General features: G+C 70.3%; 46 protein-coding genes and 2 pseudogenes (1 of these 48 running past the window's edge). 12 read left to right on the forward strand and 36 right to left on the reverse strand.

What is annotated here, in order from left to right; translation table 11 throughout:
• From O3W51_RS15055 to O3W51_RS15170, 24 genes and pseudogenes are all read right to left on the reverse strand, one after another.
• Positions 1 to 586 (reverse strand): polysaccharide pyruvyl transferase family protein (locus tag O3W51_RS15055; protein ID WP_269286136.1); only part of this gene is annotated, 586 nt, incomplete at its 3' end.
• Positions 583 to 1,530: a glycosyltransferase family 2 protein gene (locus O3W51_RS15060; protein WP_138352503.1), complete on the reverse strand. Its 948-nt coding sequence runs from the start codon at positions 1,528 to 1,530 to the stop codon at positions 583 to 585. The genes O3W51_RS15060 and O3W51_RS15055, both read right to left, overlap by 4 nt.
• Positions 1,527 to 2,834, reverse strand: a complete 1,308-nt coding sequence (locus O3W51_RS15065) for a hypothetical protein (protein ID WP_138352580.1) — start codon at positions 2,832 to 2,834, stop codon at positions 1,527 to 1,529. Before O3W51_RS15065 ends, O3W51_RS15060 begins: the two co-directional genes overlap by 4 nt.
• Positions 2,835 to 2,839: 5 nt before the next feature.
• Complete coding sequence (locus tag O3W51_RS15070; protein WP_138352502.1) at positions 2,840 to 4,123, reverse strand: DUF4910 domain-containing protein; 1,284 nt, start codon at positions 4,121 to 4,123, stop codon at positions 2,840 to 2,842.
• Positions 4,111 to 5,136: an NAD-dependent epimerase/dehydratase family protein gene (locus O3W51_RS15075; RefSeq protein ID WP_138352501.1), complete on the reverse strand. Its 1,026-nt coding sequence runs from the start codon at positions 5,134 to 5,136 to the stop codon at positions 4,111 to 4,113. Before O3W51_RS15075 ends, O3W51_RS15070 begins: the two co-directional genes overlap by 13 nt.
• 3 nt (positions 5,137 to 5,139) lie before the next feature.
• A complete protein-coding gene (locus O3W51_RS15080; protein ID WP_138352500.1) occupies positions 5,140 to 5,787 on the reverse strand; it encodes a PIG-L deacetylase family protein in 648 nt (215 codons plus the stop codon).
• Positions 5,784 to 6,611, reverse strand: a complete 828-nt coding sequence (locus O3W51_RS15085; protein WP_138352499.1) for a glucose-1-phosphate cytidylyltransferase — start codon at positions 6,609 to 6,611, stop codon at positions 5,784 to 5,786. Before O3W51_RS15085 ends, O3W51_RS15080 begins: the two co-directional genes overlap by 4 nt.
• Positions 6,608 to 7,852 carry a class I SAM-dependent methyltransferase gene (locus O3W51_RS15090; RefSeq protein ID WP_138352498.1) on the reverse strand — a complete coding sequence of 415 codons (1,245 nt, stop codon included), beginning with the start codon at positions 7,850 to 7,852 and terminating at the stop codon, positions 6,608 to 6,610. Before O3W51_RS15090 ends, O3W51_RS15085 begins: the two co-directional genes overlap by 4 nt.
• Entirely contained in the window at positions 7,849 to 9,090 is a 1,242-nt protein-coding gene (locus O3W51_RS15095) for a glycosyltransferase (protein WP_138352497.1), read from the reverse strand. Before O3W51_RS15095 ends, O3W51_RS15090 begins: the two co-directional genes overlap by 4 nt.
• A gap of 2 nt (positions 9,091 to 9,092) precedes the next feature.
• The gene (locus O3W51_RS15100; protein WP_138352496.1) at positions 9,093 to 10,334 is read right to left on the reverse strand and encodes an O-antigen ligase domain-containing protein; all 1,242 of its coding nucleotides are present in this window, start codon (positions 10,332 to 10,334) and stop codon (positions 9,093 to 9,095) included.
• 1 nt (position 10,335) lies between these two features.
• Positions 10,336 to 11,868, reverse strand: coding sequence for a right-handed parallel beta-helix repeat-containing protein (locus O3W51_RS15105; protein ID WP_138352495.1), 1,533 nt, complete (start codon positions 11,866 to 11,868; stop codon positions 10,336 to 10,338).
• Positions 11,862 to 13,844, reverse strand: a complete 1,983-nt coding sequence (locus tag O3W51_RS15110) for a heparinase II/III family protein (protein WP_198357628.1) — start codon at positions 13,842 to 13,844, stop codon at positions 11,862 to 11,864. The genes O3W51_RS15105 and O3W51_RS15110 overlap by 7 nt, the downstream gene beginning before the upstream one ends.
• Entirely contained in the window at positions 13,841 to 16,021 is a 2,181-nt protein-coding gene (locus O3W51_RS15115) for a bi-domain-containing oxidoreductase (RefSeq protein ID WP_138352493.1), read from the reverse strand. Before O3W51_RS15115 ends, O3W51_RS15110 begins: the two co-directional genes overlap by 4 nt.
• Before the next feature lie 25 nt (positions 16,022 to 16,046).
• Positions 16,047 to 17,972, reverse strand: a complete 1,926-nt coding sequence (gene asnB, locus O3W51_RS15120) for an asparagine synthase (glutamine-hydrolyzing) (RefSeq protein ID WP_138352492.1) — start codon at positions 17,970 to 17,972, stop codon at positions 16,047 to 16,049.
• A gap of 3 nt (positions 17,973 to 17,975) precedes the next feature.
• Positions 17,976 to 19,493: a Wzz/FepE/Etk N-terminal domain-containing protein gene (locus tag O3W51_RS15125; protein WP_138352491.1), complete on the reverse strand. Its 1,518-nt coding sequence runs from the start codon at positions 19,491 to 19,493 to the stop codon at positions 17,976 to 17,978.
• The gene (locus O3W51_RS15130) at positions 19,490 to 20,857 is read right to left on the reverse strand and encodes a Wzz/FepE/Etk N-terminal domain-containing protein (RefSeq protein ID WP_198357630.1); all 1,368 of its coding nucleotides are present in this window, start codon (positions 20,855 to 20,857) and stop codon (positions 19,490 to 19,492) included. The genes O3W51_RS15125 and O3W51_RS15130 overlap by 4 nt, the downstream gene beginning before the upstream one ends.
• A complete protein-coding gene (locus tag O3W51_RS15135; RefSeq protein ID WP_164292949.1) occupies positions 20,854 to 22,119 on the reverse strand; it encodes a glycosyltransferase family 4 protein in 1,266 nt (421 codons plus the stop codon). Before O3W51_RS15135 ends, O3W51_RS15130 begins: the two co-directional genes overlap by 4 nt.
• Entirely contained in the window at positions 22,109 to 23,425 is a 1,317-nt protein-coding gene (locus tag O3W51_RS15140; RefSeq protein ID WP_138352488.1) for a nucleotide sugar dehydrogenase, read from the reverse strand. The genes O3W51_RS15135 and O3W51_RS15140 overlap by 11 nt, the downstream gene beginning before the upstream one ends.
• Positions 23,426 to 23,582: 157 nt before the next feature.
• Positions 23,583 to 23,901 (reverse strand): annotated as a pseudogene (locus tag O3W51_RS15145) (sugar transferase); the annotation flags it as partial.
• A 912-nt stretch (positions 23,902 to 24,813) separates the two neighbouring features.
• On the reverse strand, positions 24,814 to 25,827 hold the full coding sequence (locus tag O3W51_RS15150; protein WP_138352487.1) for a LacI family DNA-binding transcriptional regulator: 1,014 nt from the start codon (positions 25,825 to 25,827) through the stop codon (positions 24,814 to 24,816).
• A gap of 86 nt (positions 25,828 to 25,913) precedes the next feature.
• A complete protein-coding gene (locus O3W51_RS15155) occupies positions 25,914 to 27,446 on the reverse strand; it encodes a carboxylesterase/lipase family protein (protein WP_138352486.1) in 1,533 nt (510 codons plus the stop codon).
• A 199-nt stretch (positions 27,447 to 27,645) separates the two neighbouring features.
• Complete coding sequence (locus O3W51_RS15160) at positions 27,646 to 27,864, reverse strand: hypothetical protein (protein WP_138352485.1); 219 nt, start codon at positions 27,862 to 27,864, stop codon at positions 27,646 to 27,648.
• Between the two features lie 104 nt (positions 27,865 to 27,968).
• A complete protein-coding gene (locus O3W51_RS15165) occupies positions 27,969 to 29,279 on the reverse strand; it encodes an MFS transporter (RefSeq protein ID WP_138352484.1) in 1,311 nt (436 codons plus the stop codon).
• 164 nt (positions 29,280 to 29,443) lie between these two features.
• The gene (locus O3W51_RS15170) at positions 29,444 to 29,653 is read right to left on the reverse strand and encodes a hypothetical protein (protein ID WP_164292954.1); all 210 of its coding nucleotides are present in this window, start codon (positions 29,651 to 29,653) and stop codon (positions 29,444 to 29,446) included.
• Between the two features lie 10 nt (positions 29,654 to 29,663).
• On the opposite strand from O3W51_RS15170, the gene O3W51_RS15175 reads away from it, so the two are divergent.
• Genes O3W51_RS15175 through O3W51_RS15185 form a run of 3 tightly spaced genes read left to right on the forward strand, consistent with a single transcriptional unit; the run spans position 29,664 to position 30,723 of the window.
• The gene (locus tag O3W51_RS15175) at positions 29,664 to 29,921 is read left to right on the forward strand and encodes a hypothetical protein (RefSeq protein ID WP_244809589.1); all 258 of its coding nucleotides are present in this window, start codon (positions 29,664 to 29,666) and stop codon (positions 29,919 to 29,921) included.
• Positions 29,918 to 30,106: an RICIN domain-containing protein gene (locus tag O3W51_RS15180; protein WP_244809588.1), complete on the forward strand. Its 189-nt coding sequence runs from the start codon at positions 29,918 to 29,920 to the stop codon at positions 30,104 to 30,106. Before O3W51_RS15175 ends, O3W51_RS15180 begins: the two co-directional genes overlap by 4 nt.
• 41 nt (positions 30,107 to 30,147) lie before the next feature.
• Complete coding sequence (locus O3W51_RS15185; protein ID WP_138352482.1) at positions 30,148 to 30,723, forward strand: DUF421 domain-containing protein; 576 nt, start codon at positions 30,148 to 30,150, stop codon at positions 30,721 to 30,723.
• A gap of 220 nt (positions 30,724 to 30,943) precedes the next feature.
• Here the strand turns inward: O3W51_RS15185 and O3W51_RS15190 are convergent, their stop codons facing one another.
• Entirely contained in the window at positions 30,944 to 33,163 is a 2,220-nt protein-coding gene (locus tag O3W51_RS15190) for an NADP-dependent isocitrate dehydrogenase (protein WP_269286156.1), read from the reverse strand.
• Between the two features lie 292 nt (positions 33,164 to 33,455).
• On the opposite strand from O3W51_RS15190, the gene O3W51_RS15195 reads away from it, so the two are divergent.
• On the forward strand, positions 33,456 to 34,274 hold the full coding sequence (locus tag O3W51_RS15195) for a S1 family peptidase (protein ID WP_438817419.1): 819 nt from the start codon (positions 33,456 to 33,458) through the stop codon (positions 34,272 to 34,274).
• Positions 34,275 to 34,416: 142 nt separating this feature from the next.
• Positions 34,417 to 35,283, forward strand: a complete 867-nt coding sequence (locus O3W51_RS15200; protein ID WP_198357636.1) for an Fpg/Nei family DNA glycosylase — start codon at positions 34,417 to 34,419, stop codon at positions 35,281 to 35,283.
• Between the two features lie 93 nt (positions 35,284 to 35,376).
• On the opposite strand, the gene chrA is transcribed toward O3W51_RS15200, so the two are convergent.
• On the reverse strand, positions 35,377 to 36,570 hold the full coding sequence (gene chrA, locus O3W51_RS15205) for a chromate efflux transporter (protein ID WP_269286157.1): 1,194 nt from the start codon (positions 36,568 to 36,570) through the stop codon (positions 35,377 to 35,379).
• Between the two features lie 322 nt (positions 36,571 to 36,892).
• Here chrA and O3W51_RS15210 point away from each other — a divergent pair, with 322 nt between their 5' ends.
• Positions 36,893 to 38,977 carry an APC family permease gene (locus tag O3W51_RS15210; protein WP_138352478.1) on the forward strand — a complete coding sequence of 695 codons (2,085 nt, stop codon included), beginning with the start codon at positions 36,893 to 36,895 and terminating at the stop codon, positions 38,975 to 38,977.
• A 400-nt stretch (positions 38,978 to 39,377) separates the two neighbouring features.
• On the forward strand, positions 39,378 to 40,202 hold the full coding sequence (locus O3W51_RS15215) for an SDR family NAD(P)-dependent oxidoreductase (protein WP_138352477.1): 825 nt from the start codon (positions 39,378 to 39,380) through the stop codon (positions 40,200 to 40,202).
• A gap of 432 nt (positions 40,203 to 40,634) precedes the next feature.
• Here O3W51_RS15215 and O3W51_RS15220 read toward each other — a convergent pair whose 3' ends face one another.
• From O3W51_RS15220 to O3W51_RS15240, 5 genes are all read right to left on the reverse strand, one after another.
• Positions 40,635 to 41,300 carry a potassium-transporting ATPase subunit C gene (locus tag O3W51_RS15220; protein ID WP_138352476.1) on the reverse strand — a complete coding sequence of 222 codons (666 nt, stop codon included), beginning with the start codon at positions 41,298 to 41,300 and terminating at the stop codon, positions 40,635 to 40,637.
• A gap of 4 nt (positions 41,301 to 41,304) precedes the next feature.
• Positions 41,305 to 43,434 (reverse strand): potassium-transporting ATPase subunit KdpB, encoded by a 2,130-nt coding sequence (gene kdpB, locus O3W51_RS15225; RefSeq protein WP_138352475.1) that lies wholly within the window; start codon positions 43,432 to 43,434, stop codon positions 41,305 to 41,307.
• On the reverse strand, positions 43,431 to 45,095 hold the full coding sequence (gene kdpA / locus O3W51_RS15230) for a potassium-transporting ATPase subunit KdpA (RefSeq protein ID WP_138352474.1): 1,665 nt from the start codon (positions 45,093 to 45,095) through the stop codon (positions 43,431 to 43,433). The genes kdpB and kdpA overlap by 4 nt, the downstream gene beginning before the upstream one ends.
• 8 nt (positions 45,096 to 45,103) lie before the next feature.
• Positions 45,104 to 45,193, reverse strand: coding sequence for a K(+)-transporting ATPase subunit F (kdpF, locus tag O3W51_RS15235; RefSeq protein WP_078075662.1), 90 nt, complete (start codon positions 45,191 to 45,193; stop codon positions 45,104 to 45,106).
• Between the two features lie 460 nt (positions 45,194 to 45,653).
• A complete protein-coding gene (locus O3W51_RS15240) occupies positions 45,654 to 47,507 on the reverse strand; it encodes an APC family permease (RefSeq protein ID WP_138352473.1) in 1,854 nt (617 codons plus the stop codon).
• 221 nt (positions 47,508 to 47,728) lie between these two features.
• Between O3W51_RS15240 and O3W51_RS15245 the strand changes: the two genes are divergently transcribed.
• From O3W51_RS15245 to O3W51_RS15260, 4 genes are all read left to right on the forward strand, one after another.
• Positions 47,729 to 48,232 carry a hypothetical protein gene (locus O3W51_RS15245; RefSeq protein WP_269286164.1) on the forward strand — a complete coding sequence of 168 codons (504 nt, stop codon included), beginning with the start codon at positions 47,729 to 47,731 and terminating at the stop codon, positions 48,230 to 48,232.
• Positions 48,233 to 48,352: 120 nt separating this feature from the next.
• On the forward strand, positions 48,353 to 48,913 hold the full coding sequence (locus O3W51_RS15250) for a hypothetical protein (protein ID WP_244809583.1): 561 nt from the start codon (positions 48,353 to 48,355) through the stop codon (positions 48,911 to 48,913).
• Between the two features lie 395 nt (positions 48,914 to 49,308).
• Positions 49,309 to 50,265, forward strand: coding sequence for a Ppx/GppA phosphatase family protein (locus O3W51_RS15255; protein ID WP_269286166.1), 957 nt, complete (start codon positions 49,309 to 49,311; stop codon positions 50,263 to 50,265).
• Positions 50,266 to 51,437: 1,172 nt separating this feature from the next.
• A complete protein-coding gene (locus O3W51_RS15260; protein ID WP_198357641.1) occupies positions 51,438 to 53,327 on the forward strand; it encodes an ATP-binding cassette domain-containing protein in 1,890 nt (629 codons plus the stop codon).
• 18 nt (positions 53,328 to 53,345) lie between these two features.
• Here the strand turns inward: O3W51_RS15260 and O3W51_RS15265 are convergent.
• Both O3W51_RS15265 and O3W51_RS15270 read right to left on the reverse strand, forming a co-directional pair.
• Positions 53,346 to 53,720 (reverse strand): annotated as a pseudogene (locus O3W51_RS15265) (diaminopimelate decarboxylase); the annotation flags it as partial.
• A 141-nt stretch (positions 53,721 to 53,861) separates the two neighbouring features.
• A complete protein-coding gene (locus O3W51_RS15270; protein WP_138352470.1) occupies positions 53,862 to 54,761 on the reverse strand; it encodes an alpha/beta hydrolase in 900 nt (299 codons plus the stop codon).
• Between the two features lie 79 nt (positions 54,762 to 54,840).
• On the opposite strand from O3W51_RS15270, the gene O3W51_RS15275 reads away from it, so the two are divergent.
• Positions 54,841 to 55,293, forward strand: coding sequence for a MarR family winged helix-turn-helix transcriptional regulator (locus O3W51_RS15275; RefSeq protein WP_138352469.1), 453 nt, complete (start codon positions 54,841 to 54,843; stop codon positions 55,291 to 55,293).
• A gap of 312 nt (positions 55,294 to 55,605) precedes the next feature.
• Here the strand turns inward: O3W51_RS15275 and O3W51_RS15285 are convergent, their stop codons facing one another.
• The 3 genes from O3W51_RS15285 to O3W51_RS15295 all read right to left on the reverse strand — a co-directional run.
• The gene (locus O3W51_RS15285; protein ID WP_269286169.1) at positions 55,606 to 55,782 is read right to left on the reverse strand and encodes a hypothetical protein; all 177 of its coding nucleotides are present in this window, start codon (positions 55,780 to 55,782) and stop codon (positions 55,606 to 55,608) included.
• A gap of 184 nt (positions 55,783 to 55,966) precedes the next feature.
• On the reverse strand, positions 55,967 to 56,758 hold the full coding sequence (locus tag O3W51_RS15290) for an ABC transporter permease (protein ID WP_138352468.1): 792 nt from the start codon (positions 56,756 to 56,758) through the stop codon (positions 55,967 to 55,969).
• Positions 56,755 to 57,671, reverse strand: partial view of an ATP-binding cassette domain-containing protein gene (locus tag O3W51_RS15295; protein ID WP_269286172.1) — the 3' portion only. The gene runs 85 nt beyond the window's last position; only the last 917 of its 1,002 coding nucleotides appear in the window; its start codon lies off the right edge, out of view; the stop codon is at positions 56,755 to 56,757. Before O3W51_RS15295 ends, O3W51_RS15290 begins: the two co-directional genes overlap by 4 nt.

Below are 57,671 nucleotides of genomic sequence, written 5' to 3' on the forward strand. Positions count from 1 at the left end.
GGTAGACCTCGTCGCGCGCGGTGTCCACGCCCATCGCCCGCATCGCGTCGCGGGACTGCGCGTCCCGGTACGACCGGTATGCGGCCAGCCGCGCCGACCAGCGGACCAGGAGCCGGGTCGGCCGGTTGCCGATCGTCGCGGCGCCGACGCTGACCAGCGCGACCCGGGTGCCGAACAGTCGGCCGCTCGCGCAGAGCAGGAACAGCGAGTACGGGAAGCCCCACGGCCGCAGCGGCAGCGTGGCCTCCAGGACGCCCATGCCCGGCACGATCACCACGTCGTGCCGGCGCACCCAGGCAGCGGTGCGGAAGACGTCGACGAGTTTGCCCAGACCCTTCGCCGCGACCGCGCCCGCGCGCGACGCGGTCCGGTACTCCCCGCGATACCAGTGCAGCCGCGTCGCGGGGATCCCGAACCGGGTCGTCACGGCCTCGGGTCCGCCGCACAGCGCGTCCACGACCGCCTCCGGGTGTTCGGTGCGGAGGTACCCGAGCACGGCTTCGAGCGATCCGTCGTTGCCGAGGTTGCCGGATCCGAGCAGGCCGAACACGCCGACACGCACCGGAGTTTCATCCGTGGACGTCATCTCTGCCTCCCCTCACGGCCGGCGACGACGGCGTCGACGGAGACCGTGAGCAGGGCCGGATCGACCGGAGCGCGGTCCTCGACCCGCTCGCCGGCGCCCGGCCGGACCCGGCTGGTCATCCATGCGGCCAGGTGGCGGTAGCACGAGCGCCGGTCGGCCGCGGACAACGGCGCCCGCCGGATCGCTGAGGCGAAGCCCCAGACGTACTCGGCGAGCAGCCGGGGCGTCGGGTGCAGCAGGCCCGCCCGGCGCGGGTCGAGATTGACGCACCGGGAGCGCTTGGACGGGTTCGCCCGCTCGGCGCGGGTGGGGTGGTCGCGGCGGAAGTACAGGAGTTCCGGCACCTGGTGGAAGCGCCCGTGCAGGGCGATCTCGGCGACGTACGTGCGGTCCGCGTGGTGGTAGCTGTCCATCGGCTTCACCCGGCGCAGCGCGTCGGCCCGGATCACCCCGTAGAAGTCGTCACCGCCGGGCTCGAACAGCATGCTGCGGAAGCGCTCCGGCGCGTGCGGCGAGTCGGTGGCGAGCGTGTACTCGTACGGGACTGTCACCTGACCGTCGCCGTCGATGACCGCCTGGCCGGTGTGCGCGAGGATCACGTCCGGCCGCTCGTCCAGCGCCTGGACGCAGCGCCGCAGCAGGTCGCGGGCGTAAAGGTCGTCGTGCGAGGCCCACTTGAACAGCTCGCCGCGGGACTCGGCGAGCACATGGTTGTGGTTCGGCGTGGCGCCGATGTTCCGCGGCAGCCGGAGGTACCGGATGCGCGAGTCCTGCTCGGTGTACTTGCGGCAGATGTCCTGAGTCCCGTCGGTCGAGGCGTTGTCGCAGATGACCAGCTCGAAGTCCTCGTAGGTCTGGCCGAGCAGGGCGTCGAGCGACTCGGCCAGGTACTCCTCGCCATTGTAGACGGGCAGGCCGATGCTCAGCCTGGGTTGGGCGGTCATGAGGTCCTCACTTCGGGGAGGGGGTGGTTGTGCTCGCGCAGGGCGGACCGCAGTTGCAGCCACCACACGGCCGAGCCGCTGACGGTCGCGGCGGCGACGCCCCAGGCCGAGCCGACCGTGCCGGCCACAGCCGCCCCGCCGAGTCCGCCGCTGACATAGCAGGCGGAGGCGAACAGTTGGCAGCGCAGGCTGCGCCGAGCCGCGCCGAACGCGCGCAGCCCGGCCGCCGCGCCGGTGCCGAGTCCCGCGCCCGCGACGCCGAGGGTGATGGGCACGATGAGCTGCGAGGCGGAGTGCCAGACGTCGCCGAGCACCAGCTCGCCGAACCGGCCAGGCATCAGCAGCAGCGCCGAGCCCCAGATCAGCGCGCCGGCGGCCTGCCCGCCGCCAAGGAGGAGGCAGAATCTGCCCAGTTGATGCGGGGCCCGCCGCAGCACCCGTGCCGCCTCCGGGACGGTGACCAGCGAAAGTCCCATGAGCACTGCCAGGAACGGGCCGAGCAGGAGCTCGGCGCCCCGCACCGCGCCCACCGCGCCGACCCCGACGATCGCGCCGAGCCCGTAGGCCCGCAACTGGCTCGCGCCACTGAGGCTGACGTTCTCGACCAGGTACCGGTAGCCGAGATCACGCTGCTCGCGAAGCCACCCGCGTGCCTCGGTCATCCGGGGCCCGATGCCGGACTGGATGCAGCCGTACCCCGCCGCCACCGTGGCGGACGCGCCCCAGGCGAACACGAAGGCGGCCACACTGCCCACCCGGGCCGCCACCACCAGGGCCGGGACGAGCGCGACACCCCACACGACGTCGTTGACGAACGCCTTCCGCCCGGCGCCGGCGGCGAAGAACGAGAACCGCCAGGCGTCCTGGAGCAGCAGCCCGGGCAACATGACACCAAGGGCGGCGAACGCGGGCCCCAGGCGGCCGCCGAGGCCGAGCCCGGCCACCAGACACACCGCGCCGATGGCCGTACCGACGCCGAGTGCGGTACCCGTCGACCGGGCCACCGCCCCGCGCCAGGACGTGTCCGGCGCGCCGCTGAAGCGCACCACCAGAGGGTCGGTGGCAAGGCCGCGGGAGACGTTGAGCACCACACCGTAGGTCACCCAGGCCAGGCTGAACACGCCGAACGCGGTCACCCCCAGCGAGCGGGCCACGTAGATGCCCACCGCGAAGTTGCTCACGCTGGAGGCCGCCTGGTCGGCCAGTCCCCAGGACAGCCGGCCGACCATGGCCCGCTTGGCGGTCTGCCGGGCGGGTCCGGCCGGGGCCGCCGGTGCCGTCGTCTTCTCCCCCTCGGTGGTCATCGGCTTCATGCCTTGATCAGTTCGGCGCCGCGCAGGGCGTCGGCGGCGGCGGCCACGGTGTCGAACGGAAGCCCGGACCGCTCGGCGACGTCCAGCAGACTGTGCTCGCCGTCGGAGAGGTTGAGCACCCAGAGCATGGCCATCTGGGCCTGCTTGGTGTCGCTGCGGCCGCCGAGCGCGTCGTACAACCCGCGTCGGCCCAGCTGTGGTTCGCCGTAGGGGCTGAGGTTGAGGTACCGCCGGTTGCGGTCGAGGACGGCGAATGCCTCGCGGCAGACCGCGAGGGTGTCCGCCATCGCGTCCGGGGAGACGAAGTCCAGGTTGTCCGCCGAGGTGTGGTACTCGGGGTAGCCGGCGTACGGGGTGCGGGTGAGCGAGCCCACGCCCAGGTTGAAACCGGGCGAGCAGTACTGCCGCTCGTCGTAGCCGTACGGGGTGAACTCGTTGACGTGGTGCGGGCGTTCGGATGCGGCCAGCACGTGCCGCATCACGCGGTCGATCTCCGCGTCGCCGCGCCTGCTCTGCTTGTACGTCAACTGTCCCGGGTCCCCGGCGCAGGCCAGCACTAGGCCGTGCTTGACCCGTTCCACCCGCTCCGCGTTGCGGGCCAGCCAGGTGATCGCCCCGACGGTGCCGGGCGCGTAGATGAACCGGTAGGTGTAGTACGGCGTCTCCTGCGCCAGCGCGCGGGCCAGGAACGTCGCCACGGCGATACCGGCGAGGTTGTCGTTGGCCAGCGACGGGTGACAGGTGTGGCAGGAGACGATGACCTCGTCGGCGACCTGTCCGGGGACCACGTGCTCGGCGTAGGTGAGGTGGCCGTCCGCGAGTGTGGAGTCGATGCGCACCTCGTAATCGCCGTCCGGCAGCGCGTCCAGGGTCTCCTGGGCCAGGCAGAACCCCCATTCCGGCTTGTAGTAGCTGGTGCGGTACGGCACCCAGGACGGTTGGTCCGGCAGGGTGTGCAGGTGTTCGCGCAGCTCGGCCAACGGCATGGTCGCCGACACCGGCACGCTGTAGCCGAGCACGTGCAGGCTGGACGCGGCGAAGTCGACGACACGGTTGCCGGCGGCGTCGGCGACGTACGCGTCCCGGATGTTCCACTCCTGCGGCACCGTCCAGTCGAGCACCTGCGTCCCGGTCGGCACCTCATGCACCTGCAAGGGGATGTACTCCCCGACGATGTCCAGGGTGGCGCGCACACCGTCGCCGGTGATGCTCCGGCACAGCGGGTACAGCCGCTCCACCAGCGTGTACATCTCTTCGGCGGTGTCGGTCATCGGCGCCACCGCAGGGTGTCGTCGACGGTGCCCGCGTCGGACGCCGCGCGCAGCACGGCAAGCCGGGTGAAACGCTGCTCGAAGTCCTCCCGGGTCAGGTCGAACTTCCGGTAGGCCGCGGCGAGTTCGAGTGCACCCCGCTTCACCGTCCACTCGCAGTCGAAGCCGGGTATCGCGGCGCGGAACCGGGAGAAGTCCACCCGGTACGACCGCGGATCGGCACCGTTCTCCCCGGTGATCACCACCTTCGCGCCGGACACCGCCTCGGCGACCTGGTCGGCGATCTCGGCGACCGTGACGTTGTTGATCTCGCTGCCGATGTTGAAGGCCCGGTCGTGCACGGCTTCGCGCGGCGCGGTCAGCGCGGCCGTGAAGGCGCGCGCGATGTCGGCGGCGTGCACCAGCGGGCGCCACGGGGTGCCGTCGGAGAGCACCAACACCTCGCCGGACAGGAGCGCGTGGCCCACCAGGTTGTTCAGCACGATGTCGGCGCGCAGCCGGGGCGAGTAGCCGAAGGCGGTGGCGTTGCGCATGAACACCGGGGTGAAGTCGCCGTCCGCCAGCGCGTGCAGGTCGTCCTCCACCCGCACCTTCGACTCCGCGTACGGCGTCACCGGGCGCAGCGGGGCGTCCTCGGCGACCAGGTCGTCGCCGCCGGAGGCGCCGTAGACCGAGCAGGTCGACGCGTACAGGAAGCGTCGCACTCCGGCGTCGCGGGCCAGCCGCGCGAGGCGGACGGACGCGTGGTGGTTGATGTCGTAGGTGAGTTCCGGCGCCAGCGATCCCAGCGGGTCGTTGGAGAGCGCGGCCAGGTGGATCACGGCGTCCACCCCGGCCACGTGGTCGGCCGTGACGTCGCGCAGGTCCACCCGGTGCCCCGGCGGGTCCGCGGGCGGCGGGCCGAGCACGCAGTCCGCGAACAGACCGGCGTCAAGCCCGACGACCTCGTGTCCGGCGGCGCTGAGGACCGGGGCCATCACGGTGCCCAGGTAGCCCTGGTGGCCGGTCAGTAGTACGCGCAAGGTTCATCCCTCCAGATTGAGCGTGAGTTTGGTGACGGCGAACGCCTCGGCGTAGCGCGCATGGCATTCGATGCCGCGGATCCGCGCAAGACCGATGAAGGCCTCCCGGTCGAACCAGGGCCGGTGCCGTTGCGAGGGGTAGTGCTCCTGCAACAGCCGCACCTTCTGTTCGGCGGTCTCCGGCGACAGCGGCTGGTACGCCGACGGACGGCCGAGATCGCCGTCCCATTTGACGATCTCGTAGCCGAGCACGAGGTGGTCGCGGAATGCGGTGGGTATCAGCTTCGCCAGGCCGCGGTGATCCTGGTGCGCGTCATCGGTACGCGGCGCGAGCACCAGATCCGGCTCGGTCCCCGCGCGCAGCTCCTCGACCGCGGCCTTGGCCTCGTCCCAGTGCACGGGCATTCGGCCGTCCGGCAGCTTGAGCACCGTCAGCCGCAGATCGGCGCCCGGGCAGAAGGCGGCGAGCGCGGCCCGCTCCTCCTGCTCCCGCGCGCCGCCACCGCCGGAGAGCACCAGCGCGTCGACGCGGATACCCGGCCGCGCGAGGCACAGCGTCAGCAGCGTGCCGCCGGCGCCGATGGCGATGTCGTCGCAGTGCGCGCCCACCGCGGCGATCCGGTCCAGGCGCCCGGCCCCGAGCCGGATCACGCCTTCGCTCCGGCGCCGTGCCTGCTGCCGGTCGTGCTCGCCCCGGCGCCGTCCCGTTCCCACACGGCCCACGGGCGGTCGCCCCGGGTGTAGGCGTCGTCGAGCGCGGCCCGCTCCTTCACGGTGTCGGTCGGCTTCCAGAAGCCGCGGTGCTGATGCGCCACCAACCGTCCGCGCTTGGCCAGTTGTCCACATCCGTCGGCGACCAGGTCCCCGTTCTCCGGTATGTGGTCGAAGACCTCCTGGCGGAGTACGAAGTAGCCACCGTTCTCCCACAGCGGCATGTCGCTCACCGCGGTGATGCCCCCCACCAGGCCGTCCTCGCCCAGTTCCACGCAGTGGAACGAGGACTGCGGCGGCACCACCATCATCGACGCACCGGCGTCGCGCCGGGCGAACTGGTCGATCATCTCCGGCAGCGGGGCGTCGGTGAGCACGTCGGCGTAGTTGGCGAGGAACATCTCGTCGCCGTCCAGGTGGCGCCGCACCCGGCGCAGCCGCTCCCCGATCGGCGACTCGATGCCGGTCTGCGCGAACGTGATCGTCCAGTCCGAGATGTCGGTGGACAGCAGCTCGGTCCGCCCGCCCCGCAGCACGAAGTCGTTGGACGTCGTCTCCTCGTAGTTGAGGAAGAAGTCCTTGATGTGGTGCGCCCCGTACCCGAGGCACAGAATGAACTCCGTGTGCCCGAAGTGCGCGTAGTAGCGCATGACGTGCCAGATCAGCGGTCGCGGTCCGACCATCGCCATCGGCTTGGGGACGTCGTCGGAGGTTCCGTTGCGCATGCGCATCCCGTAACCGCCACAGAACAGCACGACCTTCATGACTTGGCCTCGACAATGCTCAGTTCCGGGATGGGAAAGACCAGCCGGCCGCCCCAGTCGTGCACGAAGGAGAGCTGCTCGACCAGCTCGGCCCGCAGGTTCCACGGGAGGACGAGGACGTAGTCCGGTCTGTCGGCGGCTATCTGCTCGGGCGGCAGGATCGGGATGCGGGTGCCCGGGGTGAACCTGCCGTGCTTGTAGGGGTTGCGGTCGACCGTGTACGCGAGCAGGTCGGGCCGGATGCCGCAGTGGTTGAGCAGGGTGTTGCCCTTGCCCGGGGCGCCGTAGCCGACGACCGTCTCGCCGCGCTCGGCCGCCTCGATGAGGAACCGCAGAAGGTCCCGGCGCACCTTGGCCACCCGGGCGGAGAACTCGGCGTACCCGGACAGCTCCTGAAGCCCGGCGGCCTTCTCCCGGTCCAGTACATCGGCCACCTGCTGTGTCGGCTCGCCGGCCACCTCGATGGGCCGGGCCCACAGCCGGATGGAGCCGCCGTGCGTGGGCAGCAACTCGACGTCCACGAGCGCGAGTCCGCCACTCGCAAGGGCCCGGATCGCGGACGCGACCGTGTAGTACTGGAAGTGCTCGTGGTAGATCGTGTCGTACTGGTTGTCCTCGATCAGGGTCAACAGGTGCTGCACCTCGATGGAGACCCAGCCGTCGTCGGCGACCAGGGCGCGCAGCCCCTGGGTGAACCCGACCACGTCGGGTATGTGCGCGTACACGTTGTTGGCCACGACCAGGTCCGCCGGACCGTGTTCGGCGCGGACGGCGGCGCCGGTGTCCGGGCTCAGGAACTCCGTGAGCGTGGGCACACCCGCGTCCCGCGCCGCAGCCCCGACGTTGACCGACGGCTCGATGCCGAGGCAGCGGATCCCCCGGTCCACCACATGCCGCAGCAGGTACCCGTCGTTGCTCGCGACCTCGACCACGAAGGCTTCCTCTTCCGAGGACCCGATACCCACCCGCTGCACGGCATCCGCGACGAACGTGCGCGCGTGCTCAACCCAGGAGGTCGAGTACGAGGAGAAGTACGCGTACTCCTTGAACGTCTCCTCCGGCGTGATCAGCGGAGGGATCTGCGCGAGCCAGCAGTCGGTGCAGACCCGCAAATGCAGCGGGTACGCGGGCTCCGGCAGGTCCAGTTGGTCCGCGGCGAGAAAGCTCTCGCACGGCGGGGTCGCCCCCAGATCGACGACGCTCGCCAGCGACGCCGAGCCGCACAGTCGGCAACGTGTCATTTACTGCCCCCCATTGATTCCATCCCTATCGGCGGCGCGCTGTCCCCGCCGCCGGACCGCACCGCGATCGCGGTGCGGTACCCCTCCACCAGGCGCTCCAGGCCGACGGCCGGGCTGAAGCCCTGCTCGTAACGGCGCCGGGCCGCCTGGCCCATCTCCTGGTTGCGGGCCGGCTCGGCCGCGATCCGGCGTATGCAGGACGCGAGCGAGGCGGGCTCGCCCGGCCGGTGCAGCAGCCCGGTCACCCCGTCCTCGACGAGTTCGACGAAGGCGCCGTGACCGGCGGCGACGGCCGGGACCCCGGCCGCCATCGCCTCCACGACCACCAGGCCGAACGCTTCCAACCACGTCGAGGGAGCCACCACGGCGACCGAACGCGCGATGGCCTGCCGGCACTCCTCCGCGTCATACAGGCCGACGTACCGCACGTCGTCCCGGCCCGCCGCCCAGGCGGTCACCTCTGGCTCCAGCGGCCCCGTGCCGGCGACCACGAGCGGCACGCCCACACCGCCGCCGGCGGCGATCTCGTCCCACGCAGCCATGAGCAACCGCACGCCCTTGGCCTCCGCGAGCCGCCCGAGATAGAGCAGATGCTCGCCGTCGCCCGCTCGGCGGGCGTCCGGGTCCGGCACGAAGTTGTGCTTCACCGCCAGCCGTTCGGCCGGCATGCCGGCCCGCACCAGGACATCGCGCTGCGCAGCGGAGATGCAGAAGAACCGCTCCACGCCGGACCACCACCGCCGCCGGTTGACCGAGAGGCTGACCGCGAGCGGCACCGTCGCAAGCCGGGAGTTCCGGTAGCAGCCGTGCCGTACGGCGGGCAGCGGCGCCGACCCGACGCACTCGGTGCACGGCCGGCCGTCCCGCTGCAGCGTGCCGGGCGGGCAGACCTGGGTGTAGTTGTGCAGCGTGGCGACGACGGGCACACCGGCGTCGGCGCAGGCGGCAAGCACCGCGGGCGACAGGAGCGGGAAGACGTTGTGGACGTGCACCACGTCAGGGCGTGAGGTGCGAAGCCGGGCGGCGAGCTCCGAGCGGACCGCCGGGTTCCACGGCACGAGCAGCGGCAGCGCGACCTTGGCGAGCAGGGACAGGGTGGCGATGTCGTCGCTGCGCCGCTCGAACACCTCGACCCGGTGGCCGGCCTCGCGCAGCAGAGCCACCTCCTGGTCGACGACCTTGTTCTCCCCGCTCGGCTGCGCCGAGGCGTAGCGGTTGTGCAACACGAGGACATGCATGCTCAGATCACCTCCGATCTCTGGGCCCATCGCGGTATGTGCCGTCGAGGGACTTGGGGCGTGGAGCGGGGAGTGACCGCGGCAGGTGCCGCAAGCAGCGAGGCGGCCACGGCCAGATGCAGCAGATACGGCGAGGCGTCGCCAAGCCCGGCCTCGGTGTACGACGCGATCGCGCAGTAGCTGATCAGGAAGATCGCGCAGGCCCTCGACAGCGACGGTGGCCGCAGCAACGCGACGCCGCCGAGCACGATGATGATCGCCGCTACCAGGGTGACGCCGGTCAGACCCTGCTCGTTGTAAACGGCCAGCCAGCTGTTGTCGATCGGCAGGCCGCCGAACGACTTGTCGCCCAGGCCCATGCCGAACCACTGCTCCGAGCTCGTCCGGGGGGCTGCCAGCAGGGCGTCCCAGACCTTGGCCCGACCGGTGAGGTTGGAGAAGTTCTCCTTGTCCTGTCCGCGCAGGAACCACGCCTGCAGCGCGGAGCTGAACCCCACCGCGGTCACCGTGGCGATCACCACCGTCCAGCCGAAGAACCGGCGGGCGGCGGCGCTGGTCAGGACGAGCGAGCCGATCGCCAGCACCAGCCCGATGAGCAGGCCGAGCGTGGCCGTCCGGGTATGGGTCAGCGCGAGCAGGATGAGTGACGGCACGATGACTACCGCCGCGCTGCCCCTGTCGATCCGGTGCCCCAGTACGAGCAGCACGGTGAGCCCGATGATCACTGCGGCGTACTGTCCGATCTGCGGCGGGGTGAGCGGCCACAACGCGCCGACAAGCCGCCCGCCGTAGAGCCCGGGCATGGCCGCTCCCGGTGAGGCGACCAGGCCGACGGCCACCGACCCGAGCACCGCGAAGTAGATCCGGATGTGGTGCCGTACGAACGTCAGGCCGCCGTCCCACCAGCGGCTGAGCAGCCACAGCGTGCCGATGAACAGAGCAAGCCGGGCGCAGCGGAACAGCGCACCCGACCCGGACTCCAGGCTCGCGCTGGAGATCATGCTCGGCACAAGGAGCAGGGTGAGCAGGAACACGAAGGCGCTGGGCCGGATGCGCAGCTGGAGATTACCTGCGAGCGCCAGCGCGAACGCGGCGACCAGCGCGCCCATGGTGACCATCTGGATGAGGGAGCGGGGCAGCGGGATGATGGTCTTCGCTCCGGTGGAGCCGAGCGTGTTGAGGATCAGCAGCCCCCAGACCGTCCCGACGATCTTCGACGTGTGCTCTGTGTGGTCCGGGCTCATCTCAACCACCGCCCTGTGCGCGGAGGGTGCTGCCCGTGTCCTGCTGGTACGGCGTGCCCTGCCACTGCCCGAAGTCGAGCACCCGGCTCGGGTCGTGGGCGACGAACTTCCACGGTCCGATGTAGACGTTGTCGTGCCAGCGGTTGTTCTGCTTGCCGGTGATCGCCTCGGCGACCCGTTCGCCCTGGTACGGCGACCAGTCCGGATAGGTGCCGTAGTTGGCGAGGACCGCCATGCGGTCGCACTTCACCGTGCACTGGACGACGGACGTGTCCAGCACGAAGCGGTTCTCGTGGATGTCCACCCGCTGGGTCTTCCACCGGCAGTCGGCGTAGAGCGGTGCGGTGGCGATCGCCGGCCGTGCGCAGAGGTCGGTCTTCTTCACCAGCAACGTGCAGTCACCGGACGAGGTGTTGGCCGGGCTGTTGCAGAACCGGTCAGCGTTTTCCCACAGGGTGATCCCGGACCAGTTGTTCTCCAGCACGTTCCGGTAGATCTCGATCTTGTCCGTACGGGCTCGGATCCGTGGTTCGCCGCCGGACTCGGACACGTAGACGGTCGCGAACGGGAAGGTGTCGCCGCGGTCGGCGTACTTGCGGCCCTCGACCCAGTTGTTCCGCCGGATCGTGTTCTTCCGGATGACCGCGTTGTAGCTGGTCTCGTAGATCAGCGCGGCACCGTCGTTGGCCTCCAGCACGTTGTCCTCGATGCGGAAGTCGTTGTTGTTGGTGTCCGCCCACAACCCGGGTCCGCGGTTGTCGTGCACCCAGTTGCCGCGTATGTCGGCGCCGTTGACGGCCCAGAACTTGATGCCTCCGGTGCAGCCGCAGCCTTCCTTCCGCCGCTCCCAGTCGCCGGTGTTGTTGCCGACGATCTCGTTGCCCTCGACCACCAGGCCGCTGATGGAGCCACCGGACTTGTACGCGTTCATTCCGTACTGCCCGTTGTTGCGCAGGCAGTTGGCGCGGACCTGCTGGCGGGCACCGGCCATCAGCCCGGCGCCGGAGTTGTACTGGATGGTCGAGTGCTCGATCAGCCATCCGTCGGCCGAGTCGTGGTTGACCACGCCCTCATCCGGCGGCGCGACGAAATTCTGCACGGTCAGGTATTGAACGGTGACGTTGCCGGCGGTACCGCTGAACGCGTACTGGTTGGTCTTGCGGCCGTCGAGCACCGCGCCCGGCGCACCGAGGTAGCGGTTCCCCTGCTTGGGGACGACCTGGGCGTAGCGGTCCGGGTCGAGCTTGTGCGTCCCCGGCCGAAGCCAGAACGTGGTGTTCGGGGGGCTGCTCTTGGTCTTCGCAGCCAGGTCACCGACCACTGCGGGGTCGACCGCGACCGCGCCCGCCGGCGCCTCCGCCGGCCCGGCCGGGGGCTTGGCGCACACCTGGGTCACGGGTTGGGCCACGGACGTGGATGGCGCGGCGGCCGGCTCCGGCCGCGCGCCCGGCGTGCTCTCACAGCCCGTCGCCGCCAGCAGGACCAGTACCAGCGGTGCCGTCGACAGCGCCCGGTGCCGCCTCTTGATCACCACGCGTTCTCCCTCCCGCGGAACGTGAGTACGGTGGTGAACTCCCCCAACAGCGCGGGGCCGTCGGTGAAGCCGGTGCCGACCAGCGTGGTGCTGGGTTCCTTGCGCCCGAAGCCGGTGGAGTACCAGCCCAGCGGCGGGTCGCTCTCGCCGCGATGCGCCCGCCAACTCAGCTGCCCGGACAGGTCGAGCACCGCGGAGCGGTCCTCGCCGTCCCGGTTCCAGGTGAGCACGGCCCGGTTCCCCACCAGGTCCGCGGCGATCGCCGGGCCGAGGTGGAACGCCAGGCGCACGGCCCGGCGCGGGCCGCGCACCTCGTCAACCACCCGCAACTCCATGGTTGCGGCGGTCAGTTCCACCCGGCGGCGGTGCACGGAGCGCTGGTAACCGTCGTGCTCGGCGCTCCAGCGGGCCACACCTTCGCTGGATGTGTCCGCGACCAGGACGCGGCTGCGGGCATGCCGGGTCCACAGGAACGGCCCGCCGGAGACGGACTGGTCACCGTCGTCCAGTTGCAGGGTGTTGTGGCCGAGGGTCGACCGGAAGTACTGCCGCCACTGGGGCTGTCCGTGGTAGCAGTACGTCCCCGGGTCGGCGAGCACGTCAACCCCGTCGTGCCGGACCTCCACGGACAGCGCGTCCGCGTGGCCATGCGCGGCGATGGACAGGAACCCGTGCGGACCGCCGTCGCAGCGGCACCAGATCTCCTCCGGACCGCGCAGGATGGTGAGCCCCGCGTCGGCGAAGTGGGCCGGTCGGCTTGGCGGGCGGGTCACGGCCGGTGTGGTTCCCATTTCCGCGTACGGCCGGATGAGCGCGGCAAGGAGCTGGGTGCGCACATCGGTGTCGGACACCGTCGGCCACCAGTCGAGTCGGCCGAACACGGCGTCCCCGGTGGCAAGGAGCGAGGCCCAGCGGTCGGTGCCCGCGCCGTCCACGACCAGACCGTACCCGTCGTCCGCGTCCCCCTGGCGCGGCGGCCGCAGCCGGCCGTCCACGACGGCCGCGAGCGCGTCGGTCATCCGCAGCAGCACCAGCCGGATCGACGCGGGGACGGGCACGTCGGCGGCATCCGCCTCGGCCACCGCGGCCATGCCGAGTTCAAGGACGAGTCCGTGATACTCGGTGGCCAACTCGCGGTTGAGGCCGGAGGGGAAGGTGTTGCTTCGCAGCTGCCGCTCCAGCGACCGCAGCGCGTCGGCTCGCCAGCGCGCCGATGAGGGGAACCACCCGAATGCGCAGGCCCCGGCGAACTGCCCGGCGGTCTCGGCGATGACGTGGTTGTTCGCCGAGGACCCCCGACTGGGGAAGGCGGCCAGCCAGCGCTGGTGGTGCCAGATCTGGTTCAGCGCAACCGGGTTGCGCTCGAAAAGACCGGCCGCGCCCGGCCAGCCGTCGAGCAGCCGGCGGATCCACACCCAGGACAACAGCCGGATCCCCAGCTCGATGCCGCTGATCCAGTGCACGCCACGCAGCGGTGGGTTGGCCGTCCACCAGGACCGCAGGTGCTCGGCCACTCGCTCGGCGTACCGCTCGTTCCCGGTGATCGCGTAGGCGGCGGCGAGCACGGTGAGGTACTGGTGCCGGGACAGCTCCCAGATCTGCTTGATGTCCCCGACCGCGTCCTCGTTCCGGTACGGCACGTCGAAGGCGTAACCGGACGGAGCCCGTCGCCCGGTCTTCGGGTCGTACGACCAGTCCGGGTCGGCCAGGTCGTCGCGGTCCACCCCGAAGTACTCGGCGTGCCCGTCCATCAGCCGGTCCGCCTCGGCGATGAGACGTTTCGCGGCGTCCGGTGGCACTGCGGCGATCGTCCCGGCGGGCAGTACCGCGGTGAACCGGGCGCCGGTCACGCTCGGGCAGTCCGGCAGCGCCGACCGCCACCGCCGCCTGCGCACCGCGTCGCCCGCCCGGCCGCCGACCTCTCGCGGTCCCATCCGGGACAACCGCCGCAGGTACCAGCCCGCGCTCATGGTCATCGGGCCCTCGCCAACGTCACCGGCGCGCCGCCGACCAGGCTGGCCCGCACGGCGAGGGTGGCCGCCGTGGTGGCGACCAGCGACTCCAGCGGCACCGGCATCGGCCCGCCGGTCCGCACGGCCTTGATGAACGCGGCCAGCTCGGCGGACTGGCCCTTGTCCCGGGCCTTGGGCAGCCGCGAACTGACCCACCGCTTACGGCCGTATACCGAGGCACGGACGAAGTCGTCGAGCCGCAGCACCTTGCCGTCCGCGATCAGGTCCAGCGTCTCCTTGGGGAAGCCGGGCGGGCCGGTGGTGATGTAGCTGATGGTGGCGGTGGACCCGTCCGGGTAGCGCAGCACGACCTGCAGGTCCTCGTTACCGGACGTGGCGACCGCGTACACCGAGACCGGGTCGGCCGCGAGCAGCCAGCTCGCCGTGTCGATGAAGTGCCCGCCCTCACCGGCGAACCGCGAGCCCTCGGCGCCCTGTTGGAGGTACCAGCTGCCGTGCTGCAGCCGACCTGCGTTGACCAGGTAGCGGAGGCTCGCAGGACCGGTCCTGGCGCCGAACCGATTGCTGGCCTCCTGCAGCAGCGGCGCGAACCGGCGGTTGAAGCCCACCTGCAGCCGGTCGTTGCCGGACTCCTCCACCGCCGCGAGCACGCCTGCCAGCTCGTCCTCGGTGAGGGCCAGGGGCTTCTCGACGAACACCGCCTTGCCTGCCAGCAGTGCCCTTCGCGTCAGTTCGGCGTGCGAGCTGTGCCGGGTGACCACGAAGACCGCGTCGATGGACGGGTCGCCGAGCACGGCGTCGAGATCGGTGGTCGCCTCGGCGAAGCCGAACTTCCGCTGCGCGTTGGCCGCGGACAGCGCCGTCGTGGTGACGACCGTGGACAACTCGACGCCGTCGCGCTGTGCCAGGTGCGGCAGCAGCATCGACGTCGCGTAGTTTCCCGCGCCGACGAACGCAAGGCGCACCTGCGCCTTGGGTGACCCGGCCGTGGTGGGCGCCTTGTCGCTGCGTCGCACCGCGGGCACGGTCACCGCCGGGGCCTGCGCTTCCTCCTTCTGTTCGGGGTACCGGAACAGCACGGCCACGGCCTTCAGGTCGCCGTCCTTCAGGCGCTGGTACGTCTCGACGGCGTCATCGAAGTCGGAGATGTGGGAGACCAGGGGCTCCACGTCGACGCGGCCGCGGGCGAGGAGATCGAGGAAGGACGCCAGGTTGCGGCGCTCGGTCCAGCGCACGTAGCCGATCGGGTAGTCGCGCCCCTCCAGCTCGTACTCCGGGTCGTAGCGCCCGGGGCCGTAACTGCGGGAGAACCGGACGTCGAGCTCTTTCTCGTAGTACGCGTTCCACGGAAGGTCAAGGCGGCACTTGCCGATGTCGACGACCCGGCCGCGGTCCCGGCTCAACCGGGCGGCCAACTCGACGGGTTGGTTGGTACCGCCGCCGGCGGCCAGGTACACCTGGTCCACGCCGTGCCCGTCGGTGAGCTCGACAACGGCGGCTTCCACGGCCGCGGACGAGGGATCGCCGCAGGCCGCGGCGCCCAGGCGCTCGGCGAGCTCGCAGCGCACCGGGTCGGGGTCGACGCCGACGACGCGGACTCCCGAGGCGGTGAGCAACTGCACCACCAACTGCCCGATCAGCCCGAGGCCGATGACCAGCGCCACGTCGCCGAGCTGTGGCTCGCCGCGGCGGACGCCCTGCATCGCGATAGACCCGACCGTGCCGAAGGCCGCGTGCCGTGGCGAGAGGCCGTCCGGCACCCGGGCGTAGAGGTTCTTCGGCACCCAGTTCAGCTCGGCGTGCAGCGCGTGTTCATTGCCTGCGCAGGCCACGAGGTCGCCGACCTTCACATCGTCGATCCCGGTGCCGACCTCCTCGACCACCCCGCACAGCGAGTAGCCCAACGGTGTGTAGGAGTCCAGCTTGCCCATCACCTTGCGGTAGGTGGCCGGCACCCCGTTGGTGGCCACGCTCTGCATCACCTTGGCCACCTGGTCGGGACGGGAGCGGGCCTTGCCCACCATCGACAGGCCGGCCTCGGACACCTTCATCAGCTCGGTCCCGGTGGATATCAGCGAGTACGCGCTGCGGACCAGCACACCGCCCGGCTTGCACCCCGGCACCGGTACGTCGAGCAGCGCCAACTCGCCGCTCTTGTAGTTCTGCACAACCTGCTTCACCCGAACTCCTTTTGTTTCTACGCCGTCAGGGGTGGGTCCGGCCGGAGCCGGAGGTCGCGCCGCGATACCAGTACTCGAGGGTCAGCACATGCCACAGATGCTTGGAGAAGTCCCGCTGCCCGGCGGCGTCCTCGGCGACCATCCGCGCCAGCGCGTCGCGGCGCAGGATCCCGGAATTGACGAGCACGCCGTCGTTCACCACCTCGCGCACCAGCGGTGCCAGATCCCGGCTCATCCAGGCCCGCAGCGGGGCGCTGAACAGGCCCTTGGGCCGGTATGCGATCTCCCGGGGCAGGATCGAGGTGGCCGCCTCCTTGAGGACGGCCTTGCCCTGCCGGCCGACGATCTTGCGATCGCCGGGCACGGCGAACGCCGCCTTGACCACCTCGACGTCCACGTACGGCACCCGCACCTCGGTCGACGCGGCCATGCTGGAGCGGTCCGTGTAGGCGAGGTTCAGGCCCGGCAGGAACATCCGGGCGTCGCCCAGGCACATGCGATTGACGAAGTCGTCGAGTTCGTTGTCCTGGTAGATGTCCGCGTGCTCGGTCAGCACGTCATCGACCGTCCCGGCCAGGTCCGGATTGACCAGGGCGAGCAGTTCGTCCTGGTCGTACATGGTGTAGCTGCGCCGGAACGCGGTCTCCTCCGGCAGATCGGCGAAGGAGAGGAACCGCTTCGCGAAGCGCACCGACCGGTACCCCCGGCGGGCCGTGGCGACCGGCAGCCGGTCCACGGCCCTGGACAGGCCGCGCCGCAGGGGCCGCGGGACGCGCTGGTAGCGCAGCGCGAGCAGGTTGGCCAGGTGCTTGCGGTACCCGGCGAACAGCTCGTCGGCACCCATCCCTGAGAGCATCACCTTGACCCCGGCCTCCCGGGCGGCCTCGCAGATCAGGAACGTGTTGATCGCGGCGGGGTCGCCGATCGGCTCGTCCAGGTGGTACGTCATCTGCGGCAGCAGGTCCAGCACGTTCGGAGCGATCTCGATCTCGTGCAGGTCGACGCCGAACCGCTCGGCCACCTGCCGGGCATAGCGAAGGTCGTCCGGCATCGCCTCGAACTTGGCGTCCTCGGCGCGGAACCCGATCGTGTAGGCGGAGATCCCGGGTTGGTCGCGGGCCGCCAGGGCGGTGAGGTAGCTGGAGTCGAGACCGCCGGAGAGGAAGGTCGCCACGGGTACGTCGGAGAGCAGGTGGCGTCGAGTCGACTCCTCGACGATGGCAGCGATATCCGGCCGCTCGCCGCTGCGGGCCCGCTCCTGGCCCTCGGCGGCGACGTCCCGCAGGTTCCAGTACTGGCCGCGCTCCACCCGGCCGTCGGGCCGGCACCGCAGCCAGCTCCCCGGCGGCAGCTTCTCCGCTTCGCGGAACGCGCAGCGTGAGTCCGGCACCCAGTAGTACAGCAGCGAGGCCACCAGCGCCGCATCGTCCACCTGCAGCGACCCGCCGGTGGCGGCGGCGAGCGCCTTGAGCTCGGAGGCGAACACCAGGCCCGCACCGCGCCGGAGCAGGAACAGCGGCTTGATGCCGAGTTGGTCGCGGGCGAGCACGAGGTCACCGGTTCGCTCGTCGAAGATCCCGAACGCGAACATGCCGCGCAGCCGGGGCAGGCAGTCCGTGCCCCAGCGCCGCCAGGCCTCCAGCAGCACCTCGGTGTCGGAGGTACCGCGGAAGCGCACCCCCGCGGCTGCCAGTTCGCCGCGCAGCTCGGGCGCGTTGTACAGCTCGCCGTTGTACGTCAGGACGAGGCCGTCCGAGACCATCGGCTGGGCGCCGGTCTCGGACAGGTCGATGATGGCCAGCCGGCGGTGCCCCAGGTGCACTTCGCCGTCACCGACGGGGTGGCCGTACCGGCCCGCCCCGTCAGGACCGCGGTGGGCGAGGGTATCGGTGAGCCGGTCGGTCACGACCTTCCCGTCCGGCCATCGGTACGTGCCTGCTATGCCGCACATGTATTACCGTGCCTCCTGATCGCTGTCCGGGACTCGTACGGCCCATGACGGCCGCTCCGTCAGCAGTCGGCCCGGCGCGTTCTGCCGGGCCAGCCGCTCGTTGTGACCGCGCAGCGCGGTGTGCAGCCCGTCCCACAGGGTGCCGTCGGTCCTGTCCCGCGGATCGGGGTCGATCAGCACCACACCGATCACCGGAATGAGCAGGTCCGCGAGTTGCCGCGCCACGGTGTGCAGCCATGCGGTGCTGCCGTGCCCGGCACGCACGACGAGCACGGTCTGGGTACCGAGGTCCGGGAGGCCGGTCCACGCCGTGCCGGGGGCCACCGAGCCGACACCGAGTCGGCGCTCCTGATGGGACACGGCCGCGGCACCCTCGCCGCTGACCACGGTCGGGTCTCCCGGCTTCGGGCGGCGGCCTGCGAGCTGCGAGCCGGGCAGACCATCGATGATGACCACTGGCCCCTCCGCCATCAGTGCCTCGGCGAGGTCCAGGGCGATCACGCTCGTGCTGCGCGCACAGCCCAGTTCCAGCAGCGACACCGGTTCCGCGGAGCCGCGCACGGTGCGGGCCAGGGTCGCGGTGAGCCGTTCGCGGGCCGCCCGGGTCCGTCGGCGCTGCCACCGCCTGCCCGACCGGCGGGGCAGCTCCGCGATGACCGAGGCGCCCAGGTTCGCCGCGATGTCCCGGCGCAGCACGGGGCGGTCCGCCACCACCGTGCCGACCGCGGCCACCGCGAGCCCGAGGACGAGCCCTAGGACGAGCCCGATCGCGGCGTTGGTGGCAGCGGCCCTGGGCAGGGAGTGCTGCACCGCGCGCGGGGCGTCCACGATCTGTGTGCCGGCGACGAGCTGGGGCGTGCCGATGCGCGCCTCCGCGGCGCGCTGGCCGAAATCGGTGATCCGCGAGGTGAGCTCGGCCCGGCGGGCGAAGAGCGACTCCAGGTCCGCCGACGCTGTCGGCCCACTCCCCGGCCGTCCGTTTCCGATCGACTTGTTGACCTTGGCGAGTTCGTCCCGCATGCGGTCACGCTGGTCGAGCAGAGCCTTGGACTCGGCGTTCGCGGCTTCCTGAATCCGTCTCACATGGTCCGAGACGAACGCGTCGGCCAGCGCCTTGGCGCGGGCCACCGCTTCCGCGTCGGTGTCACCTGTCACATTGATCTGCAGCAGGTTGTTGGTCAGGCCGACACCCGCGTAGTCCGGCATGAAGTCCTCTGGTTTTTCAGGGGAGCCGAGGGACTGCAGGGCCATACCGGCGATTCGCGTGGTTTGCAGCAGCGCGACGTCGGTGCGGATCAGCGTTCCGGGGTCGTTCGGCTGGTCCTGCTGATGCGCGACCAGCACCTTGGTCACCGCGGCCGGCGGCGGCGGCCGCAGGACCGCCACCGCCGCGCCGAGCAGCAGTCCCAGGAGCGCCAGGGAGCACCAGAGGCGGCGGCGCCTGCGCACCGCCACCACCAGTCCCTGCAGGTCAAGGAGCGGAGTGGCTGCCGACGACTCCGAAGTCGTGCTCGTCGTCACACCGAACCTCCCGTCGCGTGACTGTGAACCGCGAGCGCCGCAGTGGCGTTGTCCGGAGGATGGTCGGCGGATCGCGTCGGACTGGCCCGGACCGTGCCGGCGACGACGATGCCGACAACCTCATGCCTGCCGTCCGCACACGCCTCGGCGATGCCGGCGAGCTCCTCAGCGGTCCAGCTGCCCGCGCTGAGCACGACCAGGGCACCGGACTCGGTGTCGCGGTCCGGCACTGTCGGCCGGTCCACCGAGACCTCCACCACCCGCAGCTGCGGATCGTCCTGGGCCTCGGCGACGAGCTGCCCGGCGGCCCGGCGGGCGATCTCGTCGCCGTCCGGTACGACGACCAGCAGCCGCCGGGGGGCCGGCAGCTGGTCCCGGAGGCGAGCGCACACCCGCCGGTAGCGGATCCGCGAGCCGGCCTCGTCGCCGGACCTCGGCGGGGTCGGTATGTCCCACCGGGTGTCGACGCCGAGGAGTCGGCGGATCCGGGCTCGCGGGCCACGACCTGCTGGCTGGTGCGCGCGCCGTTCATCAGGCACGTCGACGGTGCCGAGGAGCGCCGAGCCCAGCGCCGCGGCGATCTGCGGTTCGGTGCGCAGTCGGCGATTCACCCGTGCGGCGACGAGATGGCCGATGACCGCGAGCAGGAAGAACAGCAGCGCCCCGCCGACGATGAGCTGCATCCTCGTCGGCGGCGCCTCACCGGTCGGCCGGGCCGCCGGCCCCATGACGACCATGCCGGCCTTGTTGGTCGCCGGGTCGGCCTGGTCCAGCTTCGTCATGGCCTCCTCCAGCGAAGTGCGCAACTTCTCGAGGTCGGTGCGGGCCTGCACGCTCTCCACGGTCTGCCCCGGATCTGCCGCATTGGCCAGGTCGGTGATGCGGCGGTTGGTCTCCACCACGTTCTGCCGCAGGGCCTCAGTCCCGGTAGCCGCGTCGGGGTCGGTGCTGCCGCCTGCGATCCGCGCGGCGAATTTGACGAATTGCTGGGCCATCCGGTCGGAGAGCTGCTGCGCGTGCTCCGGGGTGTCGGCCGTTCCCGAGATCTTGATGATGTTCCCGTCGGCGGCCTTGGCGCTCACTCGATCCCGCAGCTCGGTGCCGCTGACCTTGGTCCAGTCGAGAGCGGCGGCCGCGCGGTCGACCACCACCGAACTGGTCGCGATATCCACCTGAGTCAGGAGCTCGCGCTCTTCCCACTGCCCTGGCAGCAGTACCGATGCCGACGTCGTGTACCGCGGCGGGAACAGCACCGAGGTGCCGTAGCCGACGAGCGCGCCCACCAGGGCGAGGACGGCGAGAAGCCGCCACCGTCGACGGAGAATCCACCCGATCGTGACCAGGCGGATCGTGTCATCGCTCAACGGTGCTGCCTCTTCCCTGTGCGGACCGGGTCGCCCGCCGACACCGGGGTGTGGTCACGGCACGCAGCGGCGTAGGCGGCGAGCAGCGACGCTTGCGAGTTCCGCCAGGAAAGCTGTCCGCTGATCCGCTCCTGGCCGATCTTGCCCATCTGGGCCCGCTTCTCCGGATCGTCAAGGAGCAGCGCGATGAGCCTGGCGAATTCGGCCTCGTCATTGGCGGGCGCGTAGAGGGCGGCGTCGCCGGCGGAGACCCGCGCCTCCCGGAGGTCGAACGAGATGATCGGCCGGCCCATCGCCATGTACTCCAGGACCTTGTTCATGGTCGACACGTCGTTGAGCGGATTGCGCGGGTCGGGAGAGAGGCACACGTCCGCGGTGGACAGGTAGCGCACCAGGTCGGCGTCCGGAATGCGCCCGGTGAACTCCACCTGATCGGACAGCCCGAGCTGCCGGGACAGCTCCACCATCGCGTCGAAGGCGTCGCCGGAACCGACGAACACGGCGTGCCAGTCGGTCCGCCCGAGCTCGTCGCGCAGCTTCGCGAGGGCCCGCAAGGCGTAGTCGACGCCGTCCTGCGGGCCCATGACGCCGAGGTAGCACAGCAAATGGGGCTTGCCGTTCTTCAACTCCGGCTCGGGCGGCACCGGTTGGAACCGGTCGGTCTGGGGCGCGCTGCGCACCACGAAGACGTCCGCCGGTTGGCGGCCGCCACGGCGCAGTGCCACGTCCCGGTAGCTCTCGTTCGTGGCGAGCACGACGTCCGCGGCCCGGTAGGTCCGCCGTTCCAGCGCGCACACGGCGCGGTAGAGCAGATCCTCGCCGCGGTCGAACCGGGAAAGGTACAGCTCCGGTACCAGGTCGTGCTGGTCGAAGACGAACCGTGCCCCGCGCCGCTTCAGCCACAGTGCCGGCAGGAACAGCAGGTCGGGCGGGTTGCAGGCGTGGACCACGTCGACCGGGCCGACCTTGCGGGCCAGCCGGAACGTGTGCCACAACGCCGATCCGTACTCCCGCAGGTAGCCTGCCGGCCCTCCGGTGGCCGCGCGCAACGGGTAGCGGTGGATCCGCACCCCGTCGATCTCCGCCTCCGCCTCGGTGTCCCGCTTTGTCCCTTGGGGGCAGATGACGTGCACCGTCCAGCCCGCGTCGCGCAGCGTCGTGCACTCCTGCCACACCCGCCGGTCGAACGGCACCGACAGGTTCTCCACCAGGATCAGCGCGCGACCGGCCGTCCCGTCGCCGCTGACCGCGTCACCAAGCAAGGCCCACGTACCCCGGTTCGGCCCGGCGCACGTCGGCGTCGGGAAGGTGGATGAGGTCGATGAGCACCGGTCCTTCGCCATGGGGCAGCGCCGAAAGCACGTCCGGATCCCTGGTTCCGATCAGGCACACCTCGGCGTGCTCCATCACCTCGCCGACGGAGCCCGCGAGCAGCTGTGCGAGGTGCGGCAGCCGGGTCTCGATGTACTCGCGGTTCGCGCCGAGCAGCCGGGAGAGGTTCACGTTGGGGTCGTAGATCCGCAGGTCGTAACCCTTGCCGAAGAGTCTCTCCGCCAGCTCGACGAGCGGGCTCTCGCGGAGGTCGTCGGTGCCGGGTTTGAAGGAAAGACCGAACAGGCCCACCCGACGCTTGCCGGTGCGCTCGACGAGCTCCACCGCGCGCTGCAGATGGTCGGAGTTGGAGGGCAGTACGTGGGCGAGGATGGGCACCGAGACGTCGGCCCGCCGTGCGGCGTGGACCAGGCTGCGCAGGTCCTTGGGCAGGCAGGAGCCACCGAAGGCGAAGCCGGGTCGCAGGTAGGCGGGGCTGATGTTCAGCTTGCGGTCGGCCAGGAACACGTCTATCACCTGGTGCGAGTCCACCCCGAGCGCCTGGCACACCGCGCCCAGCTCGTTCGCGAAGCCGATCTTCAGTCCGTGGAACGCGTTGTCCGCGTACTTGATCGCCTCGGCCGTCGGGATCGGCACCCGGAACACCTCGCCGGGCACTCCGTCGTACAGCGCCGCCACCACGTCGCCACTTGCCGGGTCGAGTTCGCCGATGACGGTCTTGGGCGGGTCGAAGAAGTCCCGCACGCTCGTGCCCTCGCGCAGGAACTCCGGGTTGACCGCGACCCCGAAGTCCACCCCGGCCGTGCCGCCGACGTACTTCTCCAGGATCGGCACCAGCAGGTTCAGGCAGGTGCCCGGGAGCATGGTGCTGCGGAACACGACGGTCTGCCGCCCACCCCGCTCGGCCACCGCAGCACCGATCTGCTCGGTGACCCGCTCCAAGTACGTGGTGCACAGGCTGCCGTTGGGCTCCGACGGCGTGCCCACGCAGATCAGCGACACCTCGCTGCCCATGATCGCCTCGCGGACGTCGCCGGTGGCGTGTAAAGCTCCGGTCCGCACGGCCTCGGCGATGAGCTCGCCGATCCGCTCCTCGACCACCGGGGCCTTGCCGTCGTTGACCAGGTCGACCTTCACCTGGCTCACGTCCACCCCGATGACCTCGTGACCCAGGCTGGCCAGGCACGCGGCCGACACGCAGCCCACGTAGCCGAGCCCAAAGACGCTTACTCGCATGTCCCGTTCCTCCCCCCGGGCAGGCCCTTTCGGCCTGCTGTCCGTCCGCCGGCCATTCGGCCTGCGGTCCGTGCGCCGACCGGACGGCGCCCCCCGCGCATCAGAAGGCCCCCTGCCCCTGAAGCACCGCGCGCGGCGTCTTCCACAAATTCACCGTGGTGACGAGTTCGATCGCGGGGATCGCGACGAAGATCCAGAGCTTGATGTTGCGCGAGGTGCGGGCGATCCCGCCGAGCGCAGGCACGACGGTCGCCGTGAACAGTGAGCGTCCGAGCCGGCGGAATTCCTCGGCGCCCTGGCCGAGCACGGCCGGAGCCCACGACCGGCTCACCGCAAGCGCTCCCAGCACCAGCAGCTCGGTGCCGAATGTGAGAAGTTCCCCAGTTCTCATGCCAGTTGGCCGCGTCCCGGGCCCTGAAGAAGTTGCCGATCGCCGCCACCACGAAGGCGGTGGCCACCGTATCGCCGGTGACCACGGCACGGCGGTACCGCTGCTCCCATTCGAACGCGGGCTGTCTGATCGCTCCGTTCGCCAGACGCCCGCGCGCCGACGGAAACGGCCTGACTAGTCCCCCTTGCCGCACAGAACCCCCCAGGTCCCCAGTGGCTCGACGTGTTCGTCCAACACTGTTGCTCCCCTCGGGAGGCCCCCGCCCCCCGCACTGTTCCTCCTCTCGGGAGGCCCCCGCCCGCATGACAACCCGGGCTATTTCAGAGCTACTTGAACAACCCACCCCGACAACAGCGGACTCACGTGTCCTGCCGAACTCTCAAGGTGCGCGGGAACCCGTCGAAACCTCGGGTGCTCCCCGCACCCAAGCCCCCTTCGCGGGCTCCAGGAATTGATCACCCCCATATCCGGCGGCGGAGACGCAGCTGTTGGCTGCCCGCAACGCCTGACCTGGAGATCATGATTTGTCGCCTCGTATCCCACCATGTGAAGCACGGTCAGTCTAGACCCTCGGGGCCCGTCTGAAGAGGTGGATGTGTGGAATTTGTGCCCACCATTTGAAGCTGGATCCAGTGGATCCAGGGACCGGTGACCGTCTGCGGGTGCCTTGATGACGAAGACGCGCCTTGTGACCTGTGATGACGGAGTTCACCGGGTTGCCGGTAGCGGCAACCCGGAGGCGTCCTGGCGCTGCCAACTGGGCCGCACTCAGAGCCTGTCCGGCGGATCTTGTCGGTCAGCACGGGGCGGTGGATGCGGGTGTGGGCGATCGACGGCACGGAGGAACGGCATGGCCCGTTTGCGGGTGCACCGGCGAATCGGCAGCCCCCGCACGACGCCAGATGCGGGCGCCAGTTGGATCAGTGAATTCCCAAGTCAACGGCGTCGCGGGCGGAGCCGATCAAGTTGAACGGTCGCCGGACCCAATGATCGGACGCTAGGAGGACGCCCGGTGGATGAGGGTGACGTCCACCGGGTCGACGGGCTCCGCTGTTCCGTGCTCGATCAGCTGCTGGAGCGTCTCGGCGATGACGCCCGGCCCCGGCAGGTTGAGGCGGATGGAAGTGAGCGGGGGGCGCTGCAGCGAGGCCAGCACCAGATCGTCGGCGCCGACCACGGCCACGTCCTCCGGGACACCGATGCCCACGTCCTGGAAGGCGTGCATCAGCAGCGCCGCGTACTCGTCGTTGTAGGCGAACACCGCGTCGAAGCCCAGCTCCCGCCAGCGCTCCGCCAACTGGGCCGCGGAGTCCTGGGTGTACGCCACCTCCACGGCGGTCACGGTCGCCATGCGTGTGGCCGCGACGCCTTGCGCTCCGGCCAGCCGCGGTTCGGCGAAGGCGCTCAGGCCGCGCTCCTGCGGCATCAGCACGGCGATGTTGCGCCGCCCCCGCGCGACGAGGTGGTCGACGGCGGCGGCGCCGATGTCCGCGTGGTCGAACGCGATGGTGTGCGCACCGGCCAGCGGACGGGCGGCGAACGCCAGCAGCCCGCGGATTCCCGCGCGCTGCAGGAGATCGGCCGCTTCCGGGGTGAAGGAGTCGCCGGAGAGAGCGAACACCGCCGCCGGCCGCAGCTCGGCCCACGCGCGCGCGGCGGTGACGGCGTCGGGGAAGCGGCCGGCATGGAGCACAACCGTGTAACCGCGCCGGTCGAGCTCGCTGTGCAGATCGTCCACCCAATCGCTGACCAGCCTGCCGATCGCCGACACCGATGACGGCATCAGCACCAGATTGCTACGTCCGGCACGCAGCGAACGCGCGGCGGCGTGCGGGACGTAGCCCAGCTGGTCGGCGGCGGTCAGTACCCGGGCGCGGGTGCTCTCGCTGACCCGGTGCGCCTGGGTGTCGTTGAGCACGAAGGACACCGTGGCCCGGGACACCCCGGCCAGGCGCGCCACATCCGCGCTGGTGATGGTCCGTGGCGGCTGAGCGGGAGCGTCCTTGGCCATGACTTCCTTGATCAATTCCCCGGTGGTGCGCCCACGGGCACGTCAGCCCGGAGCACACAGGTTCAGAGATCAGGTTACACGCGTTATCACCGGCTCGCAGAACCGTGCAATCTCCGCGAGTCCCCCGCGAGGTCGGCGGTGGCCGTGATCACGGAGTCGAAACGCATGGTCGTACGGGACTGCTCGTCATAGCGCTCCCAGACTGGCAGCGCCGCATGGTTCGGATCGCCGGTGCGGATGAAGGAGATCCACGCCTGGTGCATGGACGCGGCGAGGCCGTCGCGCGCCGCGGGCCGGATCCCCTCCAGGAAGGGCGCGTGCGACCACTGGTCGAAGTTGTTGAAGGTGAAGGGCAGTTCCAGGCAGTGGGCGGCACCGAGCCGGCCGTCGTGCGCGGGGGTCGGGAAGTCGAATTGGTACACCCACACCGGTCGCCCCTGGGCGGCCCGGCGCTCGGCCAGATCCACGCTCGGCACGCGGAACAGCTCGTCCGAGATCAGATCCATCAGCACGTCCACCGGCCGCGCGCCCGGCCGGGTCGCCGCGTAGGCCGCGTACGCCTCCGCCGCCCCCTCACCGAAGGTGTCCGCCGCCCTGCTGATCACCTCGTCCCGGGTGGCGGCGGCGTACCTCTCGTCGAGCCCGAACCCGAAGTTGGCCTCTTCCCTGGTCCAGCCGATCAGCACGTCGATGTCCGACCCGGCGCCGTTGAGCAGCGTCTCGACGGGGTGCCGGTCCATCGTCGCCTCGTCGATGACGGGCAGGAACGGTGTGGGCCAGTAGCCCCAGCGCATCGTGCGCCCGAACAGTTCCCCGCCCGCCTCGATCAGCCGCGGCCAGGGCACGGCCCGCAGGTCCGCGATGCCCTTGGCGCCGAGGATCTCCTGGTAGACGGTGGTCCGCTCCAGGGCTTCGGCGCGGGTGGGAACGTGCAGGCCGAAGGGCGGGCTCTGCAGGATGGCGCGGTGGAACAGGGTTCTGCCCTCCGGGTGGCCGGCGAGCGCCGCCGTGGAGATGGCGCCGCCCGACTGGCCGGCAACGGTGATGTTGTCGGGGTCGCCGCCGAACTCCGCGATGTTCTCCCGCACCCAGCGCAGCGCGGCGACCTGGTCGGTGAGCCAGAAATTGGCGGGCTCCCCGTCCGCGTCCGAGCCGAACGAGAGGTAACCCAGCGGACCGATGCGGTAGTTGATGGACACCACCACAAGGTCGCCGTTGCGCGCGAAGGTCTCACCGGAGTAGTTGGGCAGCGAGCCGGACCCGGAGACGAAGCCGCCGCCGTGGATCCAGACCAGCACCGGCCGGCCGGAGGCGTCGGAGGACGGCGTCCAGACGTTGAGCGTCAGGCAGTCCTCGTCGAAGGGCGGGAAGCCGTGGCCGCCGAGTACCGGGTCACCGCCCTCCATGAACATCTGCGGGGCGCTGGGACCGTAGGCCGTCGCATCCCTCGTTCCGCTCCAGCCCGGGTGCGGCCGCGCCGGGCGCCACCGCAGGTCGCCGATGGGCGGCTCGGCGTACGGCACCCCCTTGAACACCGCGACCCCGCCCTCCGTGCGGCCGCGCAACGTGCCCGTGGACAACTCCACGACGGGCACATCCTGGTCTCCGGCACCAACCATCAGAGGCTTCCTTCCCTGGCGGCCGACGAGCGTCGGCAGAGGCTTGGCAGCTACGGCCGAGGTGCGAAGAGACACGTGTCACTGACATCGCGGCGCGCCACGCACACGCTCGACCTGCTCCCCCTGAGGCTATGCCGCCATTTCGACGACCGTCAACCATCCTGCATATCGTGGGTGGTCCCGCGGTCGTCCGCCGTGGTTACAGAGGCGCGGGGGAAGAAGCGCCGGGGATCAGCAGGCGGGGCGTTCCGGCGCCGTCGGCGGGAACGCTCCACAAGTCGGTGGTCCCGACCGCGCCCGACTGTGGCTGGTTCTTCTTGTATGCGCGGGAGGCGGCGTGCAGGACCAGTCCGATTCCCAGCCCCGCGAGGAGGAGCACCGCCGTGGCGAGTATGAGCAGGCGGCGCTTTGGCGTCATCGGGATCCTTGCGGATGCCGGGACAGGAGTGGCGGGGAGCTGCGAGGCGACAGAAAGCGTCGGTACACACGTCACCGCGGCGGGCGTCGGTACACGGTGCCGGATCATGCGCGGCCGCCCGGCGGCCGCAGCACCACACCCGCGACGGCCGCGCAGCAGAGCAGGCCCACCGCGGATCCCGCCAGCGCCGGACCGTCTCCCCAGACGGTCCAGGCCGCACCGAAGGCGATCGAGCAGCAGAACCGGGCCAGCGCCTGGCCGGTGCCGACCAGCGCGAGGCCGCTGGCCCGCAACTGCTCGGGCACGATGGCGGCGACCGCGGCCGGCAGCACACCATCGGTCGCGGCGTAGAACATGCCGTGCAGCGCGAGCACGAGATAGGGCAGGGCCGGCAGGTCGGGGGCCCAGAGCAGCAGCGTGTACGCGAGGAGCAGCAGGGCGTGCCCCACAAGGAACACGACGCGCCGCCCGACCCGGTCGGCCAACGTACCGACGGGCACGGCCAGCAGCAGGAACACCGCGGCGGTGCCGAGCGGCATCAGCGGGAACCAGTACTCGCTGATGCCGGTACGGCGTTGCAGCAGCAGATAGACGAAGGCGTCGCTGACGGTGGTGAGGCCGAGCAGGGCGGCGCAGCCGGCGAGCCCGCGCAGCCGCGGCATGCGCAAGAGGCGCAACGCCTCGCGAAGGTCGACGGGTTGCTTGTCCACGACCTCGGCCCCGGCCCGCTCCCCACTCCCGGCCTCGTCCGGTGTCACCGGTTCGGCCTGCCCGGCGCGCACTTTCCCGGGTACGAACAGCATCAGGACCAGCACGCCGAGTACGGCCACGCAGGCGCTGACGCCGAAGACGGCGTCGTAGCCGTCGGTCGCCGCGCGCAGGATCAGGAACGCGGCGACGGGTCCGAGCACCGCGCCGGTGGTGTCCATCGCCCGGTGCACGCCGAAGGCCCGGCCCTGGAACTCCGGTGGCGTGGACAGGGAGATCATCGCGTCGCGCGGGGCGGTGCGCAGCCCCTTGCCGGTGCGCTCCAGCGCGAGCACCACGCCCAGCGGACCCAGGCTGTGCACGAGGAGCAGCAGCGGTTTGCACACCGCGGACAGTCCGTAGCCGAGCCCGGCTATGAGTTTGTGGTTCCGCACCCGGTCGGCGAGGTGGCCGCCCGCCAGTTGGACCAGCGCGCTGACACCGTTGTAGACACCGTCGAGCGCGCCGAAGCCCAGCGGGCTGAGGCCGAGCCCCACGACGAGGTACAGCGGCAGGACGGCGGTGACCATCTCGGAGGAGATGTCGGTGATGAGGCTGACCGCGCCCAGCGCGAACACCACCGAGGAGACCCCGGGAAACCGGCGGCCGCGTGTACGGCCCGGCGTGGTGGTCGCCCCGCTGGGGGCGGAGCGGTCCGCGAGATACATGCTCAGGAGCTCCAGTTGCCGGTGGCGGCGGAATCGGCGGAGGAGTTGCCGGCGCAGCCGAGGCCGTCCATGTACTCGAACGTGCGAATGAGACCTTAATGGTTGTATGTGATGGCGGAGGTGCTTCCCGGAGAACGGGGCATTGAACAGCCGTTAACGGCCGGTCAGCCCTGTCGGCTGCTCTCGTCCCACAGCCACGTTCCGAAGTCCTGCGACCTGATGGCCTTCCTGGATCCCCGGCGGGCCGCGACGGCCGCCGCGATGAAGACGAGGACCCCGAGGATCAGCTTCGGCTCCGCCCGGAGCAGCGCACGGAGATCCGCCTTGCTCGTCGCGCCGAGGGCCGGGAGCGCGGGCCAGGTCACCTCGGTCACCCTGCACAGCGTGGGCGGCACCCGTACCACCGTCCGGGCCGGCGCGTGGAGCCAGGACATGACCCTGGCCTCCGGCGGGACCACCACCCTGACCCCCACCCCCATGCCGACCGTCTTCACGCTGGTCAACCGCCGCAGCGACAAGGCCATCCACGTACCCGGCGCCTCCACCTCCACCGGTACGGCGCTGATCCGGTACAGCCGCACGGCGGCACGAACCAGCAGTGGACGCTGGCCGACGCGGGCGGCGGCTACGTCAGGATCGTGAGCGGCCGCAGCGGCAAGGTCCTCGGCGTGGCCGGTGACTCCACCGCCGACCTCGCGGCCGTAGTGCAGCAGAGCGACACAGGAAGCACGAGCCAGCAGTGGCTGCGGACCGCCGGTGACCGACGGCGCGGCGCACGGGCGTGCGCCGGACCGACGGCGCGTAGCGTGACCCTCTGCGCTGCCTGACCGGCGGGTCCTGGTGGGCGTCACAATCCGGAGGAGTTGTCGTGTGGCATGACCTGATGTCAGTTCAGGTGCCGATCGCGGAGAAGATCATCCGCACCGTCCTGGTCTACGCCCTGATCCTGATCCTGTTCCGACTGGCCGGAAAACGGGGCCTGGCGAACCTGAACACCTTCGACTTCGTCGTGATCTTCCTGCTGTCCAACGTCGTGCAGAACGCGATCATCGGGGCGGACAACAGCCTGCTTGGCGGGGTGATCGGCGCGTTCACGCTGATCGCCATCAACTCCGCGGTGAACCGCTGGCTAGCCGGCGACGCCCGTGCGGAACGGCTGCTGGAAGGAACCCCGACCACCGTCATCGAGGACGGCAAGCTCGTGCCGCAGGCCATGCGCGACCTGGCGCTGCGGTCTGCCGAGATCGAGCACGCGGTCCGGATGCAGAACGGTGAGGCGATCGCGGATGTCGCCTCGGGCCGGCTGGAACCGGACGGCCATCTGATCATCACCCTCAAGCCCACCGAGCAGAACGCCACCCGCGGTGACGTCGAGGCCCTGCAGGCCCGCCTGACGACGATCGAGAACCTGCTGAAGGACCTCGCCACGGGCCGCCCCTCGTAGCGGTCGCCCCGCCAGGGCACCACGCCAGATCCTCGAATCCTGGTTCGCCGGTGCGCCCATCCGCGACGAGTACCTCATCGTCGGCAAGGGCGCGCTGGCCGGAACGGGCGCCCACTTCTACTCCACCACCACGCCGGCCGCGCGCTGAGGTCCGGGAAACACGAAGGCCCGCCGGCCCGGGATCGCTCCCGGGCCGTCGGGCCCCGCCGTGCGTCTCTCGTCAGCCGAGGGTCGCGATGGCGTCGTTGAACGTCTTCGACGGGCGCATCACGGCCGAGGCCTTGGCGTCGTCGGGACGGTAGTAGCTGCCGATGTCGGTCGGCGAACCCTGGACGGCGATGAGCTCGTCGACGATGGTCCGCTCCTGCTCGGCCAGCGTCGCGGCGAGACCCGCGAACGCGCCGGCCAGCTGCGCGTCCTCGGTCTGCTCGGCCAGCTCCTGCGCCCAGTACAGCGCCAGGTAGAAGTGGCTGCCGCGGTTGTCGATGCCACCGAGCTTGCGGCTCGGCGACTTGTCCTCGTTGAGGAACGTGCCGGTCGCCCGGTCGAGGGTGTCGGCGAGGACCTGGGCGCGCGCGTTGCCCGTGGTCTGCGCCAGGTGCTCGAAGCTGACCGCGAGGGCGAGGAACTCACCCAGGCTGTCCCAGCGGAGGTAGTTCTCCTTGAGCAGCTGCTGGACGTGCTTCGGGGCGGAGCCGCCGGCGCCCGTCTCGAACAGGCCGCCGCCGTTGATCAGCGGGACGACGGAGAGCATCTTGGCGCTCGTGCCGAGCTCCAGGATCGGGAAGAGGTCCGTCAGGTAGTCGCGCAGCACGTTGCCGGTGACCGAGATGGTGTCCTCGCCGCGGCGGATGCGCTCCAGGGAGAACGCGGTCGCCTGCTCCGGGGTCATGATCTCGATCTGCAGCCCGTCGGTGTCGTGCTCGGGCAGGTACGCCTTGACCTTGGCGATCAGGTTGGCGTCGTGCGCGCGGCCCTCGTCGAGCCAGAACACGGTCGGGTTGCCGGTGGCGCGGGCCCGCTTCACGGCGAGCTTGACCCAGTCGCGGATCGGCACGTCCTTGGTCTGGCACATGCGGAACACGTCGCCCGCGCCGACCGTCTGCTCGAGTACGGCGTTGCCGTCGGTGTCGATGACCCGGACGGTGCCGGTGGCCGGGATCTCGAAGGTCTTGTCGTGGCTGCCGTACTCCTCGGCCGCCTGCGCCATGAGGCCGACGTTCGGGACGGAGCCCATGGTCGCCGGGTCGTAGGCGCCGTGCGCGCGGCAGTCGTCGATGACGACCTGGTAGATGCCCGCGTAGCTGCTGTCGGGGATGACGGCGAGGGTGTCGGCCTCCGAACCGTCCGGGCCCCACATGTGGCCGGAGGTGCGGATCATGGCCGGCATCGAGGCGTCGACGATGACATCGCTCGGCACGTGCAGGTTGGTGATGCCCCGGTCGGAGTCCACCATGGCCAGCTCGGGGCCCTCGGCGATCTCGGCCTCGAAGGACGCCTTGATCTTCGCGCCCTCGGGCAGCGACTCCAGGCCCTTGAGGATGCCGCCGAGCCCGTCGTTCGGGCTCAGGCCGGCCGCGGCCAGCGTCTGGCCGTACTCGGCGAACGTCTTCGGGAAGAAGGCCCGCACGACGTGGCCGAAGATGATCGGGTCGGAGACCTTCATCATCGTGGCCTTGAGGTGCACCGAGAACAGCACACCCTCGGCCTTGGCCCGGGCGACCTGCGCGGTGAAGAACTCACGCAGCGCGGCGACCCGCATGACGGACGCGTCCACGACCTCGCCGGCGAGCACAGGTACCGACTCGCGCAGCACCGTGGTGCTGCCGTCGTCACCCACGAGCTCGATGCGCAGCGAGCCGTCCGCGGCGATGACCGTGGACTTCTCGGTGGAGCGGAAGTCGGCGGCGGTCATGTGCGCGACGTTCGTCTTCGAGTCGGCCGTCCACGCGCCCATGCGGTGCGGGTGCGCCTTGGCGTAGTTCTTGACGGACGCGGGTGCGCGGCGGTCGGAGTTGCCCTCGCGGAGCACCGGGTTGACGGCGCTGCCCTTGACCTTGTCGTAGCGGGCGCGGACGTCCCGGTCCTCGTCGGTCTTCGGGTCGTCCGGGTAGTCCGGCAGCGCGTAGCCGATCGACTGCAGCTCGGCGATGGCCGCCTTGAGCTGCGGGATCGAGGCCGAGATGTTCGGCAGCTTGACGATGTTGGCTTCGGGGGTCTTGGCCAGCGTGCCGAGCTCGGCGAGCGCGTCGTCGACCCGCTGGTTCTCCGCGAGACGCTCGGGGAAGCTGGCGATGATGCGGCCGCTGAGCGAGATGTCGCGGGTCTCGACGCGGACGCCCGCGGTCGAGGCATAGGCCTGGATCACCGGCAGAAGCGAATACGTCGCCAAGGCCGGGGCCTCGTCAGTGTGCGTATAGATAATGGTCGAGTCAGTCACCAGTACTCCGCTTCACATCGACAAACGTCTCGACATCAAGATATCTCGTGAGCGCCGCTACCTGAAACCGACCCCCGGGGTCGGACGGCGACGCGCCGGCCGTGCCGGCTTCCGGGAGCGGACGTCCGTGGCCGAAAAGGCCCACTTGCCGCAGGGTTCGCTCCGCCAGCACACTCACACCGGCACTCTTGCGGCATCCCCCACCCGAACCGGAAGTCCTGCGGTGCCTTCCGGATTCAGAGTTGTCATGCACCTGCCGCTACGTGCCTTCCCCCACACGAGAGGAAGAACGTTGAAGAACTTCCTGAAGCCACTCGGTCTGCACCTCGGCCTGAAGCCACTCAAAAGGTACGCGGCGCTCGGCGCGATCACCCTCGCCGTCTTCAGCCTCCAGCCCCTCAGCGCCCAGGCGACCGCCCCCAGCCCGGAGCCCAGTCCGTCCGTCGTCGGCGGCACCCGCGCGGCGCAGGGCGAGTTCCCCTGGATGGTCCGGCTGTCCATGGGCTGCGGTGGCGCGCTGTACACCCAGCAGATCGTCCTCACCGCCGCGCACTGTGTGAACGGCAGCGGCGCGAACACGTCCATCACCGCGACGGCGGGCGTCGTCGACCTGCAGAGCGGCAGCGCCATCAAGGTCAAGTCCACGCGTGTGCTGCAGGCCCCCGGCTACAACGGCAGCGGAAAGGACTGGGCGCTGATCAAGCTCGCCAAGCCCATCAACCTGCCGACCCTGAACATCGCCGGCACGACCGCGTTCAACTCCGGCACGTTCGACATCGCGGGCTGGGGCGCCAGAAGCGAGGGCGGCGGCCAGCAGCGCTACCTGTACAAGGCCAAGGTCCCGTTCGTCAGCGACGCGTCCTGCAGCAGCTCCTACGGCGGCGACCTGATACCCGGCGAGGAGATCTGCGCCGGCTTCACCCAGGGCGGCGTCGACACGTGCCAGGGCGACTCCGGCGGTCCGATGTTCCGCAAGGACAACAACAACCAGTGGATCCAGGTCGGCATCGTCAGCTGGGGCGAAGGCTGCGCGCGAGCCGGGTACCCGGGCGTCTACACCGAGGTGAGCACCTTCGCCTCCGCAATCCAGAGCGCCGCCGCCGGCCTCTGAGCATCCCCCCACGTACGGTCCGCCGCCCGCGCGAAGCCACGCGCGGGCGGCACCTGCGGTCCCGGCCCGGTTCGGCGAGGCCGGCCGGGGTGTGTGCCCGCCGTATCCGGCCGATCGGGCCGCGCCGGGGCAGACTGAGGACATGCCCGAACTGCCGGAGGTCGAGTCCCTCACCCGCTTCCTGGCCGAACACGTCGTCGGCCGTTCCGTCGCGCGGGTGTACCCGCTCGCCGTCCACGCGCTCAAGACCTACGACCCACCGCCGGGCGCACTCGAAGGCCTCGTCTTCGGGAGCGTGACCCGGCACGGGAAGTTCCTCGACCTCCAGGCAGGGGACCTGCACCTGGTCATCCATCTCGCCCGCGCCGGCTGGGTGCGCTGGAACGACGCCCTGCCGGCGGAGCCGCCGCGCCCCGGCAAGGGCCCGCTCGCCCTGCGGGTGCGACTCACCGAACCCGACGGCGCGGGTTTCGACGTCACCGAGGCCGGCACCAAGAAGCACCTCGCGGTCTACGTCGTACGGGATCCGCAGGACGTACCCGGTATCGCGCGGCTCGGGCCCGACCCCCTCTCCGCGGCCTTCACCCCGGCGGTCTTCGCCGGGCTGCTGAAGGACGACCGCCGCCAGATCAAGGGGCTCCTCCGCGACCAGAGCACGATCGCCGGAATCGGCAACGCCTACTCCGACGAGATCCTGCACACCGCCAAGATGTCGCCGTTCAAACTCGCGGCCAACCTCTCCGAGGACGAGGTGGCCCGGATCCACGCGGCGATCGGCTCGACCCTCGCCGACGCGATCGAGCGGTCCAGCGGGCTGGCCCTGCGGGATCTCAAGAGCGAGAAGAAGAGCGGGCTCCGGGTCCATGGACGGAAGGGCGAACCCTGCCCGGTCTGCGGCGACACCATCCGCGAGGTGTCCTTCAGCGATTCCGCGCTGCAGTACTGCCCCACCTGCCAGACCGGCGGCAAACCCCTCGCGGACCGGCGGATGTCCCGGCTGCTGAAATAGCGGCCGCAGGGAACGCCGCTGAGGCACGGATGGTGGTCAGCCCACCGGCCAGCCGGCCAGCGCCGCCGCCACGGGCTGAGGCACGGATGGTGGTCAGCCCACCGCCCAGCCGGCCAGCGCCGCCGCCACGCCGAGCGCTCCTGCTCCCAGCAGGGCGCTGACCACTCCACGCCGGGCAGCCAGCAGCCAGAGGGCTGCTGCCGCCAGCACGGCGTACTGCCAGCCGTTCCGCAGGGCCAGGGAGAGCGGGATCGCGGAGCCGGCGATGGCCCCGATCACAGCGGGGCCGGCGCCGGTGAAGAACGCCTGCACCCGCTCGCTGGAGCGCAGGCCGTCGAAATGCCGCCCGCCGAGGATCACGAACAGGAACGACGGGGCGAACGCCACCGAGGCGGCCAGCAGACCACCCCACACTCCACCGGCCGCGTACCCGACCACGGCGACGGTCTGCACGACCGGGCCCGGGGTGATCTGGCCGAGGGCGACGGCGTTGAGGAACTGGCTGTCGGTCATCCAGTGGTAGTGGTCGACGGCGTCCGCCTGCATCAGCGGAATGATGACGAACCCTCCGCCGTACGACAGTGCTCCCACCTTGAGCGCCACCCAGGCCAGCGCCACCATTCCCCCGCCGAGCACCGGAGCAGCAGCCACTACCGGCCACGACGCGACGCGTCGGCCGAAGCGCCGGTCACCTCGCCGACCGTCTTGCCGGCCGCGGGCGCGTATCGCAACCTCCAGCAGTCCCGCCGCGAGCAGGACCAGCACGAGCCATGGCCCCGTCAGAGCGGCAGCGGCCGCGCCCGCCAGCGCGTACCCGAGCCAGCGGACACGGGCGGAACGTGCCTTCCCCGCACGCTTCCAGCTGCCGGGAGCCAACGACCAGGCCGCGTGCACGGCAACGGCGGCGACGGCGGAACCGGCCCCGGCGGCCGCCCCGAGCACCCACAGCGGCGGGTTCCCGGACAGGAACAGCGCGGCAAGGGCCAGGATCAGCGCGAGGCCCGGCAGGATGAAACTCAGACCTCCGACCAGCGCGCCGGGCAGACCGCGCAGGCGCCAGGCGGTGAGGATCGCCAGCTGCGTGGAGGCAGGGCCCGGCAACAGGTTCGTCGCGGTGATGGAATCCTCGAACTCCTCCGCCGGGATCCAGTTGCGGCGCTCCACACACAACTGCCGCAGGAGAGAGATGTGGGTCGGTGGTCCGCCGAAGCCGATACAGCCGATCCGACCCCACTCCCGCCCGATCGTGACCAGCCCCACCCGGCCCGTACCCGTGCTCCGGTCCACGCTCCGGTCCGCCCTCACTCGTCGCTCGTTCCTTACGTCATCGGCTCGTACGGCGCCGTGACCCTATAGGACCCCGGTGACGTCGAGGTGCCGCACTTCCGTGCTGGGTCGGACCGGCGACGGGCAGGACGCGGCGAGCCGTATGGATTTCGTTAAGACTGGTGAGCGACAACCAGTGGCACTCGGGTCGGCCCGATGACCTCCGGAAGACGTATTCCCCTGCTCTGTACGGTAGTTGGCGGCACATCCCATCGGATCACGGGCTCTGCGGCGCCCTGTCCGCCGCCATCCGGACCGCCAGACGGCCCTTACGCTCCCCCGCGTGGCGAGAATCGTGGATGGAATCAAGCGGGTAGTCATCGGGCGGGCGTTGCCGAGCGAGGGGTTGCAGGAGACGCTGCTGCCGAAGCGGCTGGCGCTGCCGATCTTCGCGTCGGACCCGCTGTCGTCGGTCGCGTACGCCACGCAGGAGATCCTGCTGGTCCTCACCCTCGGTGGGCTGGCCTTTCTCCATCTGACGACCTGGGTGGCGATAGCCGTGGTCGGCCTGATGGCCGTCGTGGTGCTCTCCTACCGGCAGGTCGTGCACGCGTACCCGTCGGGCGGCGGATCGTACGAGGTGGTCGCCACCAACCTCGGCCCCTCCGCGGGGCTGGTCGTCGCCGCGTCATTGCTCGTCGACTACGTGATGACCGTCGCGGTGTCCGTCGCCTCCGGCGTCGACAACATCATCTCCGCGGTGCCCTCGCTCAACGACTACCGCACCGCCATGGCCGTGGGGTTCGTGGCTCTGCTGGCGGCCGTGAACCTGCGCGGCGTGCGCGAGTCCGGCCGGGCGTTCGCGGCGCCCACGTACCTGTTCGTCGCGGGCGTGCTGATCATGTGTGCCACCGGGCTGTTCCGCTGGCTGGTCGGCGACGCCCCGGTGGCGGAGTCCGCCGCCTACGGCGTCACCGCGGCCCCCGGTAACAGCAATCTGACCGGTCTGGCACTGCTGATGCTGGGGCTGCGGGCGTTCTCCAGCGGTTGTACCGCACTGACCGGTGTCGAGGCGATCTCGAACGGCGTGCCCGCGTTCCGCAAGCCCAAGTCCCGCAACGCGGCCTCCACCATGACCGCGATGGGCCTGATCGCCGTCGTGATGTTCTCCGGCATCACCGCCCTCGCGATGATCGCGAAGGTGCACATCACCGAGGACACCTGCCGTCTCACGGGCTTCGCCGGGGACTGCGCTACCACCCCGCAGCGCACCGTCATCGCCCAGCTGGCCGCCGCGATCTTCGGCGGCGATCACAGCTTCGGCTTCTTCTTCATCCAGGCCGCCACCGCCCTGGTGCTGGTGCTGGCCGCCAACACCGCCTTCAACGGTTTCCCGCTGCTCTCGTCGATCCTGGCGCAGCACCGCTACCTGCCCCGTCAGCTGCACACCCGCGGTGACCGGCTCGCGTTCTCCAACGGCATCGTCGCGCTGGCCGTCGTCGCCGGTGGCCTCCTCTGGGTGTTCGACGCGTCGGTCACCAACCTCATCCACCTGTACATCCTGGGCGTCTTCACCTCCTTCACGCTGTCGCAGACCGGGATGGTCCGGCACTGGAACCGTGCCCTGCGCGACGAGACCGACCCCGCGCAGCGGCGCCGGCACCAGACCGCCCGGCTGATCAACGGGCTCGGGGCGTTCGTCACGGGTCTGGTGCTGGTCATCGTGCTGCTGACGAAGTTCATGCAGGGCGCGTACCTGGCCGTGATCGCCGCGGTGGCGTTGTGGCTGATGATGCGCGGCATCCGGCGGCACTACGACAGAACCGCCGCCGAGCTGGCGGTCACCGACCCGACGGACGAGACGGTGCTGCCCGCGCGCGTGCATGCCGTCGTGCTGGTCTCGAAGGTCCACAAACCGACGCTGCGGGCCCTCGCCTACGCCCGCGCCTGCCGCCCCGACACTCTCGAAGCGCTCACCGTCTCGGTCGACCGCGACGAGGCCAAGGTCCTCCAGGACCAGTGGGACGCATTCGGGATCGAGGTGCCGCTGAAGACGTTGGCGTCGCCGTACCGGGAAGTGACCCGCCCGGTCGTGGAGTACGTACGGTCGCTCAACCGCACCAGCCCCCGCGATGTGATCAGTGTCTTCATCCCCGAGTACGTCGTCGGGCACTGGTGGGAGAACCTGCTGCACAACCAGTCCGCGCTGTGGCTCAAGAGCCGGCTGCTGTTCACCCCTGGCGTCATGGTCATCAGCGTGCCCTGGCAGCTGAGCTCGTCCGAACACCGGCCGCAGCGCCCGACCCGCCGCGCCCCCGGCTCCGTCCGCCGCGGCGAACCCGCCCTCACTCCCTGGGCGAACCACCCCGACCCCGCCGACGACCCCGCCGCCGAACCCGACCGGGCCCCGCACGTCGACACCCACTGACCGCCGGCCACGCGCCACTTGACCATCACGAGCTGCCCCGGGCCCACCGGATGGATCAACCGGCCCGGGGCAGCTCCGTGTTCCGTCGTCTCCGCGGCTCTCCAGCCACCAGGTGTCCTGTCAGGAGACCGTCAGGGTTCCGTCGTTCCCCTTGAGCCGGGCCTCGCCGTCTCCTTGGATGGAGACGTGAACAGCTGCCTGCGCCATGACGACCGGCCACCGCATACGGTGCCGCCGGCTGCGCCCTGTTCGCCTCCGGCGCGCTGACGCACTTCCCCCGTCACCGCCCATCGCTCGACGAGCCCGGTGGCGCGTTTCCCCGGCACCTCTGTGCCGTCCCGCCCTCCTGAGCCCTGTTCCGCAACCCGTAAACCCGCAATCCCGCATCCCGGAGTGGATCATGTCTGCACCCTCCTCACCCGCCCGCCGCACCGCGCTGGTCACCGGCGCCACCTCCGGTATCGGCTGGGAGACCGCCCGGCTGCTCGCCGAACAGGGCAGCACCGTCATCGTGCACGCGCCGGACCTCACCTCCGGGCAGCAGGCCGTCACCCGGCTGGTGGCCGCCGGCGTCGCGGCGTCCCAGCTGGACCTCGCGGTGGCGGACTTCTCCCGGCTGGAGGAGGTGCGGGCGATGGCCGCCAAGGTCGCCGACGCGCATCCCGTACTGGACGTGCTGGTGAACAACGCGGCGGTCGCCGCCCCCGAGCGCCACACGATGACCCCCGACGGCAACGAGATCGCCTTCCAGGTCAACTTCCTCGCCGCGTTCCTCCTCACCCGCGAACTGACCGGGCCGCTGACCGCCCGGCCCGGCAGCCGCGTCGTCAATGTGTCGTCGTCCATGCACCGCACGGCGTCCATCGCCTGGAACGACCTGAACCGGTCCCGCCGTTACTCCCGGCTGGCCGCCTACGCCCAGTCCCAGCTCGCGCTGACGATCTTCGCCAGGGCGGGCGCGGGATCGGACGCCGGCTGCACCTCCGTCAGCGTGCACCCGGGCATCTGCGATACCGCCCTGCTGCCGCTGTACGCGCACGAGGGCGACTCGTCCGCCGAGGGCGCCGCCCGCGTGGTCCGGCTGTGCGACCCCGCGACCGAGCTCGTACCCGGCGCCTACTACGACCGCACCGCGATCTCGCCCGCCGCGCCCGTCGCGATGGAGGACCGCACCGTCCGCCGGCTGTGCAAGGTCGCCGACCAGTTGGTCGGCCGGACCGGCTGAACCACCGAGCCCCCGAACCGAGGCGGTACATGTCCAAGCGCGCCCGTAAGAAGCAAGCCCGCCGCAAGAGGAAGGCCCATCACGGCAGGAAGCCCAACGGCCTTTGAGACGAGGGCGGTGCGGTTCCCGTGGGGGGATCCGCACCGCCCTTCCCGACCCTCCTGCGCACCTGTCGGCGCGCAGGAGGGGCACGGACCACCAGCTCGCGCCACCACCACGTACCGTCGAACGGAACCCCGAACCCCGTGATAGAGCTGTCCTGCCATGCCCTCCTGGCCTCCGGGCCCTGGGTGGACTGGTTCCCTGGCGGTTCCCCCGGCACCGGAGCTCTCGCTCTGCCGGAACGCGGCGGGTCTGCGGCCCGAGAGAGATGTATCGGGCCGCAGACCTCCGGCCGCGCCGGCCTTGCCCGGCGTATCCGCTGTAACGCGATCAATGCGCGATGAGCGCTTTGAGGGCGATGTTGAGCTTCAGGACGTTCACCCGCGGCTCACCGATGAAGCCGAGGATCCGGCCGTCGGTGTTGTCCGCCACCAGCTTCTCGACCTGCTGGGCGTCGAGCTTGTTGAGCGCGGCGACCCGGTGGACCTGGAGCTCGGCGTACTCGGGCGAGATCTGCGGGTCGAGGCCGGAGCCGGAGGAGGTGACGGCGTCGGCCGGCACGTCCGAGGGCTTGACCTTGAAGTCCGCCGTGGAGTTGTCCTTGACGACGGCGGCCTTGGCCTCCGTCACCCACTTGATCAGGTCCGCGTTGTCGCCGGAGCGGTTGGTGGCCCCGGAGAGGATGAGCGAGTACTGGGTGTTGACGGAGTTGGTGCCCAGTCCGTTGGACGGCCGCGGCTGGAACCACTTCAGGTCGGGCGCGGGAGTCTCCTCGCCGTTCTTCAGCGGCAGGTTGTAGGTCTGTCCGATGAGGCTGGAACCGACGACCTTGCCGCCGTCCTTGATCTCCGAACCGTTGGCCTTGTTGTGGAACAGGCCCTGGGCTATGCCGGTGATCAGGAGCGGGTAGAGCACGCCGCAGACCAGAGTCAGGACGAGCAGCGCGCGCACCCCGGCTCCGAACAACCGCACGGTGTTTCCAAATGAGTTGTTCACGACGTCACCCGATGCCAGGGATGAGGGAGATGAGCAGGTCAATGATCTTGATGCCGATGAACGGGGCGATCAGGCCGCCGAGTCCGTAGACGGCCAGGTTGCGGCGGAGCATCTTGTCGGCGCCCATCGGCTTGTACCGCACGCCCCGGAGGGCGAGGGGCACCAGCGCGATGATGATCAGCGCGTTGAAGATGACCGCGGACAGGATCGCGGACTGCGGGCTGTGCAGGCCCATGATGTTGAGCTTGTCCAGGCCGGGGTAGGCGACCGCGAACATGGCGGGGATGATCGCGAAGTACTTCGCGACGTCGTTGGCGATGGAGAACGTCGTCAGCGCGCCACGGGTGATCAGCAACTGCTTGCCGATCTCCACGATCTCGATGAGCTTGGTGGGGTTGGAGTCCAGGTCCACCATGTTCCCGGCCTCCTTGGCGGCCGAGGTACCGGTGTTCATCGCCACGCCCACGTCCGCCTGCGCCAGCGCGGGAGCGTCATTGGTGCCGTCACCGGTCATCGCGACGAGCTTGCCGCCCGCCTGCTCCCGCTTGATCAGCGCCATCTTGTCCTCAGGAGTCGCCTCCGCGAGGAAGTCGTCGACGCCGGCCTCCTCGGCGATCGCCTTGGCGGTCAGCGGGTTGTCACCGGTGATCATGATGGTCTTGATGCCCATCCGGCGCAGCTCGTCGAACCGCTCCCGCATGCCCTCCTTGACGACGTCCTTGAGGTGGATGACGCCCAGCACGCGGGCGCCCTCGGTGTCCTCGACAGCGACGAGCAGCGGCGTACCGCCGGCCTGGGAGATCGCGTCGGTGAGCGCCTGGGCGTCCTTGGCGACGACTCCGCCGCGCTCGTTGACCCAGGCGATGACCGAACCGGCCGCGCCCTTGCGGACCTTGCGGCCGTCCACGTCCACACCCGACATGCGGGTCTGGGCGGTGAACGCGACCCAGTCGGCGCCCTTCAGCTCACCCTGCTGCCGCTCGCGCAGCCCGTACTTCTCCTTCGCCAGCACGACGATGGAGCGGCCTTCCGGCGTCTCGTCGGAGAGCGAGGAGAGCTGAGCGGCGTCGGCGAGCTCGGCGTCCGTGGTGCCCTGGACGGGTACGAACTCCGATGCCTGGCGGTTGCCGAGGGTGATGGTGCCGGTCTTGTCGAGCAGCAGCGTGGAGACGTCACCGGCGGCCTCGACGGCACGGCCCGACATCGCCAGCACGTTGCGCTGCACCAGCCGGTCCATGCCCGCGATGCCGATCGCCGACAGCAGAGCGCCGATGGTGGTCGGGATGAGGCAGACGAGGAGCGCGACCAGCACGATCATGGACTGCTTCTGGCCGGCGTAGATCGCGAACGGCTGGAGCGTGACGACCGCGAGCAGGAAGACGATCGTGAGCGACGCCAGCAGGATGTTCAGCGCGATCTCGTTCGGCGTCTTCTGCCGGGAGGCACCTTCCACCAGGGCGATCATCCGGTCGATGAACGTCTCGCCCGGCTTCGTCGTGATCTTGATGACGACGCGGTCGGAGAGCACCTTCGTGCCACCGGTCACCGCGCAGCGGTCACCGCCGGACTCCCGGATGACCGGGGCCGATTCGCCGGTGATGGCCGACTCGTCGACGCTCGCGACGCCCTCGACGACGTCCCCGTCACCGGGGATGACGTCGCCGGCCTCGCAGACCACCAGGTCACCGATGCGCAGCTCGGCACCGGGAACGCTCTCCTCCACGCCGCCGTTGAGCCGCCGCGCGACGGTGTCGGTCTTGGCCTTGCGCAGGGTGTCGGCCTGCGCCTTGCCGCGGCCCTCGGCCACCGCCTCCGCCAGGTTGGCGAAGATCGTGGTGAGCCAGAGCCAGGCGGCGATGGCCCAGCCGAACCAGTCGCCCGGGTTGGTGAACGCGAAGATCGTGCTCAGCACGGAGCCGATCTCGACCACGAACATCACGGGGGACTTGACCATCACCCGCGGGTCGAGCTTGCGGACCGCGTCCGGGAAGGACCTGATCAGCTGCTTGGGGTCGAACAGGCCCCCACCGACGCGTGCGCCGTCGGGCTGGTGACCGGTGGGCACATCATGGTGCGGGGCACGGGTCGGAGTGACAGTGGACATCGAGTCCTCTTGCTTCAGACGAGTGGTCATGACCCCAGCCCCTCGGCGAGCGGCCCCAGCGCCAGCGCGGGGAAGTAGGTCAGGCCAGTGACGATGATGATCGTGCCGACCAGCAGCCCGGTGAAGAGCGGCTTGTGGGTGCCCAGGGTGCCCGCGGTGGCCGGGACCGGCTTCTGCTCGGCGAGCGAGCCGGCCAGCGCCAGCACGAACACCATCGGCAGGAACCGGCCGAGCAGCATCGCGAGCCCGATCGTGGTGTTGAACCACTGGGTGTCGGCGTTGAGCCCGGCGAAGGCCGAGCCGTTGTTGTTGGCGCCCGAGGTGTACGCGTACAGGATCTCGGAGAAGCCGTGCGCGCCCGAGTTCGTCATCGACGTCATCGGGGTCGGCAGCGCCATGGCGGCGGCGGTGAAGCACAGCGCCAGCGCCGGGGTGATGAGGATGTAGCACGCCGCGAACTTGATCTCGCGGGTGCCGATCTTCTTGCCCAGGTACTCGGGTGTGCGTCCCACCATCAGGCCCGCGATGAACACCGCGATGATGGCCATGATCAGCATGCCGTAGAGGCCGGAGCCGACACCACCGGGAGCGATCTCGCCGAGCTGCATGCCCAGCATGGTGATACCGCCGCCGAAGCCGGTGAACGAGGAGTGGAACGAGTTCACGGCGCCGGTCGAGGTCAGTGTGGTCGCCACCGCGAAGATCGACGAGCCGCCGACACCGAACCGGGTCTCCTTGCCCTCCATCGCACCACCGGCGATGTTGAAGGCCGGGCCGCCGTGGTGGAACTCGGTCCACATCATCAGCGCGGTGAAGCCGATCCAGATCGTCACCATCGTGGCGAGGATCGCGTAGCCCTGCTTGACGCTGCCGACCATCTTGCCGAAGGTGCGGGTGAGCGCGAAGGGGATGACGAGGATCAGGAAGATCTCGAAGAGGTTCGAGATGCCGTTCGGGTTCTCGAAGGGGTGCGCCGAGTTGGCGTTGAAGTAACCGCCACCGTTGGTGCCCAGCTCCTTGATGGCCTCCTGGGAAGCCACCGCGCCGCCGTTCCACTGCTGCGAGCCGCCCATGAACTGGCCGACACCGTGGATGCCGGAGAAGTTCTGGATCGCGCCGCAGGCGACCAGCACGATCGCACCGATCACCGCGATCGGGATCAGGATGCGTACGGTGCCGCGCACCAGGTCGGCCCAGAAGTTGCCGAGCTCACCGGTGCGGGAGCGGGCGAAGCCGCGTACCAGGGCCACCGCCACGGCGAGGCCGACGGCCGCCGAGACGAAGTTCTGCACCGCGAGGCCGCCGGTCTGTACGACGTGGCCCATGGCCTGCTCGCCGTAGTACGACTGCCAGTTGGTGTTCGACACGAAGGACGCGGCGGTGTTGAACGCCTGGTCCGGGTCGATCGCGGAGAAGCCGAGCGAACCGGGCAGGCTGCCCTGGATCCGCTGCATCACGTAGAGGAAGAGGACGCTCGCCGCGGAGAAGGCGAGGACACCGCGCAGGTACGCGGGCCAGCGCATCTCGGTGGACGGGTTGGCGCCGATGGCCTTGTAGATCCACTTCTCGACCCGCAGATGCTTGTCGGAGGAGTAGACGCCGGCCATGAAGTCGCCGAGCGGACGGTATGCCAGTGCGAGCGCGGCTATCAGCGCGAGCATCTGGAGCACACCGGCGAGGACGGGGCTCATATCTGGACTCAGAACCTCTCCGGGTAAAGAAGGGCGAGGACGAGGTAGCCCAGGAGGGCGACGGCCACGACGAGGCCGACGATGTTCTCGGCGGTCACAGCTTTGCCACCCCCTTGGCGATGAGAGCCACCAACGCGAACACCGCGATCGTGGTGACGACGAAGGCCATGTCGGCCATCGTGTGCTCCTAGAAGAGTCGGAATCTCTGACCCTCTGAGCAAACCTCCTGAACAGGCCGCTTCGTCTTTCGTTGATGCGTCCCTTACGGCCACTGGCACGCTTTTGACGCCTCTCTTACGCACCCGGCCTCACCTGCGGAAAAGCCGGTGCAGAGGGCTGCGCACGCCGGATTCCGGACGCCTGCTCCACCGCTGGGGCGCCCCGCTCCACTGCGCGATCCTGACGTGTCCCTGAGGCGCCGGCGGTGGCCGTCGGGCCGGGCCCTGGTCAAACGCACCGGTCCGGCCGCCACCGACACCGCGGTCCGGCCACTGCTGCAGTTCACGGTGGCGGACGGGCGGGTGGTGGAGATCTCCTCACCGGTTCCCGCGTGGTGGCTCACTGGTCGGACGGGGCCGCCAGGCGGAAGCGGAGCCGGCAGATGACGGCGTCCGTGTCACGGCGGACGGCGTGGGCAACGACCGCGCCGCGCTGGTTCTGCAGCAGGCGCTGCCACATGTGGGCGGGCTCGACCTCCGGGATGAGGACGGTGATCCGGGTGCCGGGCTGGTCGGCGGCCATCCGACGGACGAGGGCGGCGACGGGGCGGCCGACGGAACGCGTGGGGGACGGCAGGTCGCGCAGTTCGACGCCGGGCGACCACAGCGCCCAGTCGCGGTGCAGGGCCTCGGTGCGTTCGCGGTCGTCGGGGTCGGTGACGGTGACCGCGATGACCTCGTCGCCCAGGGAGACTGCGGCGGTCAGCGCCTCGCTGGTGAGACGGGACAGCGACGCCACCGGGACGATGATCACGGACCGGTCGCGGTGCGGGGCGTCGGGAATGAATCCCAGGCCCAGCCGGCCGGCGATGCGGACATACGCGCGGTGGACCGCCTCGAAGAGCAGGACGAGGAGCGGCAGCGCCAGCACGATCATCCAGGCGCCCTCGGTGAACTTGACCGACGTGGTGATCACCGCGGCGACACCGGTCAGCACGGCCCCGAAACCGTTCAGCGCGGCCTTCGCCCGCCACCCCGGCGATCGCTCCGCGCGCCAGTGGCGCACCATGCCGGTCTGGCAGAGGGTGAAGCCGACGAACACTCCGATCGCGAAGAGCGGCACGAGCGTGTTGGTGTCACCGCCCGAGAACACCAGCAGCAGCGCGGAGACGGCGGCGAGCGCCAGCACGCCGTGCCGGTGGACCTGACGGTCGGCCTTGAGGCCGAAGACGTGCGGGAGGAAGTTGTCCCGGGCCAGCAGGCCCATCAGCACGGGCAGCCCGCCGAACGAGGTGTTCGCGGCGAGCGCGAGCAGCACGACGGTCGCGAACTGGACGACGTAGAAGGCCCAGTTGTGGCCGAGCGAGGCGTCGGCGAGCTGGGCGAGTACGGTCACGCCCTCGACCGGCTGGAGGTGGAAGCGGCCGATGAGGACCGACAGGCCGATCAGCATGACGCCGAGCAGCCCGCCCAGCGCCACCTCGGTGCGCTGGGCGCGCTTGCGCGCCGGAGCACGGAAGGACGGGACGGCGTTGGCGACGGCCTCGACACCGGTCAGGGCGGAGCACCCCGCCGCGAACGCCTTCATCAGGAGCAGCGCGCCGACCGTGGTCGCGTTGGCGCCCAGCGCGGAGGCGTGGCCGGCCGCGGCCTCGGTGCTGGCGGGGGCGTCCCGGAACAGCCCGACGACGATGATCGTGAGGATGGAGCCGACGAAGACCGCGGTGGGGATGATGAACGCCCGGGCCGAGTCGACGATGCCGCGCAGGTTGACGGCGGTGACGAGCACCAGGACCGCCAGGCAGATCCACACCCGGTCGCCGTACAGGGCGGGGAACGCCGAGGTGAGTGCGGCCACTCCGGCGGTCACCGACACGGCCACGTTCAGGACGTAGTCCAGGATCAGGGAGGCCGCCGTCACCAGGCTGGTACGCCGCCCCAGGTGCCGCTTGGCGACCGCGTACGAGCCGCCGCCGTCCGGGAAGGCCGCGATCACCTGGCGGTAGGAGGCGACGAGGACGGCCAGCAGGCCGGCTATCGCGAGGGTGACGGGAAGGGCGAACCCGAGCCCGTACCCGCCCGCCGCGGCCAGCACCAGGACGATGGCCTCGGGGCCGTACGCCACCGACGCCATCGCGTCCAGCGACAGGGCGGCCAGCCCTTGCAGCGCGGTCAGCTTGTGCTGCTCCTGAGTTGGGTCCGGGGGTTCCCCGTCGGATGCCTCGAGAGTCGGCTCGCTGGTCAGAACGGACATCGTGGTCGTACCTCCATGGTGTGGATACCCAGCGTGGAGGCGGCTCCCGGAGCCGATGCGCGGTCCGTACGCGGTCCTGACGCCGAACGACGCCTTCTTGACGCTTTCCTGTCACCGTTCTTCACCCCCGCCATCAGAAGGCCGTCAAGAGCCCCGGGGCCCGCGTCAGCGATGTGTCAACGGCCGCTGTCGGCGCCGCGGCCGCTCCTACCGTCTGCCGCATGGGACGCGCAGACGAAGCCGAGGACGTACTGGCCCACGACCGGACCTGGGAGGGCGAGGCGTTCACCGCGCTGTCCTCCTCGGCGGCGGTCCTCGCGCTGCTGCTGGTCATGGACTGGGGGTCGGGCGGGCTCGACACGACCCGCGCCGTGCTGTGGACCGCGCTGGCGGCGCTGCTCTACGCCGTCCTCCATCCGCCCCGGGTGACCGCGGGCCACGGATGGCTGGCGGTCGGCGGACCGCTGCGCGAACAGCGCGTCCGCACCGACTGTCTGGTATCGGTGCGCCGCATCGACGGCGTCGCCACCCGCCTCGTGCTGCGCGACGTGTACGGCAACCGCGTGGAGTTCAACCCGAAGGTGCTCGCCTCGAACCCGGCCCTGTGGCTGCTGGTCAACGCGGGGGCGTGCCGCTCCCGGGAGAGCGGCACGCTGCTCTGTGGCTGGACCGAGGTGGAGGCCATGGCGGCGCGGTACGGAGTGGGCCCGTCGCTGAGTGCGTGAATCCGGCCGAACCGGTGACGTGACCGAGGGTGCTTCCGTCCGGGCGATCGACGTTAAAAATCCATCAGCGATGCATCAAAGCACGGTGTTTCGACGTGCGGCGTGTCTAGCGTCGGCCGTATGGGACGGCGAACCGCACGCTCCGCTCCGCTGAGCGGGGCCTATTCCGCGGACTCAGGATGGACGAGCGCCCGCGACCGCTTCTGGGCCGGAGAGCTCCGGTCCGCGGCGGGCTGCGCTTGTGCGCTCTTCGCCGTGCTGACGCTGGCCGACGCCTGGAAGGGCCAGCTCACCGCGCCGCGAGCCGGGATCTGGGCGGCGCTGGCCGTCCTGCTGTTCGCCGTGCTCGCACCGGCGAGGGTGTCGGTGGACCAGGAGTGGCTGGTCTCGCGCGGACTGCTGCGCCGCCGCCGGGTCCGCACGGACCACCTGGCGAGCGTGCGCTGGCACCAGGGCACGGCTCCCCGGCTCGTCCTGCGGGACACGCTCGGTGGCGTCGTCGAGCTGAACGCACGGGTGCTCGTCGACAATCCGCTGCTGTGGATCGCGCTGGACGCCGGTGTCCGCAACTCCCTCGGCACCGGGACCCTGCAGAGCGGGTCAGGTGATCTGCTGCGGGCGGCGGAGCAGATCGACGGGGCCGCGGCGCGGGCCACCTTCCGCGCATCGGGGCTGGAGTAACGGGCTCCTTCGGCCGCTCACGTCAGCGGAACTCCGCGAGACGGGGGCGCATCCCGAGCGCTGAGGACGGCTCCTTCGCCCAGTTCCTGCGGTTCTTCCTCTTCGGACAGGGCGAGGTCGCACCCGTCACCCGCGACGTACTGCGCGAGGCCGAACCGGACCGCGACCGCCGACCCCGCGTCCACGTCGGCTGAACCCCGGCCGGCCCCTCGTCCGCCCTGCCCTCTCGTCCGCTCGGCCCGGGCGAGGAACGTGTCAACGTTGCGTCACCGGCCCATGGGCGGAGATCAACGTTGTGTCACGAGCAACCCCGCACAGACACCCACCGCCTAGGATCGAACGCAATCGAACTGTGAAACGGGGGAAACAGTCGGATGGAAGGGGCACGCCCGGAAGTGGCCGCAGTACTGGATGTCGGGTGCCACAGCGCGTTGCTGGCAGTGGTCCGGCGGCGGCCCGGTGGGGGATTGAAGCCGGTCTTCTCGTACAAGACGCGGCTGCGGTTGCACGAGTCGCTCGACCGAAGAGGCCGCATACGCGAGGCGGGAATCACCAGCGTGCAGCGCGCGGTGGCCGAGGCGACGGCCGCCGCCCGGTTCGGCTGCCCGTCGGCGGTGTTCCCCTTCGCGACCTCCGTCATCCGGGACGCGCCCAACCGGGAAGAGATCATCGCGCGGGTGGCCCGTGCCACCGGGATCCGGCTGCGGGTTCTGCCCGGCGAGGAGGAGGCCCGCCTGGCCTATGTGGCGGCCCGGCAGTGGGCGGGCTCCGGGACGGGCTCACTGCTGATGCTGGACATCGGCGGTGGCACCGTGGAGATCGCCTCGGGCCGCGCAGAGCAGCCCCGCAGCACACTTTCGCTGCCGCTGGGCGCCCGCCGGATCACCCGGGACTGGTTCCCGGCCGGCACCCTCCCGTCGGCGGGGCGTCTGCAGGAGATCCGGGAGTACCTCGGCCATACCCTGGGGGCAGTGCCCGACCTGCCGGTGGCCTCCCGGAACGGGCGCGTCGTCGCCTGCTCCAAGACCTTCGAGCAGCTCGCCGAACTGGCCGGCGCCCCGTGCCCGGACATGAAGCCTCATGCCGGGCAGCAGCTGACGCTGCCCCAGTTGCGCGGATGGATCCCGGTGCTGGCCGCAGCGGACCCCGCCCTGCTCACCCACCTGCCGGGCATCTCCCGGCACCGCGCGGGACAGTCCCTGGCCGGCGCTCTGGTCGCCGAGGCCCTCCTCTCCGCGTGCGAGGCCAAGAGCGTCGACATCTGCCCCTGGTCCACCCGGGAGGGACTACTGCTGGAACGTCTCGGCACGGCCTCCGCGGCACCCCGGCACGACCTCCCTCTCGTCGGCTGAACTGCGGCTTACCCTCCCCGACGTTGTCGGGGTCTTCCGCGACCCCGCGAGGAGAACCGTCAAGAGTGTGCCTGTGGCTGTGGTGCCGGGCACCGACCCTGGTCGTCCCGGCCCGCCACGGTCCCGGCCCGTGGATGCACCATCGACCTGCTCACAGGGTCGGGGCACCTGTGCCCGCTTGTCATCGACCTGATGGCCGCGGGCTGTGCGTACGCTTCAATCGCCGGCTTCAATCTCCGGCTTCCCTCGCTGGAACCGGCCGCGAGGAGAAGGAATGCCGCCATGCGCAAGTACGCGCCCTACTTGATCATCGCAGCGCTCCTCAGCTGGGTCACCGCCATCGTCCTGCTCATCGCGCTCGACCCGAACCACGGCGCCGGCACACCCTGAACCGACCGCGTACGCGTCCTGACGGCTCCCGCCGCTTGGAGGATCCCGCCGTGCCCATCATCCACAAGCTCCGCAAGGCTGGGCGTCCCCTCACCGCCGAGCGGGTGCAGATCCTCAAGTCGAGGACTGCATGACGACCTGCTCACCCTCTCCGTTCGGTTCCTCAAAGTTGGCCAGGTAGCGGTTGAACAGCGCCGCACCAACGGTGACAGCGTTGGCGCCTTCCACACCGCTCCGTGCTTCGAGGCGGCGCTCCAGCGTCGTCCGGTGGGCCTTGAGGTGGCGAACCCATGACGTCAGAGCGCACTGGCTGCGCCTCGAAAGGCCTCGGCAGCTACGCCGAGCCCGCAGGGTCGCAGCGCTTCGCTGCCGCCCTCGCGCCACGAACGACGCCACCGCTCCAACGGCCGTGCAGACCGCATACCGAAGGGATCATCAACGGTCACGACGCCGAAAAGGTCAGTAGCTGACGGTCTGCAGCATGCCGGGGCCGTCACAGCAGCGTCCGCCCTGTCATCTCCCGCCGGCGACCGATCCAACCGTGGCCCCACACAGCCCTCCAGACCCACGTTCTCCACGCTCATCAGCGTCGGCGATTCGGCCAAGGCCGCGCCGGGCAGGGCCCCGGGCGCCCCAAGGGTGGATGCACTCCGCATCTTGTGCCGCGCGCGCGTTCGTACGGAATCCACTCCGGCTCAAACACGTGTGTTCGATATCGCGGCCTGCCTCGTTGACCCCGGTAGCGCCGAACCGATGACAACGACCGTGCAGGAGGACAGCAGTTGACCTCGATCGACACCCAGGACACACCCGCCGCCACGCCCCCGCCTCCCCCACCGGCCGAGATCACCTACACGGGGGAATACTCCGTGAACCCGCTCGGCGAAGTCTCCTTCCGCAAGCTGTGCGAACAGCTCCCGTCAGTCCTGCGACGCATCGTCGCCATGTCCTGGGACATGGACCGTCGGGCCGTCCTCCTGCTCCTGTCCTGTCAGCTCGTCACCGGAGTGGCCGCAGCGGTCCTCCTGACCGCGACCGCCAAGGCCATGCGCCCGATCCTCGGCAGCGGTGCTGTCGCTGACCGGCTGCACCAGGCCCTGCCGGCCCTGCTCGTGGTAGCTGCCGCCACCGCGCTCACCCGCGGGGCCGGCGCCCTGGCCACCTACGCGGAGCGGCGGATCACACCCAGGCTCACCACCGCGACGGACACCGCACTGGTCGAGGCGGTCTGCCGCGTAGAAGCGGCGGCGTATGCCGTGGACGGGTTCGCCGATCGTCAAGAGGCCGCTGAAATGGGGGTGATGCGCACGCATGTCATGGTCGCCGACGCCCAGCGGTTCCTGTCGGCCCTGGTCAGAATGATCAGCGCGAGCGCCGTCCTGTCGGTGCTGAACGTGCTGATGCTGCCCCTGCTCCTGCTCGCGGTGCTTCCCGCCGGCGTCGGCGCGGTGCTCGCCGCACGGGTGGACTACGAGATCCACTACGCGAACGTCGGGGACCGCAACGTGCGGGGCATGATGCGGTGGTGGTCCACCACCCCGAAGTACGGCGATGAAGTCCGCGCCAACGGAATGACCGACTACCTGTTGTTCTGGTACCGATCGCTGTCCGAGCGGGTCGACGAGCGCACCCTGGCCGCCGCTCCCCGCACGCTGCGGATCGCCCTGGTGTCCTCGCTCGTGGGCGGGGCATTCCTCATTGCCACTTGGGTCGCTCTCGCCTGGATGGCCGTGACGGGCCGGGTCGCGCTCGCCATCGCCGCCACAGCGGTCGTCGCCGTCCAGACGACCCTGGCCGCGCTCTCGCAGGTCATCCTCAACGGAGCCGCCGTTTTCCACACCAGCCTGTACCTCAGCGACATGCAGGCCTTCCTCGACGACGCGGCCAAGAAGGCCCCCAAGCGCGGCGAGCTGCCCATGCGCGCACCGGTGGACGAGATCCGGCTGGAAGAGGCCACCTACCAGTACCCCGGCAAGGACAAGCCGGCCGTCGACGGCGTGTCCCTGACCCTGCGACGCGGGGACATCCTCGCGATCGTCGGCGTGAACGGCTCAGGCAAGAGCACCCTGACCCGCCTGATCACCGGCATCTACCTCGCCGACAAAGGCCGCGTCACCTGGAACGGCACGGACCTGGCCGCCGTCGACCCAGCAAGCGTCTGGGCCTGCACCGGACTGGTCCCGCAAATCTTCGCGCAATGGCCCCTACGGGTCCGCGAGAACGTGACACTGGGGCAGCCCCGCACCTTCGACGACTCGCCCGTATGGAAAGCAGTCGACGCGGTCGGCATGCGGGAAGCTGTCGAAGACCTGCCTCACGGACTCGACACGCTCCTCGCCAGGGAAGTCTTCGGCGGCGCCGAACTGTCCGGCGGCCAATGGCAACGACTTGCCTGCTCACGAGCGCTGTACCGACGACCCTCCCTGCTGATCCTCGACGAACCCACCTCCCAAATGGACCCACGAGGCGAGCACCAGATCTTCGAAGAGATCAAATCCATCTCAGGGGACCGCATCACGATCGTCGTCACTCACCGGCTGGAGAACACGAAGGTGGCCGACCACATCGTGGTCATGGAACACGGCCGCATCACCGAGCAGGGCCACTACGACGACCTCGTGCACGCCGGTGGCACCTTCGCCGAACTCCTCCGACTTGCCCAAGACCGGTAGCTGGTCGTCAGCCAATGCCTAGGATCCGCGACGGCGGACCAGGAGCCGTGCGCGGCCGTCGGGGACCGCGACCACGGGCGGGCGGCCGACCAGGTTGTATCCGGAGGCCATCGACACGTGGTAGGCGCCGGCGACCGGTACGGCGACGAACGTTCGCTGCGCGCTCCGCTTGACGGACACCACGTCGTAGAGCGCGACTCCGGCAGGTCCGACGACCGCTCGGCCGGGTTCGATGGTCAGCCGTGGCAGCGGCAGCCCCGATCGGGCGCAGCCGTCGGCCAGTTCATGGCGGATCCGGTCCGCGAGCGTGGTGATGTCGAGCGCGCTCTCCCCCGGCCCGTACGGAACCGCGTGTCCGCCACCGAGGTCCAGTTCGGGCAGCGCGACGCCGTGCAGACATGAAGGGCCTCCTCAGCCGATCAGCAGGTTCACGCAGGACACGACGGCCGCGATGCCGGCCACGCGCAGGACACCGACGCTCTGCGGATCCCAGGAGCTCCAGGACCCGGAGGTGCCGTCGGAGAGCGGAACGGTTCAGGTGCGGGTCAGTGCGGCGGTGATGAAGCGGGCGGCGCGGTCCAGGGCCGCGTCGGCCTCGTCCAGCAGGCCCTCGAAGGCCTGGAAGACGTGGGGGACGTCGGCGGTGATGTCGAGCTGGACGTCGACCCCGGCAGCGGCCGCCCGGACGGCGAACCGGGTGGAGTCGTCCAGCAGGACCTCGTTGGAGCCGGCCTGGAGCAGCAGCGGTGGCAGCCCGGTCAGGTCGGCGTGGAGGGCCGGGCTCAGCAGCGGCTGGTCGGGGTCCTGTCCGGCCAGGTAGTGGGCGAAGACGGTGGTCAGGTCCGCGCGGGTGAAGAGTGGGTCGGCGTCGTGCTTGGTGGTCATGCTCTCGCCCGAGCGAGTGGCGTCCAGGCCCGGGGAGAAGGCGACCGCGGCGGCCGGCATCGGCAGTCCGGCCTCGCGGGCGGTGAGCAGGGTGGTGATGCTGAGACCGCCGCCGGCCGACTCCCCGGCCAGGACGATCTGCTCGGCCGGAACGCCCTGGTCGAGCAGGTCGCGGTAGGCGGCGAGGCCGTCCTCGACGGCAGCGGGGAAGGGGTGCTCGGGGGCGAGCCGGTAGTCGACCGAGACGGCGCGGACGCCGGTGCGGCGCACCAGCGCGGCGGTAAGTTGCAGGGCCGTGGCGGGTGAGCCGAGGACCCAGCATCCGCCGTGGAAGTAGATGATCGTCCCGGTGGCGGGGCTGCCCTCGGGCTCGACGGTCAGGGCGGGACGGCCGCCGAGGACGGAGGGGGTGACGGTCACCCCGGCCGGGGCCGGGCCCGAGGTCATCTGGGTTTCGAAGTCCTTGCGCAGTTGCTCCGGCGGGAGGCTGCCGTCGAACGGGGCCTGCCGCATCAGGGTGTCGATTGTCGCGCGCTGTGCCTTGCTCATGCGATCCTCCAGATGAGTGCTGTTCTTCACTAGGAACTATATTCCTAGGAATATCATTCCCGAGAATCTGGAGCAGAGTGTGACCGACCTCACGCAGGTGTTCATGGATCTCGTCCGCTACGAGACCAGGCTCTACAACGCGCTGGGCGAACGACTGCGCGCCGAGCACGGTCTGACGATGGGCCAGTTCGAGTTCCTGCGCATCATCGACAGTCGGGACGCCTGCCGGGTCAACGACCTGGCCGAGGAGGCCGCCATCACCGTCGGGGCAACCAGCAAGGCGGTGGACCGCTTGGAGGCCGCCGGCTGGGTGGTCCGGCGACCCAATCCCAGCAACCGCCGCTCGTCACTGCTGGAACTGACCCCCGATGGCGGCACGCTGCTGGCCGCCGCCACGCCCACTTTCGAGGACGGGCTGCGCTCCTGGCTCGCCGAGCCGCTGACGTCCGGCTCGCTGGAGCGGTTGGCCTCCACCGTCGCCCTGCTACGCAGGACGCTGGAGGACGCCTCGGCGGGAATGCCTGCCGGCTAGCAGCGTGTCCCAGCAATGGGCTACCCGCCCGTGTTTCGCGATCATTCGTGCGGGAGATGGTGGTCTGCGTAGTGGGGACGGGTTGTTCGAGGTCGAGCCGGCCGAAAGAGTCGGTCGCAGGGCCGTGGGGCGGTGGTGGACAGGCGGTTCCGGGCGTTCGACCCGCACCACGCGGACGCATCCCGGCGAACGCCGCCCTCAAGGAACGGATGGGCCGCAAGCTGCGGACCACACCAGGCAAGGCCGCCTACTGCCGCCGCAAGCCCATCGTCGAACCGTCCTCGGACAGATCATGACCTGCCACAACGGCGCCTAGCTTTCCGGTGCGGGCGGTTCCCCGATCGGGAACAGGATCGGGGAGAGCAGATGCTGACTGCGGTCCGGTGACGGCTCGTTACGCAGCTGGGCCACGATCGCGGCACGCATCCCACCGATCATCTCGGCGAGTTCGTCCTGGCTGAGCCACAGCGCATGCTGCCGGTAGCCCACCGAGTCGGCGGCGGGGTCGGCGTGGTCACGCTCGAGATAGACGTTGAACTCGGCGTCCGCGACGTCCTCGACGCGGCGGGCAGCGGAGCGTAGAAACGCCCGGGCGGCGTACGCCGACGCGGTGTCGGGTACGCCGCCCTGGGGCGGGAGGAGTTGCGGGAAGGGGCCCGCGTCGTCATGGCGGTTACTTGGGGTCCTGGTTGAACTTCGAGGTCGACCAGAAGTATCCGAGTACGGTCAGGCCCAGGCTCCAGGCGATGGTGAGCCATCCGTTGTTGCCGATCCCGGTGCCGAGCAGCAGGCCGCGCAGCGTCTCGATGGCCGGGGTGAAGGGCTGGTATTCGGCGATCGGCTGGAACCAGCCCGGCATGGTGTCGATCGGGATGAAGGCGCTGGAGAAGAGCGGCAGCAGGATCATCGGCAGTGCGTTGTTGCTGGCGGCCTCGGCGTTCGGACTGATCAGGCCCATGCCGACGGCGATCCAGGTGAGCGCCATGGCGAAGAGCACGAGCAGCCCGAACGCCGCCAGCCACTCCAGGACGGTGGCGTCCGTGGACCGGAAGCCGATGGCCATGGCGACGGCGCCGACGAGGACCACACTCATGACCGACTGCAGCACGCTGCCGACGACGTGCCCGACGAGCACCGAGCCACGGTGGATCGCCATCGTGCGGAAGCGGGCGATGATGCCCTCGGTCATGTCGTTGGAGACCGACACCGCGGTCCCGACCACGGTTCCGCCGATGGTCATCAGCAGGATGCCCGGGACGATGTAGGCGATGTAGTCGGAGCGGTCGGCGCCGCCGCCACCGATGCCCGCGCTCATCACATCGCCGAAGATGTAGACGAAGAGCAGCAACAGCATGATCGGCGTGAGCAGCAGGTTCAGGGTGAGGGACGGGTAGCGCCGGGCGTGCAGGAGGTTGCGGCGCAGCATCGTGTTCGAGTCGCGGACGGCGAGGGAGAAGGCACTCATCGGACGGTCTCCTTGGACTGGTTGGGGACGTTGTTCCCGCCGGTCAGGGCGAAGAAGACGTCGTCGAGGTCGGGGGTGTGCACGGTCAGCTCGTCCGCCTCGATCTCGGCCGCGTCCAGCCAGTCGAGGATGACGCGCAGCTCGCGCTGACTGCCGTCGCAGAGGATCTGCAGCGCCAGCGCCTCGTCGTCCCGCGTGACCTCACGCAGGGCGACGGCGGCGGCCTGGTACACGGCCGGATCGGAGAACCGCAGCCGGACATGACCACCCGGAATGAGCCGCTTCAGCTCATCCGCGGTGCCCTCGGCGGCGATCTTCCCGTCGTTGAGCACCGCGATACGGTCGGCGAGCTCGTCGGCCTCGTCCAGGTACTGGGTGGTGAGGAAGACGGTGACGCCGTCGGAGACCAACTCGCGGATGATCCCCCACATGTTGTGCCGGCTGCGCGGGTCGAGACCGGTGGTCGGCTCGTCGAGGAAGATGATCCGCGGGTTCCCGACCAGCGTCATGGCGATGTCGAGGCGCCGCTTCATACCGCCCGAGTAGGTGGAGGCCGGCTTCTTCGCCGCCTCCACCAGATCGAAGCGCTCCAGCAGCTCGGCGGCGACCCGCCGCCCCTCCTGCTTCGGCAGGTGGTGCAGATCCGCCATCAGGAGCATGTTCTCCTCACCCGTGATCAGACCGTCAACGGCCGAGAACTGCCCGGTGACACCGATCGCGGCACGCACCGCCTGCGGATCGGCGGCCAGGTCGTGGCCCCCGACCTGGGCCTGACCGCCGTCGGCGGTGATGAGCGTGGAGAGGATCTTGACGGCGGTGGTCTTGCCGGCGCCGTTCGGGCCGAGCAGCGCGAAGACGGTACCCGCCGGGATGCGCAGGTCGATCCCGTCGAGCACGAGCTTGTCGCCGTAGG

It is taken from the genome of Streptomyces sp. H39-C1 (assembly GCF_027158125.1).
In the GTDB taxonomy this organism is placed as follows: Bacteria; Actinomycetota; Actinomycetes; order Streptomycetales; family Streptomycetaceae; genus Actinacidiphila; species Actinacidiphila fildesensis.

Excerpts from the sequence above, each read along its gene's own strand:
- O3W51_RS15250 (WP_244809583.1), top strand. The coding sequence starts at position 48,353 with ATGGGACGGCGAACCGCACGCTCCGCTCCGCTGAGCGGGGCCTATTCC.
- O3W51_RS15155 (WP_138352486.1), bottom strand. The coding sequence starts at position 27,446 with ATGGTTGGTGCCGGAGACCAGGATGTGCCCGTCGTGGAGTTGTCCACG.
- O3W51_RS15270 (WP_138352470.1), bottom strand. The coding sequence starts at position 54,761 with ATGAGCAAGGCACAGCGCGCGACAATCGACACCCTGATGCGGCAGGCC.
- O3W51_RS15090 (WP_138352498.1), bottom strand. The coding sequence starts at position 7,852 with ATGACACGTTGCCGACTGTGCGGCTCGGCGTCGCTGGCGAGCGTCGTC.
- O3W51_RS15215 (WP_138352477.1), top strand. The coding sequence starts at position 39,378 with ATGTCTGCACCCTCCTCACCCGCCCGCCGCACCGCGCTGGTCACCGGC.
- O3W51_RS15110 (WP_198357628.1), bottom strand. The coding sequence starts at position 13,844 with ATGACCATGAGCGCGGGCTGGTACCTGCGGCGGTTGTCCCGGATGGGA.
- O3W51_RS15140 (WP_138352488.1), bottom strand. The coding sequence starts at position 23,425 with ATGCGAGTAAGCGTCTTTGGGCTCGGCTACGTGGGCTGCGTGTCGGCC.
- O3W51_RS15245 (WP_269286164.1), top strand. The coding sequence starts at position 47,729 with ATGGGACGCGCAGACGAAGCCGAGGACGTACTGGCCCACGACCGGACC.
- O3W51_RS15150 (WP_138352487.1), bottom strand. The coding sequence starts at position 25,827 with ATGGCCAAGGACGCTCCCGCTCAGCCGCCACGGACCATCACCAGCGCG.
- O3W51_RS15200 (WP_198357636.1), top strand. The coding sequence starts at position 34,417 with ATGCCCGAACTGCCGGAGGTCGAGTCCCTCACCCGCTTCCTGGCCGAA.
- kdpB (WP_138352475.1), bottom strand. The coding sequence starts at position 43,434 with ATGACCACTCGTCTGAAGCAAGAGGACTCGATGTCCACTGTCACTCCG.
- O3W51_RS15165 (WP_138352484.1), bottom strand. The coding sequence starts at position 29,279 with ATGTATCTCGCGGACCGCTCCGCCCCCAGCGGGGCGACCACCACGCCG.
- O3W51_RS15095 (WP_138352497.1), bottom strand. The coding sequence starts at position 9,090 with ATGCATGTCCTCGTGTTGCACAACCGCTACGCCTCGGCGCAGCCGAGC.
- kdpA (WP_138352474.1), bottom strand. The coding sequence starts at position 45,095 with ATGAGCCCCGTCCTCGCCGGTGTGCTCCAGATGCTCGCGCTGATAGCC.
- O3W51_RS15065 (WP_138352580.1), bottom strand. The coding sequence starts at position 2,834 with ATGACCACCGAGGGGGAGAAGACGACGGCACCGGCGGCCCCGGCCGGA.
- asnB (WP_138352492.1), bottom strand. The coding sequence starts at position 17,972 with ATGTGCGGCATAGCAGGCACGTACCGATGGCCGGACGGGAAGGTCGTG.
- O3W51_RS15060 (WP_138352503.1), bottom strand. The coding sequence starts at position 1,530 with ATGACCGCCCAACCCAGGCTGAGCATCGGCCTGCCCGTCTACAATGGC.
- O3W51_RS15100 (WP_138352496.1), bottom strand. The coding sequence starts at position 10,334 with ATGAGCCCGGACCACACAGAGCACACGTCGAAGATCGTCGGGACGGTC.
- O3W51_RS15085 (WP_138352499.1), bottom strand. The coding sequence starts at position 6,611 with ATGAAGGTCGTGCTGTTCTGTGGCGGTTACGGGATGCGCATGCGCAAC.
- O3W51_RS15290 (WP_138352468.1), bottom strand. The coding sequence starts at position 56,758 with ATGAGTGCCTTCTCCCTCGCCGTCCGCGACTCGAACACGATGCTGCGC.
- O3W51_RS15240 (WP_138352473.1), bottom strand. The coding sequence starts at position 47,507 with ATGTCCGTTCTGACCAGCGAGCCGACTCTCGAGGCATCCGACGGGGAA.
- O3W51_RS15160 (WP_138352485.1), bottom strand. The coding sequence starts at position 27,864 with ATGACGCCAAAGCGCCGCCTGCTCATACTCGCCACGGCGGTGCTCCTC.